Source organism: Sphingomonas sp. PAMC 26605 (assembly GCF_000241485.1).
Lineage (GTDB): Bacteria > Pseudomonadota > Alphaproteobacteria > Sphingomonadales > Sphingomonadaceae > Sphingomonas.
This window is the reverse complement of the sequence record NZ_JH584242.1, coordinates 208,386-260,907: the sequence shown is the minus strand read 5'-3', so window position 1 is coordinate 260,907 and position 52,522 is coordinate 208,386. Positions and strand designations below refer to the sequence as shown.

The 52,522-nt window shown below is 59.7% G+C and carries 51 protein-coding genes; 23 read left to right on the top strand and 28 right to left on the bottom strand.

Annotation, left to right across the window (positions count from 1 at the left end; all coding sequences use genetic code 11):
* Positions 1–163 precede the first annotated feature (163 nt).
* Together RH90_RS24815 and RH90_RS24810 are read left to right on the top strand one after the other, a co-directional pair.
* Positions 164–466, top strand: a complete 303-nt coding sequence (locus RH90_RS24815) for a hypothetical protein (RefSeq protein WP_442852473.1) — start codon at positions 164–166, stop codon at positions 464–466.
* The gene (locus RH90_RS24810; protein WP_442852475.1) at positions 385–576 is read left to right on the top strand and encodes a helix-turn-helix transcriptional regulator; all 192 of its coding nucleotides are present in this window, start codon (positions 385–387) and stop codon (positions 574–576) included. The genes RH90_RS24815 and RH90_RS24810 overlap by 82 nt, the downstream gene beginning before the upstream one ends.
* A 471-nt stretch (positions 577–1,047) precedes the next feature.
* On the opposite strand, the gene RH90_RS19360 is transcribed toward RH90_RS24810, so the two are convergent.
* The 4 genes from RH90_RS19360 to RH90_RS19350 all read right to left on the bottom strand — a co-directional run bounded on the left by RH90_RS19360 (position 1,048) and on the right by RH90_RS19350 (position 5,374).
* The gene (locus RH90_RS19360; RefSeq protein ID WP_010188208.1) at positions 1,048–2,268 is read right to left on the bottom strand and encodes an epoxide hydrolase family protein; all 1,221 of its coding nucleotides are present in this window, start codon (positions 2,266–2,268) and stop codon (positions 1,048–1,050) included.
* Between the two features lie 31 nt (positions 2,269–2,299).
* The gene (locus RH90_RS24420) at positions 2,300–2,866 is read right to left on the bottom strand and encodes a nuclear transport factor 2 family protein (protein ID WP_081477033.1); all 567 of its coding nucleotides are present in this window, start codon (positions 2,864–2,866) and stop codon (positions 2,300–2,302) included.
* A 341-nt stretch (positions 2,867–3,207) separates the two neighbouring features.
* Positions 3,208–4,731: an MFS transporter gene (locus RH90_RS19355; RefSeq protein ID WP_157134745.1), complete on the bottom strand. Its 1,524-nt coding sequence runs from the start codon at positions 4,729–4,731 to the stop codon at positions 3,208–3,210.
* Between the two features lie 64 nt (positions 4,732–4,795).
* Positions 4,796–5,374, bottom strand: coding sequence for a TetR/AcrR family transcriptional regulator (locus RH90_RS19350; protein WP_010188206.1), 579 nt, complete (start codon positions 5,372–5,374; stop codon positions 4,796–4,798).
* Positions 5,375–5,567: 193 nt separating this feature from the next.
* Here RH90_RS19350 and RH90_RS24635 point away from each other — a divergent pair, with 193 nt between their 5' ends.
* The 10 genes from RH90_RS24635 (at position 5,568) to RH90_RS19310 (ending at position 12,382) form a co-directional block, all read left to right on the top strand.
* The gene (locus RH90_RS24635; protein ID WP_269724310.1) at positions 5,568–5,690 is read left to right on the top strand and encodes a hypothetical protein; all 123 of its coding nucleotides are present in this window, start codon (positions 5,568–5,570) and stop codon (positions 5,688–5,690) included.
* A gap of 216 nt (positions 5,691–5,906) precedes the next feature.
* Positions 5,907–6,404: a hypothetical protein gene (locus RH90_RS19345; RefSeq protein WP_157134744.1), complete on the top strand. Its 498-nt coding sequence runs from the start codon at positions 5,907–5,909 to the stop codon at positions 6,402–6,404.
* 740 nt (positions 6,405–7,144) lie between these two features.
* On the top strand, positions 7,145–7,471 hold the full coding sequence (locus RH90_RS19340) for an antirestriction protein (RefSeq protein WP_232280430.1): 327 nt from the start codon (positions 7,145–7,147) through the stop codon (positions 7,469–7,471).
* Between the two features lie 51 nt (positions 7,472–7,522).
* Positions 7,523–7,708 (top strand): hypothetical protein, encoded by a 186-nt coding sequence (locus tag RH90_RS23655; RefSeq protein WP_157134743.1) that lies wholly within the window; start codon positions 7,523–7,525, stop codon positions 7,706–7,708.
* Between the two features lie 437 nt (positions 7,709–8,145).
* Positions 8,146–8,613, top strand: coding sequence for a DUF6884 domain-containing protein (locus RH90_RS19335; protein WP_010188201.1), 468 nt, complete (start codon positions 8,146–8,148; stop codon positions 8,611–8,613).
* A gap of 613 nt (positions 8,614–9,226) precedes the next feature.
* Positions 9,227–9,580 (top strand): KleE stable inheritance protein, encoded by a 354-nt coding sequence (kleE, locus tag RH90_RS19330; protein ID WP_232280429.1) that lies wholly within the window; start codon positions 9,227–9,229, stop codon positions 9,578–9,580.
* Positions 9,567–9,869 carry a TrfB-related DNA-binding protein gene (locus tag RH90_RS19325; RefSeq protein WP_010188197.1) on the top strand — a complete coding sequence of 101 codons (303 nt, stop codon included), beginning with the start codon at positions 9,567–9,569 and terminating at the stop codon, positions 9,867–9,869. The genes kleE and RH90_RS19325 overlap by 14 nt, the downstream gene beginning before the upstream one ends.
* Positions 9,866–10,618, top strand: a complete 753-nt coding sequence (locus tag RH90_RS19320; RefSeq protein ID WP_232280428.1) for a ParA family protein — start codon at positions 9,866–9,868, stop codon at positions 10,616–10,618. Before RH90_RS19325 ends, RH90_RS19320 begins: the two co-directional genes overlap by 4 nt.
* On the top strand, positions 10,618–11,643 hold the full coding sequence (locus tag RH90_RS19315; RefSeq protein ID WP_010188193.1) for a ParB/RepB/Spo0J family partition protein: 1,026 nt from the start codon (positions 10,618–10,620) through the stop codon (positions 11,641–11,643). Before RH90_RS19320 ends, RH90_RS19315 begins: the two co-directional genes overlap by 1 nt.
* 118 nt (positions 11,644–11,761) lie before the next feature.
* Positions 11,762–12,382: an IncP plasmid survival protein KfrC family protein gene (locus tag RH90_RS19310; protein ID WP_010188191.1), complete on the top strand. Its 621-nt coding sequence runs from the start codon at positions 11,762–11,764 to the stop codon at positions 12,380–12,382.
* Between the two features lie 11 nt (positions 12,383–12,393).
* On the opposite strand, the gene RH90_RS19305 is transcribed toward RH90_RS19310, so the two are convergent.
* The 3 genes from RH90_RS19305 to RH90_RS24805 are packed head-to-tail and all read right to left on the bottom strand — an operon-like array spanning position 12,394 to position 13,975.
* A complete protein-coding gene (locus RH90_RS19305) occupies positions 12,394–12,831 on the bottom strand; it encodes a conjugal transfer protein TraM (RefSeq protein ID WP_010188190.1) in 438 nt (145 codons plus the stop codon).
* Positions 12,831–13,556 (bottom strand): conjugal transfer protein TraL, encoded by a 726-nt coding sequence (locus tag RH90_RS19300; RefSeq protein ID WP_010188189.1) that lies wholly within the window; start codon positions 13,554–13,556, stop codon positions 12,831–12,833. Before RH90_RS19300 ends, RH90_RS19305 begins: the two co-directional genes overlap by 1 nt.
* A complete protein-coding gene (locus RH90_RS24805) occupies positions 13,553–13,975 on the bottom strand; it encodes a TraK family protein (RefSeq protein WP_198283471.1) in 423 nt (140 codons plus the stop codon). The genes RH90_RS19300 and RH90_RS24805 overlap by 4 nt, the downstream gene beginning before the upstream one ends.
* 312 nt (positions 13,976–14,287) lie before the next feature.
* On the opposite strand from RH90_RS24805, the gene traJ reads away from it, so the two are divergent.
* From traJ to RH90_RS22840, 9 genes are all read left to right on the top strand, one after another.
* The gene (gene traJ / locus RH90_RS19295) at positions 14,288–14,665 is read left to right on the top strand and encodes a conjugal transfer transcriptional regulator TraJ (protein WP_010188188.1); all 378 of its coding nucleotides are present in this window, start codon (positions 14,288–14,290) and stop codon (positions 14,663–14,665) included.
* 31 nt (positions 14,666–14,696) lie between these two features.
* Positions 14,697–16,997 (top strand): TraI/MobA(P) family conjugative relaxase, encoded by a 2,301-nt coding sequence (gene traI, locus RH90_RS19290; RefSeq protein ID WP_029625491.1) that lies wholly within the window; start codon positions 14,697–14,699, stop codon positions 16,995–16,997.
* Between the two features lie 34 nt (positions 16,998–17,031).
* The gene (locus RH90_RS19285) at positions 17,032–18,963 is read left to right on the top strand and encodes a type IV secretory system conjugative DNA transfer family protein (RefSeq protein ID WP_010188185.1); all 1,932 of its coding nucleotides are present in this window, start codon (positions 17,032–17,034) and stop codon (positions 18,961–18,963) included.
* Positions 18,960–19,493, top strand: a complete 534-nt coding sequence (gene traF / locus RH90_RS19280) for a conjugative transfer signal peptidase TraF (RefSeq protein WP_010188184.1) — start codon at positions 18,960–18,962, stop codon at positions 19,491–19,493. Before RH90_RS19285 ends, traF begins: the two co-directional genes overlap by 4 nt.
* A 10-nt stretch (positions 19,494–19,503) precedes the next feature.
* Complete coding sequence (locus RH90_RS19275) at positions 19,504–21,687, top strand: DNA topoisomerase 3 (protein WP_010188183.1); 2,184 nt, start codon at positions 19,504–19,506, stop codon at positions 21,685–21,687.
* The gene (locus RH90_RS19270) at positions 21,684–21,938 is read left to right on the top strand and encodes a hypothetical protein (protein ID WP_010188182.1); all 255 of its coding nucleotides are present in this window, start codon (positions 21,684–21,686) and stop codon (positions 21,936–21,938) included. Before RH90_RS19275 ends, RH90_RS19270 begins: the two co-directional genes overlap by 4 nt.
* 14 nt (positions 21,939–21,952) lie before the next feature.
* Positions 21,953–24,520, top strand: a complete 2,568-nt coding sequence (locus RH90_RS19265) for a zincin-like metallopeptidase domain-containing protein (protein WP_010188180.1) — start codon at positions 21,953–21,955, stop codon at positions 24,518–24,520.
* Positions 24,521–24,958: 438 nt separating this feature from the next.
* The gene (locus tag RH90_RS19260; protein ID WP_010188178.1) at positions 24,959–25,432 is read left to right on the top strand and encodes a thermonuclease family protein; all 474 of its coding nucleotides are present in this window, start codon (positions 24,959–24,961) and stop codon (positions 25,430–25,432) included.
* On the top strand, positions 25,321–25,833 hold the full coding sequence (locus tag RH90_RS22840; protein WP_332306573.1) for a WGR domain-containing protein: 513 nt from the start codon (positions 25,321–25,323) through the stop codon (positions 25,831–25,833). Before RH90_RS19260 ends, RH90_RS22840 begins: the two co-directional genes overlap by 112 nt.
* 12 nt (positions 25,834–25,845) lie before the next feature.
* Here RH90_RS22840 and RH90_RS19250 read toward each other — a convergent pair whose 3' ends face one another.
* From RH90_RS19250 to RH90_RS19190, 13 genes are all read right to left on the bottom strand, one after another.
* Complete coding sequence (locus RH90_RS19250) at positions 25,846–26,517, bottom strand: hypothetical protein (protein WP_029625490.1); 672 nt, start codon at positions 26,515–26,517, stop codon at positions 25,846–25,848.
* A 255-nt stretch (positions 26,518–26,772) separates the two neighbouring features.
* A complete protein-coding gene (locus tag RH90_RS19245; protein WP_029625489.1) occupies positions 26,773–27,087 on the bottom strand; it encodes a hypothetical protein in 315 nt (104 codons plus the stop codon).
* Between the two features lie 32 nt (positions 27,088–27,119).
* The gene (locus RH90_RS22835; RefSeq protein WP_010188171.1) at positions 27,120–27,563 is read right to left on the bottom strand and encodes a helix-turn-helix domain-containing protein; all 444 of its coding nucleotides are present in this window, start codon (positions 27,561–27,563) and stop codon (positions 27,120–27,122) included.
* Positions 27,563–29,161, bottom strand: a complete 1,599-nt coding sequence (locus RH90_RS23650; protein WP_198283470.1) for a KfrB domain-containing protein — start codon at positions 29,159–29,161, stop codon at positions 27,563–27,565. The genes RH90_RS22835 and RH90_RS23650 overlap by 1 nt, the downstream gene beginning before the upstream one ends.
* A gap of 2 nt (positions 29,162–29,163) precedes the next feature.
* Positions 29,164–29,370, bottom strand: a complete 207-nt coding sequence (locus RH90_RS24030; protein ID WP_010188169.1) for an antitoxin VbhA family protein — start codon at positions 29,368–29,370, stop codon at positions 29,164–29,166.
* A gap of 73 nt (positions 29,371–29,443) precedes the next feature.
* Positions 29,444–29,998 (bottom strand): hypothetical protein, encoded by a 555-nt coding sequence (locus RH90_RS19220; RefSeq protein ID WP_037493783.1) that lies wholly within the window; start codon positions 29,996–29,998, stop codon positions 29,444–29,446.
* Positions 29,999–30,167: 169 nt separating this feature from the next.
* Complete coding sequence (locus tag RH90_RS22820; RefSeq protein ID WP_232280437.1) at positions 30,168–30,305, bottom strand: helix-turn-helix domain-containing protein; 138 nt, start codon at positions 30,303–30,305, stop codon at positions 30,168–30,170.
* Between the two features lie 106 nt (positions 30,306–30,411).
* The gene (locus RH90_RS19215) at positions 30,412–30,699 is read right to left on the bottom strand and encodes a hypothetical protein (protein ID WP_010188166.1); all 288 of its coding nucleotides are present in this window, start codon (positions 30,697–30,699) and stop codon (positions 30,412–30,414) included.
* Between the two features lie 86 nt (positions 30,700–30,785).
* Positions 30,786–34,082: a DUF499 domain-containing protein gene (locus RH90_RS19210; protein WP_010188165.1), complete on the bottom strand. Its 3,297-nt coding sequence runs from the start codon at positions 34,080–34,082 to the stop codon at positions 30,786–30,788.
* Between the two features lie 14 nt (positions 34,083–34,096).
* Entirely contained in the window at positions 34,097–36,931 is a 2,835-nt protein-coding gene (locus RH90_RS19205) for a DUF1156 domain-containing protein (RefSeq protein ID WP_010188164.1), read from the bottom strand.
* A complete protein-coding gene (locus RH90_RS19200) occupies positions 36,928–37,416 on the bottom strand; it encodes a hypothetical protein (RefSeq protein WP_010188163.1) in 489 nt (162 codons plus the stop codon). Before RH90_RS19200 ends, RH90_RS19205 begins: the two co-directional genes overlap by 4 nt.
* Complete coding sequence (locus RH90_RS19195) at positions 37,413–40,931, bottom strand: helicase-related protein (protein ID WP_029625488.1); 3,519 nt, start codon at positions 40,929–40,931, stop codon at positions 37,413–37,415. Before RH90_RS19195 ends, RH90_RS19200 begins: the two co-directional genes overlap by 4 nt.
* Before the next feature lie 30 nt (positions 40,932–40,961).
* The gene (locus RH90_RS19190) at positions 40,962–41,846 is read right to left on the bottom strand and encodes a WYL domain-containing protein (protein ID WP_029625487.1); all 885 of its coding nucleotides are present in this window, start codon (positions 41,844–41,846) and stop codon (positions 40,962–40,964) included.
* A 507-nt stretch (positions 41,847–42,353) separates the two neighbouring features.
* Here RH90_RS19190 and RH90_RS22815 point away from each other — a divergent pair.
* Positions 42,354–42,545, top strand: a complete 192-nt coding sequence (locus RH90_RS22815; protein WP_010188159.1) for a hypothetical protein — start codon at positions 42,354–42,356, stop codon at positions 42,543–42,545.
* 45 nt (positions 42,546–42,590) lie between these two features.
* A complete protein-coding gene (locus RH90_RS23645) occupies positions 42,591–42,758 on the top strand; it encodes a hypothetical protein (RefSeq protein ID WP_157134741.1) in 168 nt (55 codons plus the stop codon).
* 255 nt (positions 42,759–43,013) lie between these two features.
* On the opposite strand, the gene RH90_RS19185 is transcribed toward RH90_RS23645, so the two are convergent.
* The 8 genes from RH90_RS19185 to RH90_RS22800 all read right to left on the bottom strand — a co-directional run bounded on the left by RH90_RS19185 (position 43,014) and on the right by RH90_RS22800 (position 52,385).
* Entirely contained in the window at positions 43,014–43,871 is an 858-nt protein-coding gene (locus RH90_RS19185) for a DUF3800 domain-containing protein (RefSeq protein WP_010188157.1), read from the bottom strand.
* 85 nt (positions 43,872–43,956) lie between these two features.
* The gene (locus RH90_RS24415) at positions 43,957–44,304 is read right to left on the bottom strand and encodes a hypothetical protein (RefSeq protein ID WP_010188155.1); all 348 of its coding nucleotides are present in this window, start codon (positions 44,302–44,304) and stop codon (positions 43,957–43,959) included.
* 253 nt (positions 44,305–44,557) lie between these two features.
* The gene (locus RH90_RS23640; protein WP_157134740.1) at positions 44,558–44,881 is read right to left on the bottom strand and encodes a hypothetical protein; all 324 of its coding nucleotides are present in this window, start codon (positions 44,879–44,881) and stop codon (positions 44,558–44,560) included.
* Positions 44,882–45,131: 250 nt separating this feature from the next.
* Positions 45,132–45,647 carry a hypothetical protein gene (locus RH90_RS22255; RefSeq protein WP_051124880.1) on the bottom strand — a complete coding sequence of 172 codons (516 nt, stop codon included), beginning with the start codon at positions 45,645–45,647 and terminating at the stop codon, positions 45,132–45,134.
* A gap of 918 nt (positions 45,648–46,565) precedes the next feature.
* Positions 46,566–47,120 (bottom strand): recombinase family protein, encoded by a 555-nt coding sequence (locus RH90_RS19165; protein WP_010188150.1) that lies wholly within the window; start codon positions 47,118–47,120, stop codon positions 46,566–46,568.
* Between the two features lie 125 nt (positions 47,121–47,245).
* Positions 47,246–47,851, bottom strand: a complete 606-nt coding sequence (locus tag RH90_RS22805; RefSeq protein ID WP_081477028.1) for a peptidoglycan DD-metalloendopeptidase family protein — start codon at positions 47,849–47,851, stop codon at positions 47,246–47,248.
* A gap of 238 nt (positions 47,852–48,089) precedes the next feature.
* Positions 48,090–51,134, bottom strand: coding sequence for an NB-ARC domain-containing protein (locus RH90_RS19160; protein WP_010188149.1), 3,045 nt, complete (start codon positions 51,132–51,134; stop codon positions 48,090–48,092).
* A gap of 484 nt (positions 51,135–51,618) precedes the next feature.
* Positions 51,619–52,385 (bottom strand): IS5 family transposase gene (locus RH90_RS22800; protein ID WP_157134739.1). Its coding sequence is split into 2 segments (ribosomal slippage): positions 51,619–52,073 and positions 52,073–52,385, totalling 768 coding nucleotides; the frame shifts between segments, so codons are not numbered across the junction.
* Positions 52,386–52,522: the final 137 nt, after the last annotated feature.

The window sequence follows — 52,522 nt, the reverse complement described above, 5'->3', positions numbered from 1 at the left end:
GCTAGTAGCCCAGCTCTGTGAGTCCGATAATAACTGTTATGTTAAATCTGGCAAACTCCGGCGCGATCAGAATGCCATCTCTCGCCTGTCTTGGAACGGCTCTCGGCTTCTCTTGTCGGCCGCCAATCAAACCGCGTGCGCACCCGGCTAGGACATAGACGGGTTGGCGCTGCGCACCGCGATTATGATGGTCGACACAATAGCCCTGATAGTTGAGCAATCCAGCGCGCACGAGTTCGGGTACCGCCCGGCTCCCATTCGTTTTGCCCGCCGCCCGCACTTGTTCACCGGTCGCGTCGTCGACGATCGCAGTGGCCTGATCGACAAGATAGCGCGCGCCACGATGGCCGCATCGCGGCCGCGCCGCGATCCACCGATCGTCAAATCGATTGCGTCGCGCTGGTCGCACGGGGTGAGACCGATTGGAAAATCGCCAAGACTCTCGGCATCGGTGCCGAAACCGTAACGGAGCATCTCAAGACTGCACGCGATCGCTACAGCGTAACCAAACGCACGATGTTCGCCATTCGCGCGCTCGTCGACGGCGCCATTAGCTTCACAGATATCCTGTGCTGACGATCCCTCCCCAGTTCTGGGGATAACGCAGATCATGACAAGCTGATCGAATGATCGCCTGACAAAATGGAGGTGATCATGGTTGTTACAAGAACTGGCATCGAAAAGGCGCCGAGTGGGCCCGCCGCCTTTCCGAAAAACGCTGACCGCGGTCGTCCAGGAGGTATATATGAAGGCATCTCGACCCGTCCGGTCGATGACCTGGTGAAGCCATGGGGATGAGCGGCATCTGGAAAAGCAGGTAACGGCTGTGCGAGAAGATCGAGTCCGCGTGAAGGCTTTTCTCGACCATCCTTTCAAGCGTAACTGGCCGTACATGTGGATCGACGCGACGTACCTGGAATGCGTCAGGCGGACCCGATCGCGGTCGCCATCGCAGTGGGTATGAACAGTAATGGGATTCGCTACGGCGGAAGAAGATCTTGGCGTTTCGTGCGGACTGCTTTTTCGCTTCGCTGCCGCCTTTGCCTGTTATCTAAGGGGCCGGAACGTCGCACGAATATCCTCTATCACGGCTTCCGGGTTTTCCCACGGCGTAAAGTGGCCGCCATGATCATGTGCCTTGAGATAAACGGGATTATACCAGTCCTTCTCGCCGGGACTTTCCAGAAACTGCTCGACGCGCTTTTCCGTGCTGACGCCAGGAGGGTTTTCATACCCTAAAAACGTGAACCCCGTCGGCGCTTCGATAATTGGCACGCGGTCGTGAGAGGGGGTCCAGGGAAAGCGGTTGGCATTCACATAGGAACGGATCGAACTCGTGATGGAATTCGTGAGCCACCAAATCGTCGCATTTGTGATGAGGTGTTCCCGCGGGAAGACGCTCTCTACATTTCCATTGGACTCGCTCCACTTGGTCCATCGACGAAGGATCCACGCAAGCATGCCGACCGGCGAATCCGCGAGAGCAACTGCAAGATTTTGACTGTCGAGCATATGAACCGCCACGTGCGATGCGAAACGCTCCTGCATTTCGATGCCCTTCTCTCGCAAAGGCGCGGGAAGCTCTTCGGGAATCCGTGCGCCGCCTGTGATGTCCCACGGCCGGTCACCCTGGAAAACATCCAGATGGATGCGGTGGCCGAGCCAAATTCCATACAGTTTATCTGCATATTTATGGCCAAGTTGGCTAGTCACGAGGGCGCCGTAATCGGATCCCGCCGCTGCGTATTTCTCATAGCCAAGTGTCTCGGTCATCAGCGTGTGCCAAAGCTCCGCCATCTTCCAGAAATTCATGTCGTGTCGTTGCGTCGGGGTGGAGAACGCAAAGCCAGACAGCGACGGAACGATGACGTCAAAGGCGTCGGACGGATCGCCGCCGAACGATGCCGGGTTCGCAAGCGGCTCTATTACCTTGGTCCATTCCCGATAGCTCCACGGCCAGCCATGGCTCATGATCAGCGGGATCGGCGCAGGGCCCTTTCCCATATGTCTAATGAAATGGATCGGCGATCCAGCAACGATAACCTTGTATTGCTCCCAGTCGTTGAGCTTTGTCTCCGCCTCGCGCCAATCAAAGTCATTGAGCCAGTACGAAACAAGCTCTTTCAGGTAGGCGACACTAGTGCCATAAACGTCGCTATGTTCGTCGGTATCGCCGGGCCATCTCGTGTTTCTCAGGCGATTTCTAAGATCATCGATCTTTTCCTGAGCTGTTTCGACACGGAACTGGTGATCTATCAGATTGAGCACGATAAAATCCTCGTTTGTGGTTCGATTCCGGTTAGTATGTAAATTCGAGCCGGGTGCGAGTTTGCGTGCGGGTTGCAATGCGCCACGCGGGCGAGCGAGAAGGTCGTGGACCTTCAACCTCGACACTCGACAAATCAGCGCCTGGAAATGGTTTTTCCCGTTCCGCTTCCGCAGCGCTCCGTTCTTCAGTTTTTTCATAGGTCACATGGTAATGACCCCAGCCGCGCATGGTACGGAAGGGAGGCATCTTTGCCGCGGGATCGCGCTCCGGAATGGCGCTGTCGCCACGAAATATAAAATCTGCCATCGCCCATATCGCGGTCGCGGATGTTGGGCTCAGAATATTGATCTCATGCGTAAATAACTGGTGGATCGGCTGAACGTCTCCGGAGTTTCGCGATGCGAGCGCAAATGCGATCTCCTCGCGCCCCACCATCTTGAATATCTCGTTACCTTCCACATCCAGCGGACGGAACCAGCCATTCACGCTAAAAAGGCCCGCTAAGTTTGACCATTTCTTGTGATCCGCATAATATGCGTATCGAGCTTCCAGGCGCCGGAGCTCCTCGATTTCTATAAGCTTTTCAATGTCCGTCATAAATCTTCCTCTATTTTCTCACAAGCGAAGAAGCATTTCTGCTTTTGCTGGATTGGACGATACTATTCGATCATCATGTTTCCGTTCTATTTTCATAAAGTGCAGGATTCTTAATTTGGACAACTTATCTCCCTAGCAACGCAAAGCCGTAGATCTGTTCGTCCACGATGATATTACCATTCACGCTTGGGTGAGCATCTCGGACTGAATTCTCTCGAATTTTGATAACAAACGGGTATAGATGGCGCTCAGTCTTTTCCTACCGGCGATTGGAAACCCCTGTGATTTGTACAGCGATATGATCCGAAAATAAGTTATCGATAAGAGCAATGTTAAGACCGTTAGAACGGGCTATGTTGGTCGAGCAACTTGGCTGTAGCTCTGTCACCTGCATAGAATTCATCATGATCCCCATTATAGGGCAACGGTATCAAGATGCAGGTCACCGAACTGATTAGGCCGGTTATCGCGAGGAAAGAGAATACGATTTCATATCCGCTTTCGGTTGGAAAACCGCCTAGCCCACGATTACTTTCTAAAATAGATGAGACGATGGCCGCTCCTAGGGCGCCGCCAATTGTTCGTATGTTTGCATTCATGCTTGCAGCCGCCCCTGTCTGATCTTCTGGCACGGAACTGACAACAATAATGGATAGCGTGGATAACGCGGCGCCGAAACCTAGGCCGGCGACGGCGCTGGCCAGCGCTACCTCCCACCGATGGTCATGCGCCACCACCAGACCTAAGAGGCCGATGACCGGGCAGAGCATTCCGGCAATCAGGACCGGCTTGGGACGCAGCGCTCGTGTCAATCTGCCGGCAAGAAGACCACCTGCAAACATCGCGAAGGTGGTCGGTAGAAACAGAATGCCGGACAGTGTAACCGATGCAGCAAGTCCGTAATCAGTCGCGGCGGGCACCTGCATGAAGGACGGGATAAATCCCATCGCCGAATATAGAACTACGCCAAAGAGCAGCGAGACCAAATTGGCTGTCCAGACGGAACGAAGGCGGAAAACCGCCATATCGACAAGAGGATAAGACGACTTCGACTCGATCAAGATCCACGCTGTGCCGAAAGTCAATGCTGCGAGGAACAGGGCGACCGCGGGGAGGGAGAGCCAGCCGATATCCGCACCGAGAGACAGAGGCAGAAGGAGGCACAAAAGGGCGATGGAAAGGGCCGCAGCGGCAAACCAGTTGACTTTGCCGCCGAGGCTGACGGTCGTCGAAGGAAGTATTCGAAACAGCAGCAGTGCAATGATGCCGTTTGAGATGGCAGGCAGCCAGAATAGCCACTGGACCCCCATGGTCGCCACGATCGGACCAGCAACGAGAACCCCCAGCCCTCCTCCTACCGAACTCATAGCCGCAACAAGACCTACAGATTCAGCGACCGCTTCATCAGGTGACATCTCTCGCAAGACACCGAACGCGAGAGGGAGGACGACGCCGCTTGCACCCTGCATGATGCGCCCAGCCAACATTACCGGCAGACTGGTCGCCATCGCACTGACACCACAGCCCAGTACAAGCACGCAAAGCGCAGCGATCAGGATCGATTTCTTGCCCCGCTGGTCCCCCAGCTTGCCTAGGACTGGGGTGAGGACCGCGCTGGAGAGAAGATAGGCCGCAAGGACCCAACTTATCCCGGCCTGGCTCGTATTGAGCGCAAACCGAAGCGTTTCAAGGGCCGGACTCACCATCGATTGCACGAGCGCATAGGACGCCGACGTCACGGCCAGCATGGCAAGCGCAGCCCCGATACCCTTGTTTTTCGGGTTCGTCTCAACATCCGCAACGTATGATTTTTCGGCCAAATTCCTGTACGCCGACTGGCTCTCGTTAAGCTGCGCATCCGTCATCAGGGACCGTTTAGTCTTTGAGTTAAGGAGCGACATTGCGCGGGAGACCTATGCTGACATGATGCTAACGGAGGCTGCGAAGCGTCATCCGCACGACGGCGCAGAGCGTCTGGGAGTCCATTCCTCCTCGCGATCCGACCTTCATCCCGTTGAGCGTCGCTCTCAGGAAATGGGCGGCCTCACAAACATCGACATCCGCGGCAACTTCGCCTGCATTTTTCGCCCGGGACAGCAGGTCTTCAAATGCCGACAGGAGTGTCCTTCCAGACGCATTGAGGATCAACGTCACCTGGGGATCAGATTGACCGAATTCGGAGGCCGCGCTCACCGCCATGCAGGTTGTTGCGACCTTCCTTTCAGGCCGAGACACGATGCTGAGAAGGCCAGCCTCGATCCCCTGCAGCGGGGACCGCTCAGCGTTCATCACACGGATCATTTCAGCGACATTGCCAGCAGCATAGCGCTGCAGCGCCGTGAGATAGAGATGCTTCTTGTCGCCAAAAGCGCCGTAAAGGCTTTGGCGGCTGATATGCATTTCCGTGAGCAGAGCGGTGGTGGAAGCGCCATCATAACCCCTTTTGGAGAAGACGGCGATTGCCCTATCGAGCGCATCGTCGGCATCGAATTTTCTGGGTCTGACCATTTGCGAGATATAAGCGTTCGGGACTGATCAGTCAATAACGTCATGTGCTCATGTGATCATGAGGGCGAGGGGACGGTGAAGATCGCGCGTGTCGAATAGCACCTTGGCAAAGCGCTGATCATGTCGCGCGGCACGCGAGAAGGCAGCCGGGTTCAAGCAAATCACTATCGGTTTGTCGCCAAAGGCCGTCGAGTTGATCGACGGCTACATGGCCCCCACCGAGTTCAAGTCGCGACAAGCGGCGCTGAACGCGATCCTAGAGCGGATCGACGACGATATTTACATGAGACAGGAGTTCGTGGCCGTGAGCACATAACGTTTCAGGGTGCCCGGCACGAAGGCCGGGCACCCTGAAACGTTATGTGGGCATCTTCGTTAAACGATGACATTTGCTGCGGTAGCAACCCACACTTGTTCGTTTCTGGGCTTCGGTTCAAGGGAGCGCGCTTCGCGCCACGCATATGTTTTGCCTGTTTGACGGCCCTTTCGCATCAGAAGGGGAAGAATAATCACGCATATTATGACATGCCCGGTGATCCCGAGTGCGGGCGACCTGGCCGCGCGAATCATCGCCGACGCTGCATTGGGGAAGAAGCGACGGGCCGGGCGACACGTTACAGACGTTCCTGTTCACAGGGGCAGCAAGGAGGCCGGCAGTCGCATCGAGGAAGCGTTTTATGGTTGTCTGACAGCCGGGGACCAGAACGACGCCAAGTGGGCCATCATGGACGCTTTTGCACACGCAAAGGCGTTACGCCGGGAAATCAGAGCCGGCCAGCGCACCGAGCTAAGCGTCTTCGATCGGCTTTGCCTCAAAATCACGCAGAGCGTCCGCGACGTATTTCTGGCGCTCCTTAACATGGGGCGGGCCTTTAGAGGCCGGCTTTTCCTGAGCTACGACAAGATCGGCGAGCAGGCGAATTGCGGGCGCACGACCGTTCGGGAGGCTCTGGCGGCCTTTGAGGCGATCGATTTGATCGAACGGCTCAGGCGCTATGTGTTTACCCTTAAGGCGGGGCGTCACATGTAAGAACAGACCTCCAACGCTTATCGTATCCGCGTCCCCGATCGGTTGCGGAAGCTCTTTCCCGCCCGCCCCCGCCCTGCCCCCACTTCCAGCGGATGAAGTCAGTCGGCGGCAGCACCGCGACGAGGACTTTGACGCCATGCGAGCCAGTTTGACCGACGACGAGCGGATCATGCTCGATACCGCCGATCAGGGCCTTGCCCGCGTCCTAATCAGTTTGAGAAAAAGCGTAGAGGCTAAGGCCGGCGCTTTATTTAGCTCATGAGTCTGAAAAACGGACTAAACCTCCCCGTATGGATATTAGATACTATGTCAAAATAAGTTGTCCTAGCCGGGCAACGCGCTTTGAAGACGGATTCAACGCCGAAACGGGGTTCGGCCTTAGCCCCCATGAATTGACGGTAGCCCGTGCGGTTGCCGTGCCGATCCCGCCTGCCCGCCGGCAGCATAGACGGCGATATCTATTCTGCCGGCGACCTCAGGATTTTAGCGGCTAAAATTATATCCATCAAAAGGGTTCAATCTCCGTTTGAAATTGGCACAATTTCGTAACCTTGGACCCGTAAGACCTTTACACAGCTCGACATCTGCGGCTTGTCATTCGATATACCCGTTTTGGCCAGGCGCTTTTGTTAAGGTCCGAACCGGAGATATCCGATGAAACTCCCTCCTAATATCGTGGCGACCCTTGTTCCCGGGATCAGCGCCTTTCAGTTCTCCCCGATATGTTCGGGTTCGCGCAGATGCTTCGCGCCGAGGCACTGACCTATGGCTGGATGACCAAGCTATCAATCGATTGTACCGGGAGTTACTGGCTTTATTACAAGCTGGACAATGGCGGCTTCTACATGGCCCCGTCAGAGGAAAAACCTTGGCGGATCGCTATTTATGGCAATGGCTATGAAGGCATGGTAAGTGCGGATGCCGCCGGGATCATCGCCACCTTCATTATGATCGGCCAGCTTACCGGCGAACCTCAAACCGAGGCGTTGGCCGAGGCATATCATGCCCTCCTAGATTTCGGGACCGAGCACGTCGAGCAGAACGCAATTTTTAGCGCCATCGACTGATAGACCGGGGCCGCGGCGCAGTCCCCACCCTCATCCGATGAGGAGGCCCCTATGGCCAGCAACGCAGTCCGCACCCCGCGCTACGTCCACGCCGCGAACATCATCGGACATCAGCCCGACCTATTCGACGGCCCGACCGTCACCCACGAGGTTCCACGCCGGTCGATCGTGCGCGATGCCGAGCCGCAGATTCGAGTATGGGGCCGAGCTGATACCCTTGGCACATGGACCCCGTGAAATGATCCGACTTGCGACCCGCGAGCCCGCGCCGGGCAGTGATGCGGCATGGCGTGCCGAGTACCGGCGGAGCCAAGACACTCGACGCGTAGCGACAGTGCGGCCCGATCTATTCGGGGCCCCCGCGATCGAGACGTATCACCGCGGCGCCCCGGCTAAACCGATCCTTAGCAAGTCGCGCTATCGATGCCGGCTCGACCTGAATGCGAATCAACCGGCGGGATTGATTGCCAGCGCATCGAATTGGCTTCGCACCCGGCAGCACGCGCGGATCGCCGAGGACTGCCCCCATATGCACGCCGGCCGGCAAGGCATGGTCTACCGGATTTGCAGCCCGATCAATGCCGATGCGGCTATGTGTATCTGGACCCCGCAGGGAACGAGCGAACCGAGAAGATCGCCTTTGTCGAGGTTCGTGACGGGGAGCCTATCGCAGAATGACCCGCCCGGTTCACTTTGTCGCATGTGTCGGGCAGAAGCTCGACCACCCGGCGCGAGCAGGTCACCTTTATCAATCGGATTGGTTCAGGAAGGCCCGCGCTTATGTGACCTCGCAGGGCGGCCGATGGTTCATCCTGTCTGCCTTACATGGCGTTATCCACCCGTCGAGTATGATCGAGCTGTACAACGTCACCCTTGGCGACACGACGGCCGCAGATCGCTGGGCATGGGGCGAGCGCGTCAGCGCCCAGCTTGCGGAGCGGATCGGGCCGCGAACCCCCGGCGTTATACTTGGCGGCCGCCTCTACCGCGATCCGATCCCCGATTGGTGTGGAGCGCGCGCGAGCGTTCCGATGGAGGGCTTGGGGATCGGCCAGCAAAAGGCGTGGTTGGCACGCCAGATCAGCGAAGCGCGCGAACGCGAGGCAAGCGCCGCTCAGCTAGACCTATTCCGTGACGTTTAATGGCCCCACGGTTAGAGAGGAGCAACGATGCATAGCACCCGACATATCGAGCCGATGTTGCGCCGCGCCCGCCTGCTAGCGGCTTGCACCCTTCCCTTTTGGGCGATTCCGCGCGCCGTGATCCTTGCCGGGTACTATGATGGCGGTTCAAAGGTAAGAGATAAATTAAATACCGATGAGGCCCGCCAATGGGCGGCCTCTAGGGGACTGACAGAGGAATAGGACGCCATGGGAGACTTGCTTGTATAACGTTCGCCCTGAGTGCCTACGGCCCGCCAATGACGGTTGGGAGCCGCCTACAGCCGCAGAGGTGCGCGAGATTATTACCGCAGCCGGATTGACGGGGAGCGGTGTGGCGCGATTCCTTGGCATAAGTAGCAAGGGCTCGCGCGTCATCCGGCGATGGGTCGGAGGCGAGGATCAAATCCCTTATTCGGCGTGGGCGCTGCTATGCGACAGGGCAGGCTATCGTAGAATTTGGGACGACAACGAGATGTGATTTTAGCGGCTAAAATTCTATGGCCGAGCTTTACAGGGCTTGACACACAACACAGGGCAACCGATATATCAGTTGTGGCCGGGTATCTTGCCAAGGTCCGAACCGGAGTTTCCGATGACCAACGTAGTCCCCTTCCCGATCCATCGCAGGATCAACAGGATCGCGGACCCGCCCGCGATCCTTCCGCCCAAGATCGCCGAGGCATCCGCCATGGATAAAATCATAGCCGTAGTGTGGGGCATCACCGCCTTTTGCTGGACCTTTATGCGGTTCATCATCCCGCTTGTGGTGTTCTGGCAGTTCCTTCGCATGATATGGTTTTGGGATACGCCGGGCGTACATGCGGGCTGGAATTTCCTCGCCTACTTCGCCGGCTACACGGCCCTCTATTATTTCGTGGCGTTCTATCGTCCGAAGGCTTTGCGCGATCGTGACGTCAGCCGTGGAGGTCTAAATGGCCGCAAGTAAGCGCCTCACCGCCGCCGAGTTCGCACGCGCGATCGACGGCATCAGCATTAGCGAGCGCCCGATCGCAATGGCCCGATCCGTGCTAGTCGATGGCATGAGCCAGTCCGATTGTGCCCGCGCCAATGGCGTTTCGCGAAACGCGGTTTGCCTTACCGTAAACCGGATTTGGGAGGCCCACAGCGCTGTTCCCGCCGGGTTCGAGCGCGTGACGGCAATCCTCCCCAAACATCAAGCGTCTGTCGTCCGAAGCTGGATCGAGCGCGCCCCGTTGAAAACGGAGACGGCATGATGAAAACGCTAGTGATAGCCAATCAGAAGGGCGGCGTTGGCAAGACTTCCACGCTTGTCCATCTGGCCTTCGACTTCGCCGAGCGCGGTCTAAAGGTTGCCGTGATCGACCTGGACACGCAGGGCAACGCGAGCTTCACCCTCGGCGTCCATAAGGGCGATATCGTCGCCAGCAGCCTGTTTGGTGCGGTGACACAATTTGATCTGGCACCCATCGACAACATCGCTTTGGTTCCAGCCGACGCCCGCCTTGCGGACCTTGAGAAGCTAGACTTGCAGCAGGCCGCAAACGGCTTCCGCGAGAGCATCGCGGTTATTTCAGCGCACGGCTTTGACGTGTGCCTGATCGACACCGCTCCGTCCCTTGGCAATGCCATGGCATCCGCGTTGCTGGCGGCAGATTTTGTCGCGTCGCCGATTGAGCTTGAGGCTTATGCGTTGCAGGGCATCACGAAGATGAACGCCACGATCGCGGCCATTCGTAAAGCCAATACCAAGCTGCAATTCCTTGGGATGATCCCGAGCAAGGTTGACGGGCGCAACCCGCGCCACACGCGCTACCTTGCAGAGTTACAGGCCGCCTACCCTGCCCTGATTATGCCGACGCCGATCGGCTACCGCAGCAGCATTGCCGACGCCCTCGCGTCGCATTGCCCCGTATGGGAAATCCGCAGGACTTCCGCCCGAGCGGCCACGAAGGAGGTCCGCGCGATGACCCAACATATTCACGATAAGATGGAGATCGCGTGATGGCCGACCCGACCGACGAGAAGAAGCCGGCGGGAAAGCTCGCCAAGGGCCGCAGGAAGCCCGAGGACGCAGCGCAGGGCTCAGGCTTGGGAATTGGCGCTATGGGCGACCTGTCCGGCCTCCTCGCCGATCCTACGCCTGCCAGCGGTGACGCTCCGACTGGGGGGAAAGCGTCCGAGATCGCAATGGAGTTGATCGAGGAAGACCCGAACCAGCCCCGCACGACGTTCGATCCGGCGTCGCTTGAGGAAATGGCCGGCACGATCGCCCTTCGCGGCGTTAAGACCCCTATTTCTGTTCGGCCCCATCCCGATCAGGAGGGCCGGTTCCTCATCAACCACGGTGCGCGTCGCTTCCGGGCATCAGGCATCGCCGGCAAGACGACGATCCCGGCCTTTGTGGACGCGGACTATACCGAGGCGGATCAGGTCATCGAGAACCTACAGCGCGACGCGCTGACGGCTCGCGAGATCGCCGATTTTATCGGCCGCGAACTGGCGAAGAAGGTCAAAAAGCAAGACATTGCCAAGGCGATCGGCAAATCCAACGCCTATGTCACCCAACACGCCGCCTTGCTCGACTTGCCCGATCCGATCGCCGAAATTTTCCAATCCGAGCGGTGCCGGGACGTGACGTTAATTAACGAGCTTGTCGGGCTCTACAAAAAGCACCCCGAAGGCGTGACGGATTGGCTTGACGACGAGGAGCAGGAGATCACGCGCGGGAGTGTACGGTTGCTCAAGGAGTTTCTGACTTCCAACAGCAGTCAGGGCGAAGGTGAAGGGGAGGGCGATACGCCCCCAGCCGAGCCGGAACCGGCGAAGGAGAAGGAGGATAAAGAGGTCGATCCCGACAAGCTCAAAAAGGCGATTGTGACCGTCGAGCATTACGGCCGGCCGGGCCGCTTGATGCTCAATCGCCGTCCGTCGCGCGAAGGTGTATCGTGGATGAAATACGACGACGACAGGAGCGAGTTTGAGGCCGAGCTTGGCGACGTAAGATTGGTTTCAGTTATTGAGGGATGATCGCGACACGCCCCAGCCGATGACAGGAGGCCTCGCGAAAGCGGAGCCTTTTTCTTTGGCGCGTATCGGATATAGTCCGAGCGATAATTTTAGCCGCTAAAATTCCGAGGAGCTTTGCATGGCCGGGCTGATCGATAGCAACAAGCAACCTCTGTCCAACGGGACCGGCGATCCGATCGCTGACGCCGACGGGCTGCTAGGTTTGGCGCGTGGGATCGAGGACCAACAGGCGGCTGAGATCGCGGCCCCGGCTATCGAGGAGCAGTATGCCGCCGCGATGGTCGAAGTCATCGAGAAAAAGCAGGATCAGGCCAGCCAAATCGAGGACCGGCTTGAGAACATGATCGAGACACAGAGTGCCCGATTGCAACAGGTGCAGTCGCACCCGCCGGGGATGCTGGCGTTGCCCGGCGCACGGGCCAGGTGGCAGGCTCAGGTTGCGCAGGCTCAGGCCGTCATCCACACGTTGCAGAACCGGCTTGAGACGGTTCGCGAGATCAGGGACGGGATTACGGCGAACGGATCGAAGATCGAGGCGCTGGCGGCCGAGAAGCTGGAACACCGGCAACCGAAGCTCGCAGAGGACTTCGCCGAGCTACAAGAGGCCCGCAGGCTCCACGAGCTACACATGCGCCAGCGGCAGGAGAAGAAGCGGGAGCTGGTGCAGGAGGGCACACCGTCAGGCGGCCTCAGTCTGTCCCGTGGTCTATCGCAGACACGCGGGGGCGGCGCGGCATAGGAGGGGCGGTCCTAGTGAATTAGGACCGCCACCAGAGCGACGATCGCCGCTGCGATCGTCAGGCCCGAGGCGATCAGATTGCGGTTTGCGATCCGCACGCCGTCTTCTAGCGGCTTCCCGCGGCCCTTGCTGACTTCGGCCGCCATTTCGGCGACGAGCGTTTTAGCGCCTTCCGCCATGCGCTGTTTCATAGCGGCTTCCGCCGCAACCAGAGCGGCGTTGAGGATCGATTCTGCCTTCTCGTTGATTGTCACAGACCAACGGTTCGCCATTTCCTCTAGCTCGCTTTTGAACGCTTCCAGTTGCGCTTGATGCGCGTCCGCGCTTTCCGTCAGGAGCATTGTGTTGATCGTCTGTAGGATCATCAGCGGATCGTCAGGCGACAGGGCGACGCCATGCGTCCCGGCAATCTCAGCGATCAGCGCGCGGATTCTGGCATGATCGGCCATCAGATGATCGCCGCTTTGGAAAGCTCGCCAAAGATCGCGTCGCGCATCCGGCCCAGCCGGTGCCGCTGCATAAGAGCCAGCGCCGGGTTTTCGATCGCTTCCGCGAACGTCTTTCGTTCGGCAAGCATGTCGCGAACGTCCGCGCCGAACGTTTCCCGCTTGAGATCGGGGAGCGCGACGATCGCCGCTACCCGATCCTTATTCTCGCGATAGACCTTCATTTGCTCGAACCCTTTGCCCTCATGTTCGATCGGCCCATGATAGGGGTTGAGCCAAGCCACGATCGTCGCCGGGGCGGGGAAAGCGTCGGCGATCGAGGCGAAGCCGGCGATAGTGTCGGTCATCGACTGCCCGCCGACCACGAGCGTATGCAAGACAAGCTGGTGCCCTAGGTCCTTGATGACTTCGGCCGCCCCGTTGTCGAACATATAGGCCGAGAGAGGTTGATAGGTGCTCGCGCCGCTATCAATCACGACGCTCCCCTTGGCACCTTGGACAAGCTCCATCATCGCGTCAAAATTGCGCGGGTTGATATCGCCGTTTTCGAGCAGGGCCAGCTTCTTAACGTTGAACGCCTTGAAGCCGGCGAACGTCGCGTTAGTAGGATCAGTGTCGATGCAGAGCGGCGTTTCCCCGCGCAAGATCAGGAATTGTGCGAGCATCGAAGCGGCCAGCGACTTGCCGATACCGCCCTTGCCTTGAAGAACGATATGGACGTTGCTCATAGGTAATCCTTCATGTCAGGCGATTCCGGGTGGTAGAACCGTTTAGGGCGGGGACGAGGCTCCGGGGTTTCCGAAGGTGGCGGATCGGCAGGGGGAGCCGGTTCGACGCGGGGAGCAGTGGGGGCGGCGGAAGCGTCCGAGCTAGTGGCGGGTCCGACAGGTGCTACGATCGATTGTGCCGGGGAGCGTATTAGATCGCGGACATGTTTCGCGAACCAGACGTAACCGCAAGCGATCCGCTTTTCCTCGACAAGCTGTTCCCATATCTGGCGGACGCGCCAGCGATCGGCCAACGCGGCTTGAATGTCCTCCCTCGCAGCAAGGATCGCAGCCCGGTTCGCAAGACCCGGCCGACCTTTCGAGGAGGCCGCCCGATCACGCAAACGCTCTGTGAAAGGCTTTGCCACCTTGTCCGCCATTCTGCACGAACCCTTTCCGTCCGAGTGTAGGAACCATGTACGAACTGTGTACGGTCCAGCTAGAAACCCTGTACTTTTGGAAAAGTGCCAAATTTAAGGCCAAAAAGCCAGCCTACACGACGGATATAGGCATTGTAGCGACCCTATAAAACGGTTCATATCTGGCGTATAAACGTCGAAGACGGGGCAGGATAGGTGAAGTGACCCCACCGGCAAGCCGGCCAGCTCACTTCACTTCCCTTATTCGCAGCGGGGCTGCTCAACGGGAATCCTGCTCTGCGAGGCCCGTCGCTACCGCGTCGGAGGAGTAAGATGGACGAGGATCGGACGCCAACGAGGAAGGGAAGCCCGGCAATCAAGGTCCGGGTTCTGCCCGAGGAAAAGGCGACGATCGAGGCGCTGGCACGCGACGTTGGATTGAGCGCGTCGAGCTATCTTCGACAGATGGGGCTTGGCTACAAACCCCGTGGCGTAGTCGATATGGAGCAGGTGCAACGGCTTGTTGCGATCAACGGCGACCTTGGCCGGATGGGAGGTTTGTTGAAGCTATGGCTGACCGACGACCCCAAGCTGGACGAGTTCAAACCCGACAATATGCGGGCCATCGTTCGCGGCCTTTTGAAAAAGCTTGAAGCCGGGCAGGAGGAGCTTCGCGAGATCGCCAAAGCCGTCCTGATCGCCCGTCCGTGAATTTAGCGGCTAAAATTTTGAAAGCCGCAGCGTGATCGCGAAACATGTCTCTATGCGTGTCACGCGAAAGAGCGACTTCGGTGGGTTGGTCCGCTACATCACCAGCGCGCAAGGTCGCGACGAGCGGGTTGGCGAGATCGCCGTTACGAATTGTCGCACCGACGATCCCGACGCAGCGGCCATCGCGTGCATGGCGGTGCAGACGCTAAACACCCGATCGAATGCCGATAAAACCTATCACTTGATAGTCTCTTTCCGCCCCGGGGAGTATCCTACGCCGGAAGTTCTTAGGGAGGTCGAGCAGCGTATTTGCGCCGGGCTTGGATTTCGCGAACATCAGCGCGTCAGTGCGGCGCATCACGATACGGATAACGTCCACCTTCATATCGCGATCAACAAGGTTCATCCGACCCGCCACACGGTACACTCCCCGTTGCGGGATTACCGGACGCTTGGCGAGCTATGCGACAAGCTGGAGGCCGAGTTCGGTCTTGAGCGCGATAACCACCAATCTCAGAAACGAGGAGGGGAAGGCCGCGCGGCCGACATGGAGCAGATCACCGGCTTGGAAAGCATGATCGGCTGGGTACGCCGAACATGCGCCGACGAAATCAAGACGGCCGATAGCTGGCAGGCTTTGCACGCCACCATGGCGGCGAACGGGCTCACCATGCAGGCACGCGGTAACGGGCTTGTCGTGGTCGCGGAGAACGGGACAGCTATCAAGGCCAGTTCGATCGCACGCGACCTGTCCAAAAAGGCGCTAGAAGATCGGCTAGGGCCATTTACGGCCGCCGATGGCACGCAGGCCCAGCCCGCCCAAGCGCGAGCTTATGAGCCGCGCCCAATGGCGTCACGCGCGGACACCGCAGAGCTATTCGCGCGCTACCAAGATCAGCAGAACAACCGACGCGCCGCCCGATCGGCCGAGCTTGCAGCAGCATCAGCGAAGAAAGCCGCCGCGATCGAGGCCGTGAAGCGAGCCGGGCGGTTCCGCAGGGGCGCGATCAAGCTGGCGGGAGGAGGCGGCCTCACCCGCAAGCTGTCCTATAGTCTCACTTCGCGCGCGACCAAGCAGGCCATCGACAAGATCGCGACGGCCTATCAGCGCGAGCGCGAGCGGATCAACGAGCGCAACGACCGCAAGGGCTGGCACGAATGGTTGCAGGCCGAGGCGAAAACGGGAAGCGCCGAGGCACTGGCGGCCCTTCGCGCCCGCGAAGGGCGAAAGCATCAGGCGGCGAACGCCGTGCAGGCGACCGGGACCGTCGCACACGGACTCAGCGCGAACGAGCGCGCCGATCACATCACCAAGCGCGGGACCATCATCTACAGGACAGCCGGCGCGGCCGTCAGGGACGACGGCGCGAGCTTGCACGTCTCCCGTGGAGCCGAGATCGAAGGCATCACGGCCGCGCTCAGGATCGCGCGCGAAAGGTACGGCGAGGAACTGACGATCGCCGGGAGCGCCGAGTTTAAGGAGCGCGTCGCGCAAGCCGCAGCCCGTGCCGCGCTCCCCATTCGCTTTGATGATTCCGATCTTGAGCGCCGCCGTCAGGCGCTTGTCACTACCATAACCCAGCAGGAGGCCGACCGTGGCAGAGAAGACCTTGGACGAGGAGATCGAGGAGGCAATGCGGCTAGTGGACGGGAGCACCCAGCCGGAGCCTCAACCAGCCCCGCCAGAGCCGACACAGGCCCCGTCAGCGAGCGAGGAGCCGCCGATGGCACAGGACAGCCAAGTATCACCCGAGGCGCTGCCAGCGGAGCTGGCATTGACGGAAGAACCGGGCCAGCCCGACCACGGAGCCCCCGAGGAACCCGAGGGCTTACAGGTGGCAAGCCGAACATTGGTCGCGTTGGACGAGTCTCGCCGCCCGAAGCCCGAGATCGCGTGCGGAATCTGTCCGAACTCGGTGTGGTTCGCTTCGCCGAGCGACCTTCGCTGCTATTGCCGCGTGATGTTCGTCCAAACGTGGACAGCGCAGAAGCCCGGCGAGATCGTCTCTTGCGACGGGATGTTTCTGGGACAGGAGTGACCGCGCAGCCGACAACCCCCGTCGAGAAATACATCACCGAGCGCGAAGCTAAACGGGTGGCGGGAATGGATATACCGAAACACCGGCCTTTCGAGCCCAGCGAGATTCCGCTATCTTATGCGGGGACGAGAGAAGTGGAGGGTCAAAAAATGGCGCTCCTACGACGCGGCGACGAAATCATGGTGCTGCCGATCGATGCCACCAGCGCGGCGCGAGCCGCCAGATTTGCGATAGGCGACCGGATCGAGATCGGGGCCGATGGAACCGTGAAGGGCAGAGGACGCAGCCGATGACCGACGACAGCCGATCGATGAGAGGAACCGAGGCATGAAATCGACCCGCAACAACTCAGTCGGTCCCCAAGTCCGCAATAGAGGACGAAAGACCGGGCAGTCGCAGGGAAGGGGGCTTATCGCCTTCATCGTTCTGGCGTCCGTAATCGGGGGGGTGTCCGCCGCCACCCAAATGTTCGCGAGCAGCATGGCTTATCAGCCGCAGTTGGGATCGCCCATCGCCGGCCACTTCTATGCGCCGTGGCGGATCGTGTCGTGGTTCATGGCTTGGAACGCTGCGCCGACCCTCAAAGGTCTATTCGGTAAGTCGATCGGCATCGGTATGGGCGTAGCGGTTGCCGGCATTGTCATCGCCGTGATCGTCAAAGCCGCCATGTCGAAGCGCGGCAAGGGCAACGAGTTTTTGCACGGCTCCGCACGATGGGCGGACATGAAGGACATCGAGGCCGCCAGCCTGATCGACAACGATGGCGTTTATGTCGGTGCGTATGAGGAGAAGGACGGGAAGGTTTCCTATCTGCGTCATTCCGGCCCCGAACACGTTCTGACCTATGCGCCGACGCGATCGGGCAAGGGCGTCGGGCTTGTCATCCCGACGTTGCTTTCGTGGAAACACAGCACCGTTGTTGCCGACTTGAAGGGCGAGCTATGGGCGCTCACCGCCGGTTGGAGGAAGAACCACGCCGGTCAGATCGTCATGCGGTTCGAGCCGGCATCGTCGCGAGGGAGCGTCCGTTGGAACCCGCTGGACGAAATCCGCGTCGGCACGGACAATGAGGTTGCCGACGTTCAGAACCTCGCAACGCTGATAGTCGATCCAGACGGCAAGGGGCTGGAAAGCCATTGGCAGAAGACCTCGCAGGCCCTGTTCGTGGGCGTCATCCTTCATGCGATCTACAAAGCCAAGAATGGCGGTCCGGCCGCGACCATGAGCGAGGTTGACGGGCTCCTTACCGACCCAGCGCGCCCGATTAAGGGGCTTTGGGAGGAAATGATGAGCTACGGGCACCTGCCCGGCGGAAAGAACCATACCGTTGTCGGGCGTGCGGCCCGTGACATGATGGACCGGCCCGACGAGGAGGCCGGCTCCGTCCTTTCGACCGCCAAGAGCTATATCGAGCTTTACCGCGATCCGGTCGTTGCGGCGAACACGTCAACGTCTGACTTTTCGATCCGCGACCTGATGAACTACGACACGCCGGTAAGCCTCTACATCATCACCCAGCCGACCGATAAGAACCGGCTCAGGCCGCTAGTCCGCATCATGTTGAACATGATGGTCCGCATCCTTGCACCCAAGCAGGAGTTTGAGAACGGCCGCGTGAAGGCCAATTACAAGCACCGGATGCTGTTTATGATCGATGAGTTTCCCAGCTTGGGGAAGCTCGAAATCATTCAGGAGAGCTTGGCGTTTGCCGCCGGCTACGGCCTAAAGTTCTATCTGATTTGTCAGGATATCAACCAGCTTCGCAGCCGGGAAACTGGCTACGGCCATGACGAGCTAGTTACGTCGAATTGCCATGTGCAGAACGCCTATCCGCCGAACCGGCTTGAGACGGCCGAGCACCTGTCAAAGATGACCGGCCAGACCACCATTATCAAAGAGCAAATCACGACCAGCAAGAACAAGGGGGGGGGCTGGCTATCCGGTTCGGAATCGCGAACCGTGCAGGAAACCCAGCGCGCCCTTTTGACCCCCGACGAATGTTTGCGGATGCCGGGGCCGAAGAAGAACGCCAACGGCGATATCGAGGAAGCTGGCGACATGCTGCTCTACATGGCGGGCTACCCCATGATCTACGGCAAGCAACCGCTGTATTTCAAAGACCCTACATTCCTAGCCCGCGCTCAGGTGCAAGCACCGGACAAAAGCGACATAATCAGGAAGAAGAAAACTACCACGGCCATTCGCGACAACAACGACGGGGTTGAGGTCGAAGACGCCCCGATCCGGGTGAAGTTATGAAACGGCCCACTCTCAAAACGACCGGCCGTTATACCGCGCTCAGCGTGTTCGCCTTGTCGATCGCTGGCGTCGCCGCAGCCGGCGCTGGCGTCCGCGTCAACCTCACGCGAAGCATTCCGCTTGGCTTCTATCGAACAACCGACGAGGCGGTACGCACTGGCGCATACGTCATGTTCTGCCCGCCGCAGCGCGACGACTTCGCGCTCGCGTTGAAGCGCCGCTACATCGAGCCCGGCGACTGCCCCGGAGGCAGCTACCCGATGATGAAGCGAATTTTAGCGGCTAAAAATGATCGGGTGCAGATCGGGACCAATGGCGTCTTCATCAACGGCATGCCGGTCCCGAACAGCAAACCCCGGCCTTATGACGGGGCAAAGCGGGTGCTCCCGCATTTCGTGGGGAGCGGCAGGATCGCACCCGGCGACGTGATCGTGATGGGCGAAAGCAAGGTCTCCTTCGACAGCCGCTATTTCGGGCCGATCCCGCGCAAGCAGATCAGCACCGTCATTCGGCCGATCGTGACATGGTAGGAGCGAAACATTGAGCGGAGAGATCGTTGTCATCGCCGAGAAGCCCGAGCTTGCGAAGGCCATCGCCGAGGGCTTGGGGGGCGGGAGCCGGAAAGACGGCTATTTCGATTGCGGCCAGCATTATGTCGCATGGCTGTTCGGGCACATGCTTGAGCTTGAGGCCCCCGAAACACCGTGGAGCATGGCTGAGCTACCGATCAGCTTCATCCCGTGGAGCAAGAAACCATCGGCCGACAAGATGAAGCAGCTTCGCATCATCCGCGACCTGTTGAAGCCCGCCAAGAGCATCATCCATGCCGGCGATCCCGACGACGAGGGCCAGCTACTCGTTGACGAGGTTATCGAATGGAGCGGTTCCCGACTCCCCGTGAAGCGGCTCCTAATCAACGACAACAACGTCAAGGTGGTGCAACGCGCGCTGTCTCAGCTTCGCGATAATTCCGAGTTCGCCGGCATGTCCGCAGCGGCCGAGGCGCGAGGCGTTGGCGATCTACTCTATGGCGTGAACATGACCCGCGCCTACACCCTTGCGGCGCAGGCCAAGGGCTATCAGGGCGTGCTCAGTGTCGGTCGCGTGCAAACCCCGATCCTTGGCCTTGTGGTGCGGCGCGACCGTGAGTTCGAGGCGCACACCAAGAGCTATTACTACACCGTCACCGGACAATTTCAGATCGGCGACCACGCTTTCCCGGCGCGGTATCAGATCACCGACGCCGATACCGTCAATGACAAAGGCCGCCTATCCGATCAGACGCAGGCCCAATCCACCGCCACGGCCGTCAGCGGCAAGCCGGCGCGGATCGTCAGCGCCACGACGAACGCCAAGGAAGCATCCCCACCACTTCCCTACAATCTGTTGAAGCTCCAAACCGACGCATCGCGAAAGTTCGGGTTCAAGCCCGATCAGGTGTTGGAGATTACGCAGGCGCTTCGCGAGAAATACCGGCTGATTACCTACAACCGCAGCGACAGCGAATATCTCAACGACGAGCAGCACAATGACGCGGCCGGCGTACTGGCGGCGATCGGCGAGACGGCTCCCGTCCTAGCCGCACCCGTGAAGCGTGCAGACCCGGCCATAAAGAGCCGGGCGTTCAATTCGGGCAAGGTATCGGCCCACCACGCCATCGTCCCGACCGAGGCCACGGCCGACCTGTCCAAGCTTAACGATGCCGAGCAGAAAATCTATCTCTTGATCGCCCGCGCCTACGTCGCCCAATTCTGGCCGACCCACCAATACGATCAGACCGATATCGTTATAGAGGTTGAGGGCCGGCGCTTCACGACCCGGAGCAATTTCACGACCCGGCCGGGCTGGACGATCCTCTATAAGAACGATGCCGGCAACGAAGACATCGCCGATGACGAGGAGGCGATCGCGATCGACCTTCGCGCGCTTGCCGCGAGCCAAACCGGCACATGCACGAGCGCCAGCGCCGATAAGCAGGAAACCAAGCCGAAGCCGCTCTACACCATGGCGTCCCTGCTAACCGACCTAACCCGCGTTGCGAAATACGTCCGCGATGATCGGTTGCGGAAATTGTTGATCGAGAAGGACAAGGACAAGGCCGGCGAGCATGGCGGGATCGGCACCCCGGCGACCCGCCACACCATCATCGCCACCTTGTTCGATCGCGGGTTCCTGATTGAGAAGGGCAAGAACATCGTCAGCAGCCCGCAGGCGCGCGAGTTCTACGACGCGCTGCCCGATCAGGCCAAATATCCCGACATGACGGCAATCTGGCACGAGCAGCAGCGCGCCATTGCGGACGGATCGAAGGATGCGCGATCGTTCGTTCAGACCCTTGCCGATTATGTCGCGCGCGAGGTCGCAGGTGTGAAAGAGAACGGCCTAGCGATCAAGACCGGCGCGCCGCCCTGTCCGACATGCAGCAAGCCGCTTCGCCGCATGAAGGGCAAGAAGGGCCACTTTTGGTCCTGCACTGGCTACGCCGAGGGCTGCCAATATACGGCTGAGGACAAGGCCGGAAAGCCAGTCCTGGTAAAGAAGGAGGCCCCGTCCGTATCCGTCATGCACAAGTGCATGACGTGCGGCATGGGTTTGGTCCGCCGGCCGTCCACCAAGAAGAAGAATAGCTTTTGGTGGAGTTGCAGCGGATATCCTGGATGCAAACAGACCTATTTCGACGCGAACGGGAAGCCCGACTATAGCACCAAGGAGAAGACCGCATGACCGACGCCAGCACTTTGCCGACCGAGGAAGCCATTCGTGCTTTCGAGTATGATATCGTCCGCCGCAAATTGATCGACGCCGAGACTCCCGGTGCGATTGTCGAGTTCGATCCCGACGAGGCCGAGCAGGCCGGCGCGTTCGTGGAGGATGCTATGAGCGAGGCCGATGCGCGCGAAGCGGAGGAAGGCTTGCCGATCGAGCCCGAGGCCCCCGCTAAGCTCAGCCTGTTTGCCGCAGCCCGCAACGCTTAACATCGGAGGCTACCATGGCCGAGGAAAAGAAGCCGTTTCACGAGCGCGTCGCCGAGAAGATCATCGATCAGCTAAAGGCCGGAACGGCACCTTGGCAGCGGCCGTGGAACCCAGCCGCCCCCGGAGCCGAGGGCGGATCGATCATCCCGATGAACCCCACCACCGGAAAGCGGTATCGGGGCGTCAACGTCGTCAATCTCATGTCCGAGGGCCACGATGACAACCGATGGATGACCTATAAGCAGGCCGCCGCAGCCGGCGCACAGGTGCGAAAGGGCGAGAAGGGTTCGCTGGTTCAATACTGGAAATTTGACGACGAGCAGACCCTAAAGGACGCGCAGGGCAAGCCGATAAAGGACGCCGAGGGCAACACCGTGAAGGTGCGCGTGGAGCTGGAGCGGCCTCGTCCATTCTATGCCGTCGTGTTTAATGCCGAGCAGATCGAGGGCCTGCCCCCTCGCACCCCACCAGTGCCGCCCGAGTGGAACCCGATCGACCGGGCCGAGGCGATATTGCAGGCATCCGGCGCGAAGATCACCGAGCTTCCCGGCAACCGCGCTTTCTACAGCCCGGCGACCGACAGCATCACCCTTCCCGAACGATCGCAGTTTCCCAGCGCCGACCGATTTTATGGCACCGCGCTTCACGAGGTAGGCCACTGGACAGGAGCGCCGAACCGGCTTGATCGCGATCTAGCCCATCCGTTCGGTTCGGAAGGCTATGCCAAGGAGGAGCTTCGCGCCGAGATCGCGAGCATGCTCTTAGGCGACGAGCTACAGATCGGTCACGATCCCGAGCAGCACGTCGCCTATGTCGCGTCATGGATCAAAGCCCTTGAGGATGATCCCATGGAGATCGTCCGCGCCTGTTCAGACGCGGAGAAGATCAACACCTTCATTCTGGCGTTCGAGCAAAAGCAGATTCAGGAGATCGACGGCCAAGCCGTGCCGGCCGGGGAGCTAGAGGCCCCCGCGCTAACTGCCGAGGCCGAGCTTGCCGATCGCCCGGCGATCGTCGGACAGCCGGCCGAGCAGGACACCCCGATTAATGTCGCTTTCCGCGAGAAGAACGAGGCGAAGGGGCTTGGAGCCAAGTGGGATAAGGAAGCGCGGACGTGGCTTGTCCCCGCCGGCATCGATCTTACGCCGTTCGCGAAATGGGCAAAAGATACCCCCGCGCCGGCCGTGGAGAGGCCCAGCCAGCAAGCGGCACCAGCAGAGCCACAACGCGCGGAGACGCCCGCAGCAGCCCCCAGCGTCGAACAGGAAGGGCAACCGATGACGAACCGCAGCGATAAGCCCCAGCAGACCCCGGAGCGCAAATATCTGGCGGTCCCCTATGGCGAAAGACACGTCGCCAAGGCGGCCGGCGCGAAATGGGATGCCGCGGCGAAGTCTTGGTACGTCGGCGAGGGCAGCGATCCCGTCAAGCTCGCACGCTGGGACCCGGATCAGGTGGCGCATCGCCAAGAGGCGGCCGTAAGCCCCGAGGTAGAGTTCGCCGCAGCGATGAAGGCCATGGGGCTGACCGTCCCCGCCGGGCATCCGATCATGGACGGGACGCGCCAGCGCGTTCCCACCGTGGACGACAAGGGCAAGGAAACCAGCGGCTTTTACATCGCCTATCTGGACGGCCACCCGGCCGGCCACATCAAGAATTTCAAAAGCAGCTTGGACATGAATTGGAAAAGCACGGGGAACGCGCTTTCCGAGGAGGAGAAGGCCCGGCTTAACGCCGAGGCTGCGACGAAGCGGGACGCGCGAGAGCGCGAACAGGCCGCGACCTATGAAGAAACCGCCGGCCGCGTGCAGCGCCGGGCGGCCGGCTACCAGCAGATCGAAACCCCGACGCTTTACATGGTCAGGAAGGGGATCGAGCCGACGATCGGCGCGATGATGGACGGCCGCGATAGCACGATCCACCTCCCGGCGATCGACGCGCAGGGGAAGCACTGGACGACGCAATACATTCAGGATGACGGCACCAAGCGGTACGCGAAGGACAGCCATAAGGAGGGCTGTTTCCATGTCGTCAACGGAGGCAGGACGCCCGAGGAGGCGCTTGCCGCTCTTGAGGCAGCGCCCCGCCTTATGATCGGCGAGGGCTATGCGACCATGACCACGATCGCGTCCGTTGTGGAGCACCCGACCGTATCGGCGTTCGATTCCGGCAACCTTCCCGCCGTTGCCAAGGCACTCCACGAGCGCTTCCCCGACAAGCCCATATTCATCGTCGGGGAGGACGATCAGCGTGTCCTAGAGCGCCACGGGTACAACCCGGGCCGGGAGAAGGCGACCGAGGCCGCCAACGCTGTAGGGGGAAAGCCGATGTTCCCGACCTTCGCCCCCGGCGAGCAGGCGGCCGACCCCAAGCGGTTTACCGACTTCAACGACCTTGCGGTGAATAGCTCGCTTGGTCGCGAAGGGCTTGAGCGCCAGGTCAAAGCCGCCGTGGAAAATCCACGGGCTCAGGCTTTGACCGGACCACGCCTCAGCGTGGACGAGGAAACCCAGCAGAAGCGGCGTTCGGGGCCGGCGATCGGTGACGATCAGCCGGCCCAACGGCGCGGCGCGCGCATCTAATAGCCTTGCGAGTGTTCACGTCCTTTGCCGGTGATCGACGGCTCAGGGTCTGGCTTGACCCTGAGCAGTTAGCGGAGCCGTGGACGCTCAGGATCGAGCGCATCGAGCACGAAATGACCTGTTACGTCGAACAACGGTGTTCGCATCTGAATATGTGGCTGGACGAGGTGCCCGACGACGCCATTGCAGAGGATGATTATTGCAAATCCTGTCCGCGCACGACGGTTGAATCCCCGGTTCAAATCCGAGCGTGGCGCGGTTGGTTTAATCGACCGCCCGCCACCATCGCCGAAGCACGTCACGCTATCGCAGCGGAGATCAGGGAAACGTGGCGGGGCAGAACGGCTATGGAAGTTCTCGCGTCAAACCCTTGTTCGAGCGGCCATGGGTAGAGCTACACGACGCGCCGCCCGTTCCAGATGAAGACGTACATTCGCCATGAGCCGCTTCCACATCACGATCGCCGCCCTTGCCGTCGCCGGCCTCGCCACCACGGCCGCCGGCCGACGCTACGAACCATCCGCCTCCCCGCTCCCGATCGCCGAGACCACGGGCGTTCCCACGTCGATCTATGACGGCGACACCTTCCGCTTTGGCAAGCTCAGGGTCCGCGTATGGGGCGTGGACGCGCCCGAGCTCGAAACGCAGTTCGGGCCGGCCGCGCGCGCCGAGCTTGTGCAGCTTGTTGCCGATCGCCGCGTGACATGCCGCGATACCGGCCAACGCAGCTATGACCGGATCGTGGCGCAATGCTGGAATTGGCGCGGCATCGATATAGCCGCAGCAATGGCGCGCACTGGATGGGCGGTGAATTGGTCGACGTATTCCCACGGCCGCTATCTGGCGGATCAGCAGGCCGCCCAGCGCGAGCGGCGCGGCGTATTCGCTTACGGCGTTCAACCATGGAGGTAGGGGCCGCCCCCTGCCCGTGCCACGTCGAGTTGATCGCCCGCGATCCGGCCCGCAATATCCATCGGCGCTACGCGATCGAGGCAAGCCCTGACTTATTCGGCTTGATCGTCGTTCGCACCGCTTGGGGGCGGATCGGAGCCCGAGGGCAGGAGAAGACGGTTTCGTTCGACGCGATCGAGGACGCGGAGCGCCACGTTCGCGCGACCCTTCGACGTAGGGCGACGTCGCCGAAGCGGAACGGCGTTGCATACGAGGTCATAGACAGTAGCGAGGCCAACGGTGAGTTTTGGGGCAGGGCCTCGCTGTTGCGTGGTCAGATATGCCTCGACGGTCGGGTGTGTCTTCAAGCGGATATTCCACGACTTCTTAAAAATCGATCCTGCCGTAAAAAGTCGGTGTGACGACTCCAGCCGTCAGGCTTCGGGTTCGAGGATCGCGGCGAGGACCGCCATGCGCTCCCCGGCCGACAGATCGTTATACATGCGCTTCCACCGCGCCGCCTTCCGCTTGATCCGCTGGCGATCGGTGAAATCCACGCCGGCATGATCCGCCCAATGGGCGGCGTTCGCGGCGAAATTCATCCAGAGACATTCGGTTCGAGGACCGCCCCGCGTCGTCACCTGATAGCTCAGGGACCGCCATTTCGGAGCGGGCAGCCGGCCGGCGTAGAGATCGGAATGATAGCCCGAGATCATCACCGAGGCCGGCAGCGTCCCCAGCAGCGCGATCAGCGCCTCGTGGTCCGCGTTAGTATAATCGAACCGATATCGCGATCCTTTGCGCGCCCGCGTTGCCATAACATAGGGCGGATCGGAATAGATCAGCACCCGGCCGGCAGAGGCGAAATCGAACGTCCGCAGAAAGGCCAGACAATCGACGTTATAGATTTCCACGTCCGCGATCGGCGCGAAGCTGGCGATGGTTTCCGGGTCAATTTCCAGCCCGATCGAGCGCAGCGCAGGGGGTTTTCGCAAAAGGACGACGCCCGAGCCCAAGTGCGTTTCGATGTAGGTATCATGGGGAGGCATGTTGGCGATGACCGCCTGATAGGCCCCGTTGACCGCCTTTGATCCGAGGTATCCCAAGCCGAAATCCATCCTGAAAATATGATGGGGGGAGAAGTCTCTCCCTACGATCGAGCCGCCGATCGGCGTCTCGCTCTACCCTCGCAGCAGGGGGCAAGCCCCCCGCAACGCCCCCCGATTGCACGCCAAGATAAGGCCGGGCCCGACAGCCAGGTCAAACTATGCCACGCACCAAATTCCGCTGAAGCGTAGACACCCGCGTCTATGTCGGCCGAGATCCCACATAGACATTCGCGTCTATGCAGGAATCCGACCTCACCCGAACTTCATGACCACTTCCACCGCGAGAGCGACGCAAAAGCCCAGCACGCTACAGCCGATGACGAACCCATGCGTTGATCGGTCCATCGGGTTATCGCCGGGCCGGCAAGTATCGGCACCGATCACCATCCCGGCACACGGCGCGCACAGCCCGGCCGTCAGCAGCAGCGCGACCCAAAAGACGGGCCAGCTATCGAGCAGTTTCGACAGGCCGCCCCCGGCGAGCAGCGCGGCGACGCTGGCACCGGCCATGCCGAGCGCCGGCCACATCAGCGATTCATTGAAAGGCTGGACCCACTGTTTTGCCATCGTCGTCACTCCATAGGATTGAGGTTCGAGCATTAGATCACCCCCGCCTCATGTCGGGCTTCCGCAAGCTGTTTGAGATCGCGGGCGCGGAGTTTGGACCGAAGCGGATGCGCGCCATTGTCCAACACTTCCCCGACCAGCCCGGCCGGCGATGCCGCGCCCAGCGTGTTTACAAGGCGGACGCTCAAATCCAGATCGCCGACCGTTGCGGGTGCCGCTGGCGTCGGCTCCGATGGCGGCGCGTCCGGACGAAGCATCGCCCATGCTTCTAGCTCTATGGCGTCCGCGAGCTTCAAAATCATATCGAGGGTTGGATTTGCCCGACCGTTCTCAACTTGCGAGATATAGCCGTTGTTGATCCCGGTCCTGTCAAAAAGCTGGCCTTGTGTGAGGCCAAGCGCCTTGCGGCGTTCTTTCAGCCGCCGGCCGAACAACCGCGTTACAGGATGCGCGCTGTCATCGAGCCGTATTTCCATCAGATTGACCGCCCTTTCGCGGGCAGATCAGGGCCACGGTTCGCAAGCGTCGCCTGCCCCATGGCGTATGAAATCTTGGCGACTTCACCGATCGCGGGCAGTTGCCGGAAGCGGGCCGGATCGTGCCTAGCTACGCCGTTCCCTTGTACCTGATAGACGCCCTTTTTGCTGACATGCAGGATCGAGCCGTCATAGGTCGCGCCGTCGATCGGCTTTGCCGGGGTAGCGGTATCGAGGCGGAAGATGCCACGGGGAAGCATCCCTTGCGGGTCCGTCTTCTGGACGACCCATCCGCCATCATGCCGACTTTCGAGGAGCCGGCTTCCGTTCATCACCGTGACCTGTTCGGCACCCTCGGGGATTGCCCCCCTGCCCGCCGGCACAGCAGCGGCCAGCCCGCCGACCGTGCTGCCGCGTGCGGCCTCAAACAAGGCCCGGCCTAGTACAGTTGAGCGCCCACCTTCTTCGCGAACTCCGGGTCTTTGTCCGCCTTGTTCCCCGCTTTCAGGGCCGCGTCGCTCCACGCTTGGGTGCTCGCCGAAAGGAGCGCGATCTTGCGCTTGCTGCCCGATATTTTCCGAGGACCGTCCATTTTGAAGCTTCCTATCCAGAATTGCCATCTGTCTCTCCATGCCTTCCCGGTAGGCGAGCACGCGATCGAGCGCGGTTGCACCGGGTACACGGTTGAAGGTGACGCTCGCCTCTCCACGCGCACGCAGCGCGGGGATCAACCGATCGGGGGCTTGATCGCCATCCAGTGCCGCCTTTCGCACGATCGACGCCGAGTGGATCGGCGTGAGAGAGGGCTTGCGGAGGGCCGCAACCCGCGCCGTTCTCTCAGCGGTTTCAGCTTGCCGGCGAGCAGCAGGCAGTAGAGCAGTCATTTCCGCTTCGGCTTCGCTAATCGGCACCGTGCGCGTTTCCGGCTTTGCGGTAGAACCAAGTTCGGCCGACTGACGGACAATCTCCCCCAGCCTATCCGCTCCGTCGAGACGTTGAAGCGTCTCGCGAGCTTTGAGCAAGCTCCTATCGCCATCCTGTTGCGCCGGGCTGACCGCATGAGCCCCCGGATAGGTCCGGTGCAGAACCTCAATGTCCCGCGCCTTGTAAAGCGCGTCCCGTGTCACCGCGTTGGCGTTAGTGGCATCCCATTTGAGGCTGTGCCCGGTTGCCGCAGCGAGTTGGCGGGTGAAGGTGCGAAGCGTCCGGCTGTTCCCTTCCGAAAAAGGATGCAGATGGTCGAGATCCCCATAGAGCTTCGTCATGGCAGCGACAAAGTCAGGGGTGGAAAGGCCCTTGAGTGCGTCCCCGCCGCGTAGCTCACTCAGAACCGCATCAAGCCGGGCGTCCACTTCGGGCCGCAGCGCATAGGCCACGGGATATTGCGTGTGGGGCTCAGATTCGAGCCGCCGTTCCTTGACGTGTACCGGCGCGTCGGGACGATAATCACCCGGATTATGGTGCGGGAGGTCTTGGAAGATGCGCCGATGAACTTCGCGCAGATGCGCGGCATCAAAGGTTCCAACGACAGGATCGACTTCTAGCTGGCGGACACGAGCAAAGGTTAGTGCGCCTTCGCCCTCAGTGCTGACGGCCACGATTAGAGGTAGAGGGCTTTGATCGCCTCTACATGCTGATCGCTGTCCAACTCGCCCGATACATACCGATCGTTGATCGCCTCGACTTCTGGCGAAAGGGTGAAACCCTCGAACCGGACGCTGCCACGCGCGAAATTGACGGCTTCGAGCCGGAGCGTTTGTTCTTCCGCGCCGAGCGACGGCGCTTTGATTTGCCGTTGAACATTCATGGCGTTGCAACCTCGAAAGCAGCTAGGCGTCGACCATAGACGCCAATGACTATGATGTATAGGGATTTGAGCATTAACGCTTGACCGCTCCCGGTGTGTGAAACCCCGATAATTTGCGCCGCCGCATTGCGACCGCGCCCAGCGCTAGACCGACGCCCCCGACCACGATTGCGAGCCCGATCGGCCGCATCGCTGCCGCATTGGCAGGACCGGCCGGCTTTTCCAGATTGGCTGGCATCGAGGTAATGCCGTCGATCACCAGCGGATCGCCGCCACCCCATGCGATCGAGCCGGCCGCGCTAATCACATCGGCATGAAATTCGAGGTCCGAGCCCGCATAGGTTCGTGGCAAGCCGTCAGCGCCGAGGCCGCGCGCGCGTATTCCCTTACCGGCGAGCATCGCCCCGTAGCGCGCGACATATTTAGAGTGAATGTCATACCCGCGACTTTGGTTCACAAGTTCGCGGTAGCTGGACACGACGCGCACCACCGGCCGTTCGTCGGATTGCCATTCCCGCATGACTGCCCGAATGAAGCGCTTGGGTTCAGAGGTTTCCCCGACGAAAACCGAGCCATCCGCGAAATCGAACGCGAGCATGAGCTTTATAGGGTAATCGTCGCCAGTCATTCGGGCGGATCGATCGGCCGATGCGGAACCCGCGATCGTTCGTGAAGTGTCGCCAAACACGAAGCCCGGTTGAGGTGCCGAACCTTGCAGTCCTGATGGGCCGCCGAGGCCGCAAGAGCGAGTTCCTGATCGACCAGCGCCGCATAATCCGTGTCGTCATCAGATGGCATTACGCGGGCTCCCGATCGGACGCCGGAAAATGCCGGTAAAAGGTTGATAGCCCGACCCTCACGACCTTTGCCACCTTTGCCGGTTTATCCCCGGCCTTGAGGAGCTTTCGTGCGGTATCGAGCCTGTCGGGCGTCATGGCGGATTGTGGCTGTTGCTGATGATCGGTTGCTCCTTGGCGCACAGAGCGTCCGGCGAATTGATCATCAATTGCTATCGTCGGACGGGCAGCAAGTTCGGCACGACTAGCGGCGCTGATAGGTAACAGGATCTCGCGCTGCGTCGTCAAGGATGGCAGTCGCGCCCACCGATCGGTAATCGAGCGCGTCGAGCATCTGCACGCGCGCGAGTGCCGACGGATTGTTGAACCAGCGTGGCCGATCGCCCCGGCTACGATGGTGTTCATGCTGCGCATTGAACGCGTTCCAGTTATCCAAGAAGTCCCGGAACGGCGCGCCGCGGTCCTGCGCCTCAACGGCGATCCGAATGTGGTCGAGGTAGCTGTCCGCAAGCACCTTCAGCCGGTCTGACAATCAGTCGCTCCGATCGATGTTGTGACCACGAACGGCACGCCGCTCTCTGCTACGCAAAGGCACGGTGTGCCGTTCGCCGCCATATCTTACCTCACATCTTTCTCGATGAATCCCAGCGTGGTGGCATTCTCAATCAGGGTGCGGACCTTGCCCTTATCCATACCGGACGGCACTTCGGCATCGATCTCGAGCTTGAGCGTGACTTCGCTGCCCGGGATGGTCGTGAGCTGTTCGACGATTGCTTCGACGATCTGATGTATCTCGCGCGCTGGACGTTCGGACGAGATCATCACCGTGCCGAGGAAGCGCGTCGGCTTCTTTTCAGACGGAGGTGCGTCTGGCGTGCCTTCGGGCTGCGGCGCAGGCGACGGCCCGCCCCCAGGGATCACGGGCCCACCTACGGGAGGCGTCTCGACCTCTTTCTGTGCGGGGCGATGGGCTTCGGCGACATCCGGCTTGATGATCACGCTCTCGCCATCGATGACCACCGCGGCGTTGACCGCCCGCTCGATCGCGAGGCCTAGATAGGTGTCGGTCTTTTCGTCCCACCGCTCGGCATAGGCGAAGGGGCCGGGCAGCATGCCGCCAACAGCCGCCTGTATCGCTTTGACCAAAACGGCCTGATTCTTGACGCGGGGCAGGTAGGTGTAGCGGTTCAGATACTCCCAAAGGTCCTTGAGCGAGAGGTGCGCCTTGCCGTTCCAGATGTATTTCTGGAGATCGCGATCAAGACGGGTCGGCCCGAGTTCGGAGAGCAGGCCTTCCTCGCCTACTAGCTTCTTGCTGGCCCGTGCCAGCAGACCGTCTTGCGCCGGCACCTTGCCCGAGACCCATTCAACCTCTGCCTGTGCGCTCTCCTGAACCGGGTAATGGAGATAGCACCAAGCCTCTCTCAGGCGCGTTTTCACCGTCTCATTCGCCTCGACGAGCTTGGCTCGCGCCAAAGCGTCGTCGCTTTGTGTGAGATTGAGGCGGTCCTTTTCCTTGACCACCTCGCCCCACGCCAATGCGGAACGAACGGCGTCCTTCAGGTTGTCGAGCTGACGTGCCTCGGCAGCAATGAAGACCAACATGTTGCGGTACACGCGCGGCGTGCTGCCGCGCTGTAGCAAAATCTCCTTCGCCTCGACCAAGGCCTCCGAGCCATCGCGTCCGTGATGCGGGTGAGCTACGCCAAGGACGACCGCACGCACCCCGCCCGCTTCATCCGGCACTTCGGCGGAGGAAATCGGTGCCACCTGCACCGCGTCAAAGTGACCACGGTCGGCGATTGCATTGATATACTTGGCCAGTTCGCGATCGATTTCTATCAAAACCAACTGCTCGTCGAGCTGGCCGGCCTTATCGGCTGCAATCCGGTTGAGGCTCGCTGACATGGAGTACCAGTACCGACCGAGATCCGAATGCATGAACTTCGCCTGGTTCGACAGGCGCCTCAGGGCATCGCCGAAGATCGCCGGCTTTTCTCCAGGTTGAACGACGCCAAGATTGATCTGCTTGTCATCGAGGCCGGTATTTTGCTGCGCATGCGTGGGTGCGGTGCCCATGAAGATCGCGCGCGCGATCCGCCGCGTTGCCGAGTAGCGGTTCAGATTGGGCGCGGCCTGGTCGACCTTGTACGGCGTCGCCGCGGTGCCGTCGACATCGGCCGCGATGATCGACTGCCAACTAACGTCGAGATAATGAAGAAGCTCAGGTTCCACGCGAGGAGAGCTGACCGACACGCTCCCCGGCATGATCATCACTGAAGGATCAGCGTTCATCCAAAGCTCATGAATCACCTGCGCCATAAGTCGGAGTACGCCCCGGGTTCGCTGAAATTTCTCCAGCGATCCCCAGCTTGTATAGAGCTGGTCGAACAGCTCGGGATGGATCGGATAAGCCTTTTCGAGTTTGCGGCGATAGTCCTCGTCGGCACAGCCTTGCGGGAAATCGTTCGAGTTTTCCCGGTATAGCTTGGCAAATTGCTTCAGCGTGTTGTCCCGGTGATGGAATTTGTCGCCCGGAATTTCCTTGAAGAGGCGGCGACGAACGATCTCATAGCTTTCCTCCTGCGAGGCGGGGCGCCATGAGGATTCGACGCGGCTGAAAGTCTGTTTCAGGCGAGCAAGTGCCTCCTGCCCTCCTTCGCCACCGACCTCGATCTGCGATGCTGGCAGCGATGCTACCAGTAGCGTTCCCGGGCTCGCCTTCACCGCCTCGGTCAGTGACTGGACGAACGAGAGGTTCGCGTCGAAGGAGCCGGACGGCAGCCCCTCCACGCGGTAGATTTGACGGAGGTACGCGACCCATTCGTCGATCAGGATCAGGCAGGGGGAATACTTCCTGAAGATCGATTCCAGCAGGTTCGAGCCCGGCGCGATGCCTTTGGCGTCGTTTTCGGCGATCATATCGAACGCCTCTTCGCCGCCAAGCTGCCAAGCCAGTTCGCCCCATGTCGTCCGGATCTTTCGCCCACCCGTGGCATTCAGGACATCCTGAGGGCCGCGAGATGTGCCGACGAGTACCGCCCGATTGATATTCGCAGGCACGGTAAGCCCGCTCTTCTCGAGGAGCTGATCGAGGCCCGACAGATCCTGCGCGGGGGTTCCGCCGGCCATATGGTACAGCGCCAGCATCGAGTGGGTTTTGCCCCCACCGAAGTTCGTTTGCAGCTCTACGACCGGATCGCCACCCCCGCCCGACAGCCTCTTCGCCGCGCCGACGAGGAGGGTGCTAAGGCCTTCGGTCAGATATGTGCGGCTGAAGAATTGTTGCGGATCTCGGTACTCGGCAGGCGCACTGCCAGCGTGAACCTTGCCAAGGTCGGCCGCGAATTCGGCTTGCTGAAACTCGCCGGTTGCAACGTCCTGGTGCGGTTCGACCACTTCCCGCCACGGGAGGAGACCGGCGACCGTCTCAACCGAGATGTCTAGCCGCTGCGTCTTCCGGCGTTCTTCGTTGCGCTGAAGCTCAGCAAACTTCGTGCGCAGGATTGTGTCGCGCATTTTGCCGAGCTGATCGGCGACCTCGCCGGCGCTGATCGATTCCATTAGGCGACGCATGGAATCCAGTGCCCGTTCGGCGTCGTCGTAGGTGAACGTCTCGTTGTGCGAGAGCTTGTTCCGAACGTCTAGGAGTTCAGAAACATAGGAGCGCTCGGGATGCCCCAGCACCGTGCTGAAAGCCTCTTTCCAAAAGGCCATCATCGTTTTGAGAAGGCCTTGTTGGTCCCAGCCTACCTCACCCGTGGCGTTGGGCTTCAGACCCTGAACCCGCTGAACGACCTCGATCTGCCAGTGCCCCTTAACGGAGTTTTCTAGCCGTTTTTCCACGAACGGGACTAATGCGTCGGGCAGCAGCTCCATGCCTTCGAACACATACTGACGCGTGCTTTTTGCCATTTACTCGCTCCCCCTCACAGATCCAGCCGCGTCTGACGATCGCCGCCGGTATCATTTATTGCTGCCGCTTGGCGGGTAAGTTCGGTCCATACAGCGATTAATCCGTTGTAAGACGTGGCTTCCTTGGCATCCGACCGCTTCTCGCAAATTCCGTAGAGGCAATATGCGAGGTCCTTGACGGCATCCGCCTTCTCAGTGCCGATCGCTTTGAGGAGCGAAGCCGCGCTGTGTTCACCATCGTTCTCCAGTGTCCGGATTAGATGCTGGCAGCACTCCCAAACGGTAAGATGATTGTCTTCATCGGGAGACCAATCGGAAGCCAGCTCGTCCCGCGTCAAAATGCGGACCTTACCGGCAGCGCTTTCTACGATACCCGCATGCTTGACGCTCTCGACGGAGATGCCGCGCGCCTGGGCGATGCTATTGGCGATGCCGTACTCACCGGCCTTCGTTCCGTTCTGCTCAAACCAGCCGATGGCGAACCGCGTGTCGGCGTCGAACTCGCCTTGGATGCCACCCAAATACTCGTCCAACTCCCGATTGATGAGCTGCAGGGCGGACTTGACCGGCATCGGGCTGTCATCGCTTTCAAGCACCGCACCGTATCGACTATAGATACCCATGCCCGGCCCGATGGAGGATTGCGGCATATCAGCAGGTGCGATGTTGGCTGCTTGAAGTTCGGCGATAGCTGGGGGCAGTTCACGCTTAAGGGCGCGGACGAACTCCGCACGGCTTACGATCCCTGCCGAAGCTTCTCGTTTCCGACATACGAGCACGACAGAATTAGCCAGAGCGTTGGTCCCGCTCGCGATCATCCGGCTAGCCATCTCGGTCCGGAGTGGCCAAGTACCTACAACCGCGTAGCCAGCATCAACGACGGCCTGAAGAAAAGTCGCCCATCCGGTAGAGCTAATACCCTCTTGAGCGATTTCGCTTTGCTTGAACGCGTAATAGATTGTTGCGGGATATTCGTTAGACGTGCTGGCAGCCATGTTTGATATCACGTCGCGCATGCCAGACAGGAAGAACGCTTCGGCCTTCTCTTTCGTCCCGTGCCTAAATTGAGTAGCAACAAGCTCCTCCGCTTTGGGCGTGGACAAGAGGCTGAAAAGGTCCGGATAGATGTGCTTAAGCGATGGCTTCATCCAACAAAAGAAGAAGTCAGATAGGTCGGCATACGCGATATTGTCGTAGTATGGCGGATCGGTCGAGATAACCGTTTTCGGGGGGTAAACGACAGCTTGGGCATCGCTTTGTACTTCTACCCCAGAATTGCCGGGGTGTAGATTCTCGACGGTTTTCCAAACCCAATCCAACATCGCTCCCCAATTACCGGAGGAGTCGCAGAATGGGTTGGCCTCGGCATAGTCCCAAACCATCGGCAGCGCTTGGCGTCCGAAGGTGTTGCGCATCTTCTCACCTGAAGAATGCCATGAACACAGCGACGACCAATAATCAGCGCATTTATCGACCGCGAACGCCAAGTAGACGCTGACTGCCTCGGCGTATGCCTTGGCACCCGTTCCATTCGACCGCAGCGGAACCTTATCGTCGGCCAGTCCACCAGCGATAGCGTCCTGTTCAATTTGTGCCCCGATAGCATGGACCAGTTCGCTAAACGTAAGCAGCGCAACCATCTGCCTATCCGAGAAGAGGTGTCCCCACGTTGAAAGGCCATAGGCGGAGCAGACTCCGCCAGTGATCATGGCGCGCGTCGGTGTGCTACCGGATAGAAAGGTCTCCTTGGCCGTAACAATGTCCGCATAGGTGCCAGCGCTTTGAGCCAGGGCTTCCATCTCTACACTAGGCGGTATGTAGGTCCGGCCGCCCCGCCCTTCGCAAACCACTGCCATAAGTCGTGCGCCGAGCCGCCCGGCTTTTCCTTCAGCGCGAATGTAGTCGCGGGTAATCGCGTTCTTAGACAATAGGCAGACAAAGTCCTGAGCTTTACCGGCCTTTGTGCCGAGTGCGGCCGTGGCGAAGTCCTGCTTCGACAATCCGTCGCGCTGGATAGTAAACGTGTAAGTGCCAAGTGCGCGATCCACGATCGGACTTACGATCGTCTCTTTGCCCTTTTTCGAGCAAAGGACGAATGAATTTACCAAGGGGACGTGCTGACCTTGCAATGAAGGATCTGGGCTCGCGACGGTACGCGCCCATATCCAAGCCATCGGTGTTGCTTTGCCGCTGCCAAGGTCCTTTGGAAGGTCGACATCGGGGTAGAGTTTGCCGATACGTTCCAGTGCCTGATCTCGTATCTGCCGTCCGTAGAAACGAACATCCTCGGCTAGACCCTCAGCGTTTCGGTAGTGGTTTCTATCAAGAACGCCCCGGTGCACCGGAGGGCGATCCTTATACCTAGGCGGTATCTCGATCATCGCCTTGCCGATCATGACCGCAACAGGGTTCAGATCGCTGCCGAATGCCGGCAATCCGAGACGTTGAGCTTCTAGCGGAATGGACCCCCCGCCCGAGAACGGGTCATAGATCGGCGGAAGATCGCCGCCGCAGCTCTTTCTAATCTCGACGCGTGCACGTTCAATGACCTCTTCGTTTGTCGAATTCTCCCAGATGACGAGGTCTTCGATGATCGTGAACAGGCGCTGCCGCTCAGTCTCAACGGCTTCTTCCGTAGGGAACCGGTCGGGATCGCCGCTGGGATCGTTGACCATCTGAGCAAAGAGCACGGCCCGGCATGCCGCCAGGGGGCGCCGCGCCCACCATGGGTGCAACGTCGACGGGTGTCCGTGCCTGATCGACTTCTCGCGCGCCGATGCTGCGTTGATCGCCTCCAGAGGGATAGCGACTTCAATCAGCTTCTTTTTGTAGGTCGAAGTCGTAGTCATAGTGAAAACTCTATCGTTGAGGGCGTGGCGACCAACTCAGGCCCCCGTGGCGGCGCTTCCTTGCGCCAGCCACCCTTGATGGTTTGTATCGCCGAGATCGGAAGACGCTGCGCTGGCGGCAGCTCGACCAAGCCTTGAACATGCCAAAACACGGCCCAATGACCCTGATTGTCGCCTTCGTACTGCCCGGTGGTCGGTGGACGGTGCGTCATGCCGGTGGAGTGCCGCCCCTTTGGGGCCTCCTCTGATCCTACATACCAACCTTTCCATGACACGACGAAGCTGGCTTTGGCCGGTACGTCCTCATGAGAGGGGTAGATAAGGACAGGCACAGGGCTACCCGCCCGCATCTCATCGATCTGCCGGAAAAGCTCCCATTTGCGTGATCCGAAGGCGACGAAACCAGTGTCATGAGCGATTTGAGTGCCTGATTGGAGGTGTTCCAACGGCACCGGCGCTAAGATGGCGAAATCCTTGATGATCATCGGGGGGCCTCCGCCCGCTCCATAAGGCGAGCTAGGTTGAACTGTATCGCGGTATGCTCGAACGCGGGCTCGTGATCCGACAAGGCTCCGCGGACATAGCGCGGCGCGCCGGCCTCCCCGTTTTCCACATGAACGACGGCGAGGATGTATTTGTCGGGCTCGTGAAGCGACGTGATCACCTCCTGCCGCGTGATCATCACGGTGTCCGCGCCCTGTATCCGTCCCTTCACCTCAATGAAGCGGAGGTGCTTGGTGGCCGGATCATAGGAAACAACGTCGTAGCCGATCTTCTGCGCGGATACGTCGGTCGGGACGTTTCCGAGGGTCCGCTCCGTCGCGATAACAGCATCCATCGCCGCCAGCTCGATCAGGCGCCGGGCGGCGGCATCGGCCGCGAAACTCTGAGGTGCCCCGCCGAGCGGGCCACGGCTGGGCGAAGCTTGCGCGTCCAGCAATCCGCGCGGGATTACCACCATCCCGCCACGTACTCGCGGCGGTTGCGATGAAATGAAGCGTTCCTGCTCCAACTGCCCCATGCGGCGCTTTTGTCGCTCGGCTAGATCCTCGGCGCGGCGCTGGGCATTCTGCCAGCTTAGGCGCGTTTTCTTGCCGGCCTTCTCTTCCTCCTTCAGCTCGAAAGCGCGCGAATCCCAATAGTTGATCTCTTTCTTGAGGCGCGCTCGAACTTCATGCTCGACCTTTTCGATCTCCGGTAGGCGTCGTGCGCGGACTTCCGCGATGTGCGCTTGTGCCAGCTCCACGGTCGCGAACTGGACGGCCGTCTTTTCAAGCTCCGTCGTCAGCCAATCCTCGTCCAAGAATGGGCGAACGCTGGCGATTTCATCCGGCGTTGCCGGGCGCAGATTGAGGTGTGGCGCGATCCCCGCGTTCACGGCGCGACCCGCTTTGTCGATCGCAGCGAACTGTAGCCGTTCGGATACGACATGCGGTTTGCCGGCGCTGGTTGTCCTGCCATCCTGAATGCTGTGTTCAAGAAGGAACACGGCTGACAGCGCGGTGCCGGTATCCAGATCGTCGACCAAGACCGCTCCTTGGCGCATGATCTGCTCGTATTGCTCGCGCACGACGCTGATCACGGCTTCTAGCAGCGGATGGCCCGGACAGACGAAGGTCGCGACGGGTTGCTGGTTGATCCGGCTCTTTTCGAAGCAAATCCGCTCATACTTTTTCTGGATCGGAGCGCCCGTGCCGATCTGACGATCGCGCTCGCGGATGCGAACCGGCACGTGAGTGATTTCCCAGCGCCCTTCTTCACGCCGCTTCATACGGCCACCAAGGTGCTGAAACGCCTCCACGAAGAAGCTCTGGACGTGGTGCGGCTGAAGGCGCTGCGCTTCGGCGCGCTCCATCTCCAGACGAAGCTCCTGCACCTTAGCTTCGGGCATGGTGTCGTTGGTGAGCGCACGCCGTTGCAGCAGCTCCAGCAGATGATCCTGATCGACAGCCCCATCGACCTGGCGAAAGAGGCGCGCCTTCACATCCTCCTGTTCGCCATACTGGATCGCCTGAAACAGCAGATCCTTCAGCGCCGTGCCTTCGAAAAGCTCGCCTAGAACGTCATAGACGCGACCACCCAACGCCTCGCGCGCAGCCTCGAGCTTCTCAAGCAATCGCGCATAGACCTCGCCTTCCCGCGTGTCTGCCGCGACGATATTCCACAGATGGCAGACTTCGGTCTGACCGATCCGATGGATGCGCCCAAACCGTTGCTCGATCTTGTTCGGATTCCACGGCAGATCGTAGTTGACCATCAGATGGCCGCGCTGAAGGTTCACACCTTCGCCGGCTGCGTCATTGGCGATCAGCACCAGCATATCGCGGTCCTGCATGAACCGTTCGATGACCTTGCGCCGCTCTTCCCGCGATACGCCGCCGTGGATCACGTCGACCGCGTCGGGGTTGCCGATCCGGGCGCGAACCTTATCGAGCAGATAGTGCAGCGTGTCCTTCGGCTCGGTGAAAATGATCAATTTGCGCCGATTACCGTCGGCATCGACCATCAGATCATCATCCAGAATGCTGTTGAGCTGGGTCCACTTGGCATCGAGTCCTGAGCGCAGGACGCCAAGGGCCATCGTCTCAAGGCCCTTGAGGGTGTCCACTTCCAGGGCGAGCTGCTCGACCGTTTCTGCGGTCGTCGCGCCAGTCGCGATCAGATCCTCAAGATCGTCGATCTCGTCCTGACCATACTCGTCCATGTTCTTGAGGACGTCGGCGTTGATGTCCGGTGCGGCAAAGCCAACCCTGCGTCCTGCGCTCGCCAGACGGGCTTCACTCAACTCGTTTTCTAGCCGCTCGCGCCGTCGCTTCAGTGACTGGTAGATCGCCGCCGGCGAGGAAGCGAGACGACGCTGCAGGATCTGCAGCGCGAAGCCGACATTGTTGCGCTTTTTGCCATCCACTTCCGCGAACCGCTGCACACGGTTCATCTCCGTGCGAACATACTCGGTGACGGCGGTATAGAGCGCCGCCTCCAGCTCGGAGAGCTGATACTTGACGGTGTAGGCGCGGCGCTCAGGGAAGAGCGGCCGTCCATCGAAGCGAAGCAACTCTTCCTTAGTGAGGCGACGCATCATGTCCGCAGTGTCGGCGTAATGCACGCCGTCGCGGAAGCGCCCCTCGAAGCGATCGGCGTCGAGGAGGGCCATGAAAAGCTGGAAGTCCTCTTCCTTGCCGTTGTGCGGCGTGGCCGACATCAGCAGCAGGTGGCGGCAGGCTTCGCCGAGCTTCTGTCCCACCTGATAGCGTTTCGTATATTTGACGTCCCCGCCGAAATAGGTTGCCGACATGCGATGCGCCTCATCGCAAATGATCAGGTCCCATTCCCGCGCGCTCGCCAGTTTGGCTTGCAGCTCCTCGTTGCGAGCCAGGACATCGAGGCGAACAATAAGCCTATGGCGATCCTCGAACGGATTACCCGACCGCGACGTTTCGATGATGTCGCGGTTCAAAATGTCGAACTCGAGATTGAACTTCTGACCAAGCTCATCCTGCCATTGCTCGACCAGGCTGCCCGGTGCCACGACGAGGCAGCGTTCAAGGTCGCTGCGGGCGATCAGCTCCTTGATCAAGAGGCCAGCCATGATCGTCTTGCCCGCGCCGGGATCGTCAGCGAGCAGGAAGCGGAGCGGCTGACGCGGCAGCATCTCGCCATAAACGGCCGAAATCTGGTGGGGGAGCGGGTCGACCAAGCTGGTGTGGATCGCCAGATAGGGATCGAAGTAGTGAGCGAGCTTGATCCGGTTCGCCTCGGTGACGAGACGCAGCAGCGCACCGTCGCCATCGAACGACCAGGGTCGGCCGTTCACTTCGACATGGAGGCGGTGTTCGTCGTCTCGATAGAGCACGGCTTCGGCGACGGCGCCGTTCAGATCCCGATAGACGACGTTGATCGCCTGATCGCCGATCCAGTCCACCGACAGGATTTGCGCTACCTGCGACGAGGCAATACCGCGCACGGATGCGCCGTTGCGGATCTCTTCAAGCTTAGCCACGCCAACCCCCTGCCGGCTCTATGTCTCTACTCATGCCGCGTACTCGGCTTTTCGCAGCGCAGCTTCGGTGTCGTTCCAGTTGGTGACGACGATATGCTGACTGCGCGCAGGGCGCTTCGTCGCGTCGTCGAGCAACCCCAACCGCTTCAGGACATAGAACAGCATGGCGTAGCGCACCGTCAGAACGGCCGCGCCACCTTCCATGCTGAAATCCTTGGCAACGACCGCCTTCTGGCTGACGGTCAAATCAGGGTGAGGCCCGATTTGCACGCCGAAACGCTCCTGCCACAGAACGTCGTCGAGCGGGTCGGAACTGCCTTCACCCATCTCACCGACGCCTAGTATTCGCGGTAACAGGAAGTCCTTGAACCTGTCGGTCACGTGACAATAGGCACGGCCATGCCAACGGAAGCCGTCATAGCCGAAGGCGTGCGGCGTGATCCGCCGCCAAGCGGGATCGGGCCTCTCCTTGCTCATCGACTGATAGTGAACATCGACCGACTTGCGATCACGGACCGCGCTCAACACCGTCCGCAGCACATCTGGGTCGATGTCTCGACGTGGCGTGAGGGCAATATCGGTGTCTGGAACCTGCGTGATCCAGGAGTCCGAAAGATCGACCAAACCTTCGGCCACCGATCGAAGGCGAGACAGATAGCTGCTAGGATCGGGCGTCAGAAAGCGCGGTGCGAACTTTTCGCTCGCGACGTAACGCTTGGCACTCTTGTCATAGATCGCGTTGTGCGGGGCATGCTCTTGGTAGAGCGTCAAATCCTTGGAGGCTTGCGGCACAGACACGTCGAACATGTTGATGATGTCTGATCGGTTGACGCCCCCTTCCCAGAAAAGGCGAAACTCGATGAACTCGAGGCGTCGTTCGACGCCCCATTTCAATCCTGTCGAGCCTTCCAGCACCAGATTACCCCTCGCAACCGTCGCCAAACTATATGGAGATATATAGGCGACGCGATTAGTTTCTATTCCCATCTAGCAAGAGCGTCAAGGGGAGTAGTGCGCGGTCCGGACGGACACGGCTATATCAGCCTAAAGGGCTGACCGAGCCGCCTGAGGCGTCTCGTCCTATTCGGGTAACGATCCTCGCGTGAGGTGTGCCACGTGGCACACCTATGGACGCGCCCAGGCGCGACGAAAGTCCGTTGGTGCCGCGGTCCTCCCCCGGAGGACCGCCAGCACGGGGAACACCAAGGGCTGCTGCCCTTTCGTTCCCGAAGGAAAATAGACAGCCCCGTGTGGTCCGCCAAGCGCGGCACCCGACACCCTTTGGGGTGTCGGCCGCGCTAGGCGGCCTGCCCGCACCAGGCCATCGATTTTCCTCCTCCCTCCCCATCCCGCTCCTCGCCGGAGAGGCAGAGCCGGTTGCAGCAGCGACCGGCTGCGCCTCGAAAGAAAGGAAACAGGACAGTGGCTTACACTCGATACACGGGCGATCCTTATTGGAAGCGGGCGAAAGCGGACGGCACCAGCGCAGACGGCACCCCCTACCGTAAAAACGAGCGGGTATTCTTCTATCCTCGCAGCGGCGTGACCTACGCGGGCGGCAGCGCGGCGCGCGCATCGGCCGAGTTTGACGAACTCGCAAGCCTCGAAGGCTGACCCGTCACCAACCAACCGAATTATCGCAGATCAGGAGTTTTCATCATGGCTATCATCCACCCCAAACTGTCGCAGCTTCGCCTTCCCGCCCCGATGAAGGTCGGCGCGTTCGACCAGCCCGAGCGCGACTCGGAGAGCTTCGACCCCGACATGGACGGCGACGGCTTTGAGGGTGTGGAGGGTGACGAGATGGCCGACGACGAAATGGCGTGATCGAGGACAAGGGGTCTGGCTTCGGTCGGACCCCCTTTTCCATCAGCGTTGCCCTTCGGACCGGGCCTATCGCCGGCGCGACGGCCATGCCCTGCATGGCCGTCGCGCCCGCTGCCCCTAGCGGGACCGCGAGCGCCGCCCGATCGGGATCGGGCGGCGCGGGCGATATTTGGAAATTGAAAAGTAAGGGTTTCGCGTCTATGTCGGTTGACGGAGGCTTTGTGCGCGGCAACGCGAGCATTGCCTTCTTTCGTTTCAGGCCAATGGCCTCGGCCTCAGATCGTCGATCAGCTTCAAGCCGTAAATCCGATCGCCCCCTTCCGTGTCGCGCGTAAATTGCAGCCGGTGAATCAGGTCTGCCAGAGGGCGCAGTTCCTCGCGCGCGGGCGCAGTCATCCGACGCAGGCGCAATCCCCAACTGATGACATAGGCCACGATGTCGGCGGTCTGGATCAGCGTGGTGAGATCGCTGTGGACGAAGAACGGCTCGGGGATGATGAGCCGCGATCGGCTCCGCCCGTTGCGCGTGTTCACGAAATAGTTCGACACCTGACCGAGCAGAATGTGCGCGGCGCTGCGGTCCAGTTCGTCGAACACCAGATACCCCATGGGGTCGCCGGGCGAACCGTTCAGGAAGTAATAGAACCGCTCGAACAGGAACGCATAGTCCTTGCGCAACGCATCGCTCCGCTCGGGACGCGGGGCTTCTTGCGGGACGATCGTGGCGAACACCTTCGCCCCGTGCCGCCGCGCGAGATCGAGGCTGAAACGGCAATACTCGATCTTGGCCTGCCCCAATGCGGTCAGCCGATCGCGCGTGACCGCGGTGCCGTCGATCAGCAGTTCCCGAGCGAGCTGCATACGCTGCACATGCTCGAAAGGCCCGAGCTGCGCGGCGTGCTTGAACGTCTTGCGATCGAGCAGCTTCTGCGCCTTCGCCTCGCGGCCATAAGCCTCGAACAACCGCATCCCGAAGATATGCTGTTGGGCGTCGGACAGGTCGCGGATCAAGGGCCAGACCTTGCGGTCCTCCACCGCTACCCCGGCTAGAACCTCATAGGGCGAATGACGTTGGTCCTGGCCGGACTCGTCGATGAACAGGGTCCAGCTCATAATGGGTTCGTTGCTGCCTTTTGCTGCTTATGCCTCGACCTTCTTCCATCCCTGAGCACGTTGCAATCAACGCCGTGTCATATCGCTAGGCGAGGAGGTCGGGCGCGGCCCTGGCGAGCACGGCTCTATCTCCCGCCTGCCGGGCGTCCGACCGAGCCGCCTGCGGCGTCTCGGCCCATGCGGGTGACGATCCTCGCGTCGTAGGCAGGCGCACGGTGACGACCGGCATCCGCTCGATTGCTGCCAAGAAATCGCCCAGTGCGCGCCGGCGATAGGCGTTGAGCCATCGCCGGCGCCGGTGTTCCGCCGCGTCATGGATCATGTGGCACCGTTGGCAGAGCGCTGCGAGGTTGCGGGCCGCGTTGTCGGTCGGATCGTGGTTCAGGTGCGCACAGGCGATATAGACCCGCGTGACGCGGACGATCGCCGCCACACCCGCGCCAGGCGCTCGCGCACGCCGTCCGCGCCCGTCGCGCCATTGGCGGCGATCAGCGTCCCACCAGCGGCCATCGCCTAGGTGGAACACCCGCCGACCATGCGGACGCTGGCAATGCTCGCAGCGACCTTTGGCGCGGCCGAAGCGGATCAGCTTCGACAGTTCAGGCCAGTCGATCGGATATCGGCGAAGTCGGAAGGAAGATAAACGCCAGATCCGCCGTTTTCATGCAAAACTCACAGATTTTGCATCATGCTCGGAACGGCGAAATCTCGGCATTGCTGTGATACGTAAATCCGATGCACTGTTGATCACGGATGTTGGAGTATGGTGGCAAGCTGCCGTTGTCCTCTGGCGTAGCCAGCGGCTCCCGTAGCCCCCAGAATCCGGTTGATGCTGAGCGGAACAGGGGTTGAGCTTTTATTAGTCGCGTCGGCCGCAAGCATGCGGGAGGAGCTTGAAATTGAATACCGTAGATGCCGTCGACGGCGAAATCCGGTTCACCGCTCACTGGGGCGGGATCGACCGCTACGTTTTCATTCCCGATCCTTATGTCTCGAATGATGCCGGGCATGCGGTCTCTCGTCAGGAGGCAATCGCGTACGTCCGAGACAATCTTGAGAGATACAAGAACGAAGCTAGGGCGCAGCATGGAGACGACGATCCCACAAAGATCGTCATTTTAGCGAGGTAGAGCAGGGCAATATAGGTGCGTCCGCCGTTCGCTCGTACAGGACTCGAATGTCGTATCCTGGGCGCTTTCTGCCGCCCCGATTGTTGCAAAAGGGTTCCCTTTTGCAACGGCAGCTCGCGCCCAATTCAAGTCATTCGAGGCCGATCACGCATCTGATCTCGTTGATAATCTCGACGCAGTGTTGAATAAACGGACCGCGAGTATCGACCAAGCCGCCCACCTCGGAAACATCGCCCTCGTTAAAGAACGCCTCACCCTTTCCCTTCATAACGAACGGCAGTGCCGCTCGTCTGGTGAGAAGCGTGTCATAGCTTCGCCCTACGCCATGTTTCAGCACGTTGACCCCCAGACGATAGTCGAGGAACCGGTCAGCGAGGTCATCGCGCCCCTTGTGGCGAAGCACCTTGTCCAGTTCGGTGTAGGCGTCACCCCACATAAAATGTTGCTGAAGCATCCCTTCAAACGTGCCGATCACGCCTGCCGCAATGATGGTGATTGCCATTGAGCAAGTACGCAGGCCGTTCACATCAACGGTGCTAGCACCTGTTTGTAGATTCACGACATACTGGTCATACACTTCCTCCACGAGCGACGAGAGCATATGCGGGGCACGGGTAAGATGCTCGAAGTTGGATACTGCTGCCATCGCGCAAGCATGGCATTGGTATTCGTGAAATCAAGCAAATGTCGCGACATTTAGCTACTGGCAACGGGAACACGACTCCCGGAAGCTGACAGGCAGCTTTTGAACGACAAGCAGACGGGCTGCAAACGACCACTTGCGGACGTTCCGTTACCGTGGCTTACTCCCGACATGCCTGTTAACTCTATTACGATTTTAGACACCGACGAAACGCGCTTTAGCGAGAGGTTGCGCAAGATCGTGAAGCATAAGCCGTTGGAGAAACCGGAGTGAGGTGGGTCGCCGTTTCGGCTCTTTTGCTATCCGCTTGTGACCAACATCGCGACCAAGCAGCACCGCCAATCCCGAGGCCTGTCGGCCGCTACGTTATGACCCCGATCGGGTCACCCGATAACAACCGCGTCTATGTGCTGGATACCGTAACCAGTGACGTTCGCGCGTGCGCTCCAATGATGAACAATCCGACGCGCCTAGATTGCGGCCCTTGGACCGACGACGAACTCGGCCTTGGCCGAACTAAACCGCACTAGGCCGTATCAAAATATAGAATCGCCAGAGCACTAGGGGGGAGAATAACGATGGCGAAGCCTGAAGAGCCGACCGTTCGGGTAATGGTCGAGAGCTACAAGGAACGTGGGTCCGGCCTTCATGGCGACCTGCACATACGCCCGGTAGCCGGTCAGCAATTTGCTCCCACTTTACGCGTCCGATGTTCAAAGGGCCTGATCAAAAACTACCCCGAGGGAACTCAGTTCTGGATACTCGCCAAGCTAACTGATCGCGAAGGCGGAAGTGAATTCCTTAGCTCGCATCATTCATGGGCATACGAAGTTATCCCAAAGTCGTGACGGACCTGTAAGGTACGGAACCGCCAAATCTTTAGGGTCGGGAGAATGTCAGCTTTCCACCAACTTCAGCCGTTCAACCCTGACTTCGGGACAATCTCGATATCGTTGCTTGGTCTACGCCCAACAAAGCGGCGACGGTGCGCTGCGTATCGCCGGGTGCGAGCCGTTGCAGGGCCTCAGCCTGCTGGTGAGGGGTAAGGGCAGCACGCCGGCCGAACTTCACGCCACGGGCCTTAGCCTGAACCCTACCGGCAGCTGTGCGCTCAGTGATACGATGACGCTCATAGCTCGCTGCGACACCTAGGACGGCAATGATGACCTCCGCGAACTGCGAGGTGGTGTCCACCATCGGCTCTGCGATCGAGCGGAAGCCCGCCCCTGCCTCCTTCACCGCATAGAGGATGTTCAATAGGTCACGGGTGTTGCGGGCGAGACGATCGGTTGCAGTGACCATCAGCACGTCGCCGACATCGAGCGCGCCGATCGCGCGCTTGAGCTGGGGCCGCTCGGCCGTCGCCGCGCTGACCTTCTCCCGGTAGACCTTCGTGCAGCCGGCCGCGTCGAGTTGGGCGAGCTGCTGCACCAAATCCTGGCCGTTGGATGAGACGCGGGCATAGCCGTAAATCATGCTCGGATTGTGCATCGGAATTATGCATCATGGAAGCACTGGATTTTATGCGCTTTTTTATCTGATGCAAAAATTGTGAGTTTTGCATCACAAACGACCGGACCTGATGGCCAGCGGTCCGGCCGCTATTGGCGTTGAAGGGCTGGAACCCGCCCTTCAGCGTACAGGTTCCATCTGATCTGGTACGCCGTGGTTCCTCGCCATGCTCCGATATGGATGTGAGGCATTCTGGCATGACCATTGTTCCCAACGACGCCCACGACCTGTCCTGCGACGACGGTCTCGCCGACCTTCACGGTCACGTTCGTAACGTGAGCATAAGTGACCATTAGTCCGTCGCTTCGCCGGAAGGCGACGTAGCCTGCTAGGTCTTTTCCCGATCGACCGGGCGTATTCTCCAGCGCGTTTTCATGGACTCCGACGACGCGCCCTGAAAACGGCGCGTGCACTGCTGAGTGCCAGCCGTACCAGTCGGCGTTCGTTGCGCCCGACGTGCGGAATGGGCGGGGAAATCCGTCACCTGTTGATGGATCGATCCCACCGACAATGACACAATCTCGGCCCAGTGCGTCGCCGACATAATGGAGGGAGCCATATGGATGCTCACCGCAGACGAAGGGTTCGTGAAACACCGGCGCGAGTTCGACTACCGGGACATGAACAGCCGGCTTCACTTGGGGAAGCGTCATCGGATTGAAAGCGTCGATTGCAGCGGCGACAAACAAGAACATACGCTGAAGCTACGCCGATCAACCGACGGCAGCAAACTGGTTTTGATCGCGACCCCTGACCGTTATTGGGCGTCAGCGACCACCCGCTATGAGCCTCCACGATGATGCAAAATCTTTGATTTTTGCATCAGGAATGACCTGGTCTGGTGGAAACCGGACTGTTCGCTATCGAGCAGCCATCAGATTAAGGAGTCGTTCGTTCATATTGTCAGCCACACGTCGGCGATTTGCCGACGGCTTAGTTTTCAGCTATCCACGCGGATACAATTTTTGAGGCTTTAGCTTCGCCGAGCAAAGCAGCAGATTCCGGGTGAAGTTTGTTAAGTTCGACGATGATTTTCTTGACACGGACGGGTGCCCAAGTGCCGAGAAGTCTAACTGCTTCCAAAAAGAAGGCCTCCGCCTTCTCGATGTCGCCTTTTCCCGCCAATAATTCACCGACCCATTTTCGGCCGTACGCACGATTGGATCTACTTAGCCCCGTCGTGTCTCGCTCCAAAGCTTTGAGTGATAAGCGATAGAGAATGAGTGCTTGTTCGGGTTTGCCCATAAGTTGCAGGCACCGACCGACATTACCGTATACTGTGCCGCCTCGCGCTTGCGTAGCGTCACTCGCGATCAACTCTTCCAAAGTGTCAGCGCCTAAAAAGTAGTTTATCGCAACGTCAGGTTGGCCGCTGTCGCGCTGCGCGAGAGCGAGCGTATGCTCGCAATCGAAACTCGTATCGACGTTGGTGTCCTTCTTCAGGGAAACACCACGGGTGGCCCACTCGATCGCGCCGTCGTAATCATCACGCAGCCAAGCTATGTATGCCCTCATGTCACAATGCTTAATGTAGCGCACGGTCTTCTGCGGTACAGTGGCCTCGTGCCTGAGCAGCAGATCTTCGACCGCTTCGGGTTCGCCGAGCTGCTCAAAAGCGGCTGCCGTCGAGCCGACGACATGGTCGAAAGTATTATAGGTCGTGGCGGCGGTTTCCCAGTCAACCGCTTCCAAGAGCAACCGGGCGACACGAACATATTCCTCGACGTTGCCGCTACCTAGAAGCGGTTGCTCGACCTTGATCAAAGTTTCAAAGGCGTTCTCGTACTGGCCGGCAGCTATTTCCAATTCCGCCTTTTGCGAAAAACGTTCCATCATTGAAAATGGCAGGTTGATGCCAAGGAAGCTTTCTATGGCACCAATAATACGCTCGTATTGCGTAATGACGACCTTAATATAGTCGGAGCGCTCATCACGTTCGAATTTTGTGCGCACGAAATGCCGTACTAACGGATGCAGGTCGTAAAGATCGGGCGCGTTTGTTTCGGGCTTTATGACAACGAGGTTCAACGTCGTCAAAATTCGTAAAGCGCGTCTGAATCGATGGAAATTTAATTGTGACGCGACGAATTTTTCTATCATTTCCGCAGTTTCAGGGCGCACGGCCTCGGCCATGAACCTTAGCAACGTTCGCTCGGCGGGTGCTAGCTTGTCCCAGATGGATGACAAGATGTCAGGTCCGCCTTCGCGACCGCGCCGCAGATCGTTCAAAAACTTCCGTAGTGTAGTACCGGGCACCTTGGTAACTTGTACGGCGATCAGGTCCAGCCAGAACGCATGCCCATCGGTGATTTTGTGCGCGTCGCGAATGTCGTCCTCGTTAACGGGCGAGGTTGGCGACCGCTTGGCAAATAATTCAATAGCCTCCTCTTCGGACACACCCCGGAGAGGAAGAGTGATGATGGATGACGATGGATATTGCACGTCGGGTCGGCATGTCAAAATAAGCCGGCTGCTCGAACTCGACGCAGAGAGTTTCTGTACGATGCGGTCGAGCAATCCAATAAAAATGCTATTTTCGAGATCAATATAGCTGTCAACATTATCTAGCACGATGACAATATTGGTCGCTTCCATTTGCGTGATCAATATCTCAATCAACTCCTCGTCATCGCTCTGCGCTATTTCCGCTGGAGAAATGCACCCTCCCGAGAGGCGTGTGACGACTTGGATAACTTGGGTCTTGATGCGATCGCCCTGCTCCTTGCAATCGCGCCAATCCCAGTTGCTGAACCGCAATTCGTCGGAGCCGATTGAAGCGATGTAGTGAGAAGCCAAGACGGACTTGCCTTCACCACCGATGCCGCAGATCACGACAACCTTTGCGGGCGACGTTTCCAGCGCGCGGAGTTCGTCTTCGCGACCCACCCAAACGTCGATGCTGGGTGGCCGATCGCATTCGAGCGGCGCAAGCCGGAATAGAACGGTGCTCGTTTTATCTGGGGTCGTCGGGGCTGCGCTCTCTGCATTTTCCTTTATGGCAACAGCTTCCTCGCCATCCCACAAGGCTATAAGTTCGGGCAACAGTTCATTACAATCAATGCCGTTATAAAATGTGACTCTGTTCCGCTTAATCCCGGGGTCAAGCGCCGAGCGAAGATAGTCGCTGATTTGAGGACTTTCGCCGTAGCAGGCCCACAGGACATCGGGGAAAAGATTATCATCGCTTACGATGCCACTCAATGCACCGGTAAAAATGTCAGGCCATCCACCATAGGCAATCACTACAACCAGCTTGTCCTTTAGGTAGCCAAGCAGGTCGTTTTTAAGGGTCGGGCGTGACGCCACCAACTGCGTACTGGTGTGCAACGTATCCTTTCCATGCCAATAACCATGAATATGGAGGACCTGGCATCCGCTGGCAGCGCTTGTATTGAATGATCCGTCAGCCGATAGCGAAGTGCGCCAAGCTTGGTGGCCAGCCTTTCGCACCGCAATTTCAATCAGCGGATCGAAGTTTGAGGTAATTACGAGTTTGCCAAATCGCTTTGGAAACCGAGCGATCAACTTGCCCAAAGCCTCGACAGCGGGGCTAAGCGACCACATCGATGGATCGTTGTCGAGCGCGTTTAACTGCTCCGCATCCAACCTGGTAATCCCGGCCATCGAAGTGGTCGACTCCGACGATACAAGCGCCTCGGCCACAGCCTTCTTAATGACATCGTTGGCGCTATCCTGGCCAAAGCGTCCGACCAGAAAATCAAACGCTGCTTGGTAGCGATTTGCCGCGGTGAGCAACTTGGCATCTAGCTTGTCTAATTGCGGTTTTTTGCCCGCAAACTCTGAACGAATGAGTTCGACAACAGCGTTCACGTCGGCAACGCCGCGATGATCGCTGGTCGGCGCGGTCAACGGTGCACCCAGCACAAAGACGACCTCTTTGGTGTTATCCTTCAGAGATTCTAAGAGTCGAAATAGCAGACCGTCTTTTTCGTGGAAGAGCAGATCGCCCGTATTCATTGAGAACCCTCGATTACCTATTACGTCATTAGAAAAATTCGGGATTCTTGTCGATGCCCCGATATCAAATATCTACAATGAGGCAGTCGAGCAATTCGCTAGCATCTCTGCTGCCGCTTCCGCTTTCCCAATTTTTCAATCTGTAAACGGCCAACTTATGCCCAAATCGGCGATCTGTACGAGCGCCCGCTATTGGGATGACAGCCGATGCGTTAAAGGCGAATTATGGTCGTTTCCGTACGCTGCGCGCGCGTACTGGTCGCAGAACTCCGCGCACCCTTTAAGGCATGACAAAACCCTGCGGACCTAGCCCCAAAAATTCGGCTCACCAATTGGGTCGTGAATAACCGCCACCCGGTTTGATCCGTGGCAGTCGGGATCGGTCGGGATTGCGCAGGCCGCCCATCCTACGATAATCATCGCCCGATGGTTGGAAGCTCGTCTGTCACGGGCTCGACAAGGAAGCGCCATGGTTCGAGCCGATCTAGGCCGTAGACTCATAAGCGCGGAGCCACAGGCGCATTGAGGCGAGTTGGACCATGGCGAGGAAGTTCTCGGCGAGTTTGTCGTATCGGGTGGCGATGCGGCGGAAGTGCTTGAGCTTGCTGAAGAAGCGCTCGACCAGGTTGCGCTCGCGATAGAGGACCTTGCTGAAGCAGGGTTTCCATTTCCGATTGGCTTTGGCGGGGATGTTCGGCACCGCGCCTTGCGCCTCGATCAGTTCGCGGATCCCGTCGGCGTCATAAGCTTTGTCGGCTAGGACGATGGTGCGGGGATCAAGGCGATCCAGCAGCCGGTATGCGGCGGGCCCATCGTGCGCCTGACCGGCTGTCAGGCTGAGCCGGATCGGGAGCCCTTGCGCATCGACGAGCGCGTGGATCTTGGTCGTGAGACCACCTCGGGAGCGACCGAGGCAGTGATCCAGATCCCCCTTTTTGCCGTCGCAGCCTGCTGGTGCGCCCGGATGGAAGTGCTGTCGATCATCTGGATGTCGCCGTCGTACGCCGCCGTGATGGCGTCCATCAGCCGGTCCCAAACGCCAGCTTTGCGCCAACGCGAAAAGCGGTTGTAGCAGGTGGTGCGCGGTCCATACCGCTCGGGAAGATCGCGCCACGGCGCGCCCGACCGCAACACCCAGAAGATCCCGTTCAACACACGGCGATCATCGACGCGCGCGACGCCCCTCGGCTTGTTGGGCAACAGCGGCTCGATCACACGCCACTCAAAGTCGGTCAGATCATATCGGCTCATACCGAGCCTGAAACAGAAAAGTCCGATCCTGGGAATCCCGTTTATGGGTTCACGGCCTAATCAAACTTATAGCTGCAGAGTGGACCGATCTGCCGCCAGCAGATGTCGAGAAGATCGTTGCCGAGTTCGTCAATGTC

Coding starts and splice junctions, on each gene's coding strand:
- RH90_RS22255 (WP_051124880.1), bottom strand. CDS start 45,647: ATGGCAGCAGTATCCAACTTCGAGCATCTTACCCGTGCCCCGCATATG.
- RH90_RS24420 (WP_081477033.1), bottom strand. CDS start 2,866: ATGACGGACATTGAAAAGCTTATAGAAATCGAGGAGCTCCGGCGCCTG.
- RH90_RS19160 (WP_010188149.1), bottom strand. CDS start 51,134: ATGAATACGGGCGATCTGCTCTTCCACGAAAAAGACGGTCTGCTATTT.
- RH90_RS19270 (WP_010188182.1), top strand. CDS start 21,684: ATGACCGACGCCAGCACTTTGCCGACCGAGGAAGCCATTCGTGCTTTC.
- traJ (WP_010188188.1), top strand. CDS start 14,288: ATGGACGAGGATCGGACGCCAACGAGGAAGGGAAGCCCGGCAATCAAG.
- RH90_RS23645 (WP_157134741.1), top strand. CDS start 42,591: ATGGCTATCATCCACCCCAAACTGTCGCAGCTTCGCCTTCCCGCCCCG.
- RH90_RS23655 (WP_157134743.1), top strand. CDS start 7,523: ATGGCCAGCAACGCAGTCCGCACCCCGCGCTACGTCCACGCCGCGAAC.
- RH90_RS19310 (WP_010188191.1), top strand. CDS start 11,762: ATGGCCGGGCTGATCGATAGCAACAAGCAACCTCTGTCCAACGGGACC.
- RH90_RS19335 (WP_010188201.1), top strand. CDS start 8,146: ATGACCCGCCCGGTTCACTTTGTCGCATGTGTCGGGCAGAAGCTCGAC.
- RH90_RS19220 (WP_037493783.1), bottom strand. CDS start 29,998: ATGACTGGCGACGATTACCCTATAAAGCTCATGCTCGCGTTCGATTTC.
- RH90_RS19285 (WP_010188185.1), top strand. CDS start 17,032: ATGAAATCGACCCGCAACAACTCAGTCGGTCCCCAAGTCCGCAATAGA.
- kleE (WP_232280429.1), top strand. CDS start 9,227: ATGACCAACGTAGTCCCCTTCCCGATCCATCGCAGGATCAACAGGATC.
- RH90_RS19185 (WP_010188157.1), bottom strand. CDS start 43,871: ATGAGCTGGACCCTGTTCATCGACGAGTCCGGCCAGGACCAACGTCAT.
- RH90_RS19265 (WP_010188180.1), top strand. CDS start 21,953: ATGGCCGAGGAAAAGAAGCCGTTTCACGAGCGCGTCGCCGAGAAGATC.
- RH90_RS22835 (WP_010188171.1), bottom strand. CDS start 27,563: ATGGAAATACGGCTCGATGACAGCGCGCATCCTGTAACGCGGTTGTTC.
- RH90_RS19245 (WP_029625489.1), bottom strand. CDS start 27,087: ATGGCAAAACAGTGGGTCCAGCCTTTCAATGAATCGCTGATGTGGCCG.
- RH90_RS19355 (WP_157134745.1), bottom strand. CDS start 4,731: ATGACGGATGCGCAGCTTAACGAGAGCCAGTCGGCGTACAGGAATTTG.
- RH90_RS19210 (WP_010188165.1), bottom strand. CDS start 34,082: ATGGCAAAAAGCACGCGTCAGTATGTGTTCGAAGGCATGGAGCTGCTG.
- RH90_RS19305 (WP_010188190.1), bottom strand. CDS start 12,831: ATGGCCGATCATGCCAGAATCCGCGCGCTGATCGCTGAGATTGCCGGG.
- RH90_RS22820 (WP_232280437.1), bottom strand. CDS start 30,305: ATGACGCCCGACAGGCTCGATACCGCACGAAAGCTCCTCAAGGCCGGG.
- RH90_RS24805 (WP_198283471.1), bottom strand. CDS start 13,975: ATGGCGGACAAGGTGGCAAAGCCTTTCACAGAGCGTTTGCGTGATCGG.
- RH90_RS22840 (WP_332306573.1), top strand. CDS start 25,321: ATGGGCGGTGAATTGGTCGACGTATTCCCACGGCCGCTATCTGGCGGA.
- RH90_RS24030 (WP_010188169.1), bottom strand. CDS start 29,370: ATGAATGTTCAACGGCAAATCAAAGCGCCGTCGCTCGGCGCGGAAGAA.
- RH90_RS19350 (WP_010188206.1), bottom strand. CDS start 5,374: ATGGTCAGACCCAGAAAATTCGATGCCGACGATGCGCTCGATAGGGCA.
- RH90_RS19300 (WP_010188189.1), bottom strand. CDS start 13,556: ATGAGCAACGTCCATATCGTTCTTCAAGGCAAGGGCGGTATCGGCAAG.
- RH90_RS19205 (WP_010188164.1), bottom strand. CDS start 36,931: ATGACTACGACTTCGACCTACAAAAAGAAGCTGATTGAAGTCGCTATC.
- RH90_RS19325 (WP_010188197.1), top strand. CDS start 9,567: ATGGCCGCAAGTAAGCGCCTCACCGCCGCCGAGTTCGCACGCGCGATC.
- RH90_RS19200 (WP_010188163.1), bottom strand. CDS start 37,416: ATGATCATCAAGGATTTCGCCATCTTAGCGCCGGTGCCGTTGGAACAC.
- RH90_RS19315 (WP_010188193.1), top strand. CDS start 10,618: ATGGCCGACCCGACCGACGAGAAGAAGCCGGCGGGAAAGCTCGCCAAG.
- RH90_RS19320 (WP_232280428.1), top strand. CDS start 9,866: ATGATGAAAACGCTAGTGATAGCCAATCAGAAGGGCGGCGTTGGCAAG.
- RH90_RS19165 (WP_010188150.1), bottom strand. CDS start 47,120: ATGATTTACGGCTATGCCCGCGTCTCATCCAACGGCCAGGATTTGGTG.
- RH90_RS22805 (WP_081477028.1), bottom strand. CDS start 47,851: ATGTTCTTGTTTGTCGCCGCTGCAATCGACGCTTTCAATCCGATGACG.
- RH90_RS19260 (WP_010188178.1), top strand. CDS start 24,959: ATGAGCCGCTTCCACATCACGATCGCCGCCCTTGCCGTCGCCGGCCTC.
- traF (WP_010188184.1), top strand. CDS start 18,960: ATGAAACGGCCCACTCTCAAAACGACCGGCCGTTATACCGCGCTCAGC.
- RH90_RS23640 (WP_157134740.1), bottom strand. CDS start 44,881: ATGCCCGGCATCATTCGAGACATAAGGATCGGGAATGAAAACGTAGCG.
- RH90_RS19340 (WP_232280430.1), top strand. CDS start 7,145: ATGCTTCGCGCCGAGGCACTGACCTATGGCTGGATGACCAAGCTATCA.